This is a genomic window from Pseudomonas sp. FME51 (genome assembly GCF_014897305.1).
On sequence record NZ_JABUYN010000018.1, the window covers coordinates 1 to 57,671 of the forward strand.

46 protein-coding genes, 1 pseudogene and 1 other annotated feature (1 of these 48 running past the window's edge) are annotated in these 57,671 nt (G+C 59.8%); of the genes and pseudogenes, 23 read left to right on the plus strand and 24 right to left on the minus strand.

What is annotated here, in order from left to right:
* From INT39_RS20860 to INT39_RS20870, 3 genes and pseudogenes are all read right to left on the minus strand, one after another.
* Positions 1–417: pseudogene (locus INT39_RS20860) on the minus strand (transposase); the annotation flags it as partial.
* Positions 23–139: a sequence feature (AL1L pseudoknot), on the minus strand. (Overlaps the previous pseudogene by 117 nt.)
* Positions 418–855: 438 nt before the next feature.
* A complete protein-coding gene (locus INT39_RS20865; protein ID WP_193075896.1) occupies positions 856–6,177 on the minus strand; it encodes a DUF4011 domain-containing protein in 5,322 nt (1,773 codons plus the stop codon).
* Between the two features lie 336 nt (positions 6,178–6,513).
* Positions 6,514–7,266: an AraC family transcriptional regulator gene (locus INT39_RS20870; protein ID WP_193075897.1), complete on the minus strand. Its 753-nt coding sequence runs from the start codon at positions 7,264–7,266 to the stop codon at positions 6,514–6,516.
* Between the two features lie 188 nt (positions 7,267–7,454).
* Here INT39_RS20870 and putA point away from each other — a divergent pair, with 188 nt between their 5' ends.
* The 3 genes from putA (at position 7,455) to INT39_RS20885 (ending at position 13,877) form a co-directional block, all read left to right on the plus strand.
* On the plus strand, positions 7,455–10,676 hold the full coding sequence (gene putA / locus INT39_RS20875; protein WP_193075898.1) for a bifunctional proline dehydrogenase/L-glutamate gamma-semialdehyde dehydrogenase PutA: 3,222 nt from the start codon (positions 7,455–7,457) through the stop codon (positions 10,674–10,676).
* 81 nt (positions 10,677–10,757) lie between these two features.
* Positions 10,758–12,260, plus strand: coding sequence for a sodium/proline symporter PutP (gene putP / locus INT39_RS20880; RefSeq protein ID WP_193075899.1), 1,503 nt, complete (start codon positions 10,758–10,760; stop codon positions 12,258–12,260).
* Positions 12,261–12,536: 276 nt separating this feature from the next.
* Positions 12,537–13,877, plus strand: coding sequence for an OprD family porin (locus tag INT39_RS20885; protein ID WP_193075900.1), 1,341 nt, complete (start codon positions 12,537–12,539; stop codon positions 13,875–13,877).
* Positions 13,878–14,034: 157 nt separating this feature from the next.
* Here the strand turns inward: INT39_RS20885 and INT39_RS20890 are convergent, their stop codons facing one another.
* Positions 14,035–14,289 (minus strand): DUF2164 domain-containing protein, encoded by a 255-nt coding sequence (locus INT39_RS20890; protein WP_193075901.1) that lies wholly within the window; start codon positions 14,287–14,289, stop codon positions 14,035–14,037.
* 267 nt (positions 14,290–14,556) lie between these two features.
* Here INT39_RS20890 and INT39_RS20895 point away from each other — a divergent pair, with 267 nt between their 5' ends.
* Entirely contained in the window at positions 14,557–16,035 is a 1,479-nt protein-coding gene (locus tag INT39_RS20895; RefSeq protein WP_193075902.1) for a carbon starvation protein A, read from the plus strand.
* A gap of 72 nt (positions 16,036–16,107) precedes the next feature.
* Here the strand turns inward: INT39_RS20895 and INT39_RS20900 are convergent, their stop codons facing one another.
* From INT39_RS20900 to INT39_RS20945, 10 genes are all read right to left on the minus strand, one after another.
* Entirely contained in the window at positions 16,108–16,944 is an 837-nt protein-coding gene (locus INT39_RS20900) for an alpha/beta fold hydrolase (protein WP_193075903.1), read from the minus strand.
* Positions 16,945–16,975: 31 nt separating this feature from the next.
* Positions 16,976–17,419 carry a PaaI family thioesterase gene (locus INT39_RS20905; protein WP_193075904.1) on the minus strand — a complete coding sequence of 148 codons (444 nt, stop codon included), beginning with the start codon at positions 17,417–17,419 and terminating at the stop codon, positions 16,976–16,978.
* A 90-nt stretch (positions 17,420–17,509) separates the two neighbouring features.
* Positions 17,510–18,517 (minus strand): branched-chain amino acid ABC transporter permease, encoded by a 1,008-nt coding sequence (locus INT39_RS20910; protein ID WP_193075952.1) that lies wholly within the window; start codon positions 18,515–18,517, stop codon positions 17,510–17,512.
* 2 nt (positions 18,518–18,519) lie between these two features.
* Positions 18,520–19,407, minus strand: coding sequence for a branched-chain amino acid ABC transporter permease (locus INT39_RS20915; RefSeq protein WP_193075905.1), 888 nt, complete (start codon positions 19,405–19,407; stop codon positions 18,520–18,522).
* A 72-nt stretch (positions 19,408–19,479) separates the two neighbouring features.
* On the minus strand, positions 19,480–20,697 hold the full coding sequence (locus tag INT39_RS20920; RefSeq protein ID WP_193075906.1) for an ABC transporter substrate-binding protein: 1,218 nt from the start codon (positions 20,695–20,697) through the stop codon (positions 19,480–19,482).
* An 82-nt stretch (positions 20,698–20,779) separates the two neighbouring features.
* Positions 20,780–21,496, minus strand: coding sequence for an ABC transporter ATP-binding protein (locus INT39_RS20925; RefSeq protein ID WP_226944949.1), 717 nt, complete (start codon positions 21,494–21,496; stop codon positions 20,780–20,782).
* On the minus strand, positions 21,493–22,266 hold the full coding sequence (locus INT39_RS20930) for an ABC transporter ATP-binding protein (RefSeq protein WP_193075907.1): 774 nt from the start codon (positions 22,264–22,266) through the stop codon (positions 21,493–21,495). Before INT39_RS20930 ends, INT39_RS20925 begins: the two co-directional genes overlap by 4 nt.
* Before the next feature lie 184 nt (positions 22,267–22,450).
* Complete coding sequence (locus INT39_RS20935) at positions 22,451–23,722, minus strand: OprD family porin (RefSeq protein WP_193075908.1); 1,272 nt, start codon at positions 23,720–23,722, stop codon at positions 22,451–22,453.
* 104 nt (positions 23,723–23,826) lie between these two features.
* Positions 23,827–24,417, minus strand: a complete 591-nt coding sequence (locus INT39_RS20940) for a peroxidase-related enzyme (protein ID WP_193075909.1) — start codon at positions 24,415–24,417, stop codon at positions 23,827–23,829.
* A 63-nt stretch (positions 24,418–24,480) separates the two neighbouring features.
* Positions 24,481–26,163 (minus strand): AMP-binding protein, encoded by a 1,683-nt coding sequence (locus INT39_RS20945; RefSeq protein ID WP_193075910.1) that lies wholly within the window; start codon positions 26,161–26,163, stop codon positions 24,481–24,483.
* Positions 26,164–26,359: 196 nt separating this feature from the next.
* On the opposite strand from INT39_RS20945, the gene INT39_RS20950 reads away from it, so the two are divergent.
* From INT39_RS20950 to INT39_RS21000, 11 genes are all read left to right on the plus strand, one after another.
* On the plus strand, positions 26,360–27,523 hold the full coding sequence (locus tag INT39_RS20950) for an isovaleryl-CoA dehydrogenase (RefSeq protein ID WP_193075911.1): 1,164 nt from the start codon (positions 26,360–26,362) through the stop codon (positions 27,521–27,523).
* 21 nt (positions 27,524–27,544) lie between these two features.
* On the plus strand, positions 27,545–29,152 hold the full coding sequence (locus INT39_RS20955) for a carboxyl transferase domain-containing protein (protein ID WP_193075912.1): 1,608 nt from the start codon (positions 27,545–27,547) through the stop codon (positions 29,150–29,152).
* Between the two features lie 28 nt (positions 29,153–29,180).
* On the plus strand, positions 29,181–29,978 hold the full coding sequence (locus INT39_RS20960) for a gamma-carboxygeranoyl-CoA hydratase (protein WP_193075913.1): 798 nt from the start codon (positions 29,181–29,183) through the stop codon (positions 29,976–29,978).
* The gene (locus tag INT39_RS20965) at positions 29,978–31,900 is read left to right on the plus strand and encodes an acetyl/propionyl/methylcrotonyl-CoA carboxylase subunit alpha (RefSeq protein ID WP_193075914.1); all 1,923 of its coding nucleotides are present in this window, start codon (positions 29,978–29,980) and stop codon (positions 31,898–31,900) included. Before INT39_RS20960 ends, INT39_RS20965 begins: the two co-directional genes overlap by 1 nt.
* Positions 31,897–32,829 carry a hydroxymethylglutaryl-CoA lyase gene (locus tag INT39_RS20970; RefSeq protein ID WP_193075915.1) on the plus strand — a complete coding sequence of 311 codons (933 nt, stop codon included), beginning with the start codon at positions 31,897–31,899 and terminating at the stop codon, positions 32,827–32,829. Before INT39_RS20965 ends, INT39_RS20970 begins: the two co-directional genes overlap by 4 nt.
* Positions 32,826–33,521, plus strand: coding sequence for a CoA transferase subunit A (locus tag INT39_RS20975; protein ID WP_193075916.1), 696 nt, complete (start codon positions 32,826–32,828; stop codon positions 33,519–33,521). Before INT39_RS20970 ends, INT39_RS20975 begins: the two co-directional genes overlap by 4 nt.
* 4 nt (positions 33,522–33,525) lie before the next feature.
* Positions 33,526–34,155 carry a CoA transferase subunit B gene (locus INT39_RS20980; RefSeq protein ID WP_193075917.1) on the plus strand — a complete coding sequence of 210 codons (630 nt, stop codon included), beginning with the start codon at positions 33,526–33,528 and terminating at the stop codon, positions 34,153–34,155.
* A gap of 176 nt (positions 34,156–34,331) precedes the next feature.
* Positions 34,332–34,742, plus strand: coding sequence for a MerR family transcriptional regulator (locus INT39_RS20985; RefSeq protein ID WP_193075954.1), 411 nt, complete (start codon positions 34,332–34,334; stop codon positions 34,740–34,742).
* Positions 34,743–34,809: 67 nt separating this feature from the next.
* A complete protein-coding gene (locus INT39_RS20990) occupies positions 34,810–35,481 on the plus strand; it encodes a glutathione S-transferase (protein ID WP_193075918.1) in 672 nt (223 codons plus the stop codon).
* A gap of 15 nt (positions 35,482–35,496) precedes the next feature.
* Entirely contained in the window at positions 35,497–36,084 is a 588-nt protein-coding gene (locus tag INT39_RS20995) for an IMPACT family protein (protein WP_193075919.1), read from the plus strand.
* Positions 36,085–36,149: 65 nt separating this feature from the next.
* Entirely contained in the window at positions 36,150–36,674 is a 525-nt protein-coding gene (locus tag INT39_RS21000; protein ID WP_193075920.1) for a lipocalin family protein, read from the plus strand.
* Positions 36,675–36,745: 71 nt separating this feature from the next.
* On the opposite strand, the gene INT39_RS21005 is transcribed toward INT39_RS21000, so the two are convergent.
* The 3 genes from INT39_RS21005 to INT39_RS21015 form a co-directional block, all read right to left on the minus strand.
* Positions 36,746–36,952 carry a hypothetical protein gene (locus INT39_RS21005; RefSeq protein WP_193075921.1) on the minus strand — a complete coding sequence of 69 codons (207 nt, stop codon included), beginning with the start codon at positions 36,950–36,952 and terminating at the stop codon, positions 36,746–36,748.
* 197 nt (positions 36,953–37,149) lie between these two features.
* Entirely contained in the window at positions 37,150–39,243 is a 2,094-nt protein-coding gene (locus INT39_RS21010; RefSeq protein ID WP_226944950.1) for a TonB-dependent receptor domain-containing protein, read from the minus strand.
* 237 nt (positions 39,244–39,480) lie between these two features.
* Positions 39,481–40,182, minus strand: a complete 702-nt coding sequence (locus INT39_RS21015) for a response regulator transcription factor (protein WP_193075956.1) — start codon at positions 40,180–40,182, stop codon at positions 39,481–39,483.
* A gap of 110 nt (positions 40,183–40,292) precedes the next feature.
* Here INT39_RS21015 and INT39_RS21020 point away from each other — a divergent pair, with 110 nt between their 5' ends.
* Both INT39_RS21020 and INT39_RS21025 read left to right on the plus strand, forming a co-directional pair.
* On the plus strand, positions 40,293–42,056 hold the full coding sequence (locus tag INT39_RS21020) for a S8/S53 family peptidase (protein WP_193075922.1): 1,764 nt from the start codon (positions 40,293–40,295) through the stop codon (positions 42,054–42,056).
* Positions 42,057–42,197: 141 nt separating this feature from the next.
* Positions 42,198–45,197, plus strand: coding sequence for an EAL domain-containing protein (locus INT39_RS21025; protein ID WP_193075923.1), 3,000 nt, complete (start codon positions 42,198–42,200; stop codon positions 45,195–45,197).
* Positions 45,198–45,213: 16 nt separating this feature from the next.
* On the opposite strand, the gene hemN is transcribed toward INT39_RS21025, so the two are convergent.
* From hemN to ftsY, 6 genes are all read right to left on the minus strand, one after another.
* A complete protein-coding gene (gene hemN / locus INT39_RS21030) occupies positions 45,214–46,602 on the minus strand; it encodes an oxygen-independent coproporphyrinogen III oxidase (protein ID WP_193075924.1) in 1,389 nt (462 codons plus the stop codon).
* Between the two features lie 120 nt (positions 46,603–46,722).
* Positions 46,723–47,322, minus strand: coding sequence for a hypothetical protein (locus INT39_RS21035; RefSeq protein WP_193075925.1), 600 nt, complete (start codon positions 47,320–47,322; stop codon positions 46,723–46,725).
* A gap of 79 nt (positions 47,323–47,401) precedes the next feature.
* Positions 47,402–48,265, minus strand: coding sequence for an RNA polymerase sigma factor RpoH (rpoH, locus tag INT39_RS21040; protein WP_193075926.1), 864 nt, complete (start codon positions 48,263–48,265; stop codon positions 47,402–47,404).
* Between the two features lie 129 nt (positions 48,266–48,394).
* Positions 48,395–49,399 (minus strand): permease-like cell division protein FtsX, encoded by a 1,005-nt coding sequence (gene ftsX, locus INT39_RS21045; protein WP_193075927.1) that lies wholly within the window; start codon positions 49,397–49,399, stop codon positions 48,395–48,397.
* A gap of 1 nt (position 49,400) precedes the next feature.
* Positions 49,401–50,063 (minus strand): cell division ATP-binding protein FtsE, encoded by a 663-nt coding sequence (gene ftsE, locus INT39_RS21050; protein WP_193075928.1) that lies wholly within the window; start codon positions 50,061–50,063, stop codon positions 49,401–49,403.
* A 3-nt stretch (positions 50,064–50,066) separates the two neighbouring features.
* Positions 50,067–51,362, minus strand: a complete 1,296-nt coding sequence (gene ftsY / locus INT39_RS21055) for a signal recognition particle-docking protein FtsY (RefSeq protein WP_193075929.1) — start codon at positions 51,360–51,362, stop codon at positions 50,067–50,069.
* 102 nt (positions 51,363–51,464) lie between these two features.
* Between ftsY and INT39_RS21060 the strand changes: the two genes are divergently transcribed.
* From INT39_RS21060 to ggt, 6 genes are all read left to right on the plus strand, one after another.
* Positions 51,465–52,829: a M16 family metallopeptidase gene (locus tag INT39_RS21060; protein WP_193075930.1), complete on the plus strand. Its 1,365-nt coding sequence runs from the start codon at positions 51,465–51,467 to the stop codon at positions 52,827–52,829.
* Complete coding sequence (locus INT39_RS21065) at positions 52,829–54,400, plus strand: M16 family metallopeptidase (protein ID WP_193075931.1); 1,572 nt, start codon at positions 52,829–52,831, stop codon at positions 54,398–54,400. The genes INT39_RS21060 and INT39_RS21065 overlap by 1 nt, the downstream gene beginning before the upstream one ends.
* Positions 54,397–54,972 carry a 16S rRNA (guanine(966)-N(2))-methyltransferase RsmD gene (gene rsmD / locus INT39_RS21070; protein WP_193075932.1) on the plus strand — a complete coding sequence of 192 codons (576 nt, stop codon included), beginning with the start codon at positions 54,397–54,399 and terminating at the stop codon, positions 54,970–54,972. Before INT39_RS21065 ends, rsmD begins: the two co-directional genes overlap by 4 nt.
* Before the next feature lie 132 nt (positions 54,973–55,104).
* Positions 55,105–55,584 carry a pantetheine-phosphate adenylyltransferase gene (gene coaD / locus INT39_RS21075; protein WP_193075933.1) on the plus strand — a complete coding sequence of 160 codons (480 nt, stop codon included), beginning with the start codon at positions 55,105–55,107 and terminating at the stop codon, positions 55,582–55,584.
* Positions 55,585–55,609: 25 nt separating this feature from the next.
* Entirely contained in the window at positions 55,610–55,861 is a 252-nt protein-coding gene (locus INT39_RS21080) for a YfhL family 4Fe-4S dicluster ferredoxin (RefSeq protein WP_193075934.1), read from the plus strand.
* A gap of 2 nt (positions 55,862–55,863) precedes the next feature.
* Positions 55,864–57,555: a gamma-glutamyltransferase gene (gene ggt, locus INT39_RS21085; protein WP_193075957.1), complete on the plus strand. Its 1,692-nt coding sequence runs from the start codon at positions 55,864–55,866 to the stop codon at positions 57,553–57,555.
* Positions 57,556–57,619: 64 nt separating this feature from the next.
* Here the strand turns inward: ggt and INT39_RS21090 are convergent, their stop codons facing one another.
* Positions 57,620–57,671 carry the 3' portion of a hypothetical protein gene (locus INT39_RS21090; RefSeq protein ID WP_413468958.1) on the minus strand. It continues 227 nt past the right edge of the window, so 52 of the gene's 279 nt are visible here — the last part of the coding sequence; its start codon lies beyond the right edge, outside the window; the stop codon is at positions 57,620–57,622.

The following is a 57,671-nucleotide window of genomic DNA, read 5'->3' on the forward strand; positions in this document are numbered from 1 at the left end:
CTGCATGCACGTAGTAACCGGACGGAGCGATCTGGATTACCCGACAGATCGACTCGACTCCGTAGCGGTCACGGTACTCGTCAACGAAGGCGTTCAGGGTTTGTTGCGGCGGTCGAGCTCCGCCTGGGCAAAAAAAGCACTGGCCAAGCGCAAAATCTCATTTGCCTTACGCAACTCACGATTCTCGCGTTCCAGAGCCTTGATGCGTTCTTGTTCCTCGGTCGTCTGACCAGGGCGGTGGCCAATATCAGTCTGGTGTTTGCGTATCCAGCCATGCAGCGTCTGGGGGACACAGCCAATCTTGGGCGCAATGGATTCGATGGCTGCCCATTCGGAGGGGTAGTCCTTCACGTTCTCCAGAACCATGCGCACGGCACGTTCACGGACTTCTGGGGAGTAGCTGTTGGATTTTTTCATGCCTCATTCTCTCAAGAGTTGAGGCCTCCACGAAACCCGGTGCGATTCAGTTGCTCCCTGTCCGACAGGCGCGGACGCGTATAATTGCAGCCTCACTGCGTGGACCATAAAGACTTCAAAGACTATTGGCGCACTCGCCGGGATACTAGCCACATCAAAGGAAAGTCTGTTAGTCTGATTCTGATTTGGCAAACGCGGCTAGAGGTCAAAACGCGATGTGCCAAAACTCGTTTTTTGTGCCCAATCCATTTGGGTATATGCGATATGAGGCGATGTTAATCGGGTAGTGGCTTTTTTCCTCTAAGCCAGATACCATGCACCTTAGAGCCAATTAACGCCTAGCAAAGCATACTCGCCTCGCTGTACTAGATTGCACTCCGAAGGCAGGGGTCACTGGTTCGAATCCAGTCGGGTGCGCCATTTCCTCGATTCTATTATCTACCTACCCTCGGGCTCAGGATCTGTGTTTACCTGAGTAGGTTCGGCAACTGTATCTTGTAGAGAGTCCAGTGAATTTGCGCCTTCAAGAACATGCGCACTTTCAGCCTGTTGCATCTTCTCGAGATGCCTGCACAACGCCTCATGGGTTTCGTCCAGTGCCTTCGTATGGTTCGTCCACCAGTCCGTAGACCACACTCTGAACAGCGTCCAGCCCAGCCCTTCCAGCACACCCTGACGAATCTTGTCACGTTCACGCGCATAGGCTGAACTGTGATACATGGCGCCGTCACATTCGATTCCAGCCAGGTAGACCCCGGGCTTGTCGGGATGCACGATACCCAGATCGATCCGGTACGCCGATACGCCAATCTGCGAATGAACAATCCAGCCCTTCTCTTGCAGCCCGCGCGCTACAGCAACTTCAAAAGGTGACTCAAAGTCACCCATGGAGCCATGCACCGCCGCCCCTAATGCGGAAGCACCGCGCTCAGCGTATTCCAGGAAGTGCTTGAGATCCGCCACGGCTCGGGCCTGCGTTCTGGCCAGATCGATACGCTCCGGCGGCATGGTGGAGAACACCACCATCTCGGAACGGGCGCGGGTCATGGCCACGTTCAGGCGGCGTTCGCCACCAGTACGGTTGAGCGGGCCAAAGTTCATGGTAACGTGACCCGCTTCATCCGGGCCGTAGGTAATGCTGAACAGGATCACATCGCGCTCATCCCCCTGCACCGTCTCCAGGTTCTTCACAAACACCGGCTCTAACGTGACCTCTTCCGAGAATGCCCACTCGATAGACGGATCGTCCGAGCGGGCCTTGTCCAGCAGATCCTCAATCAGACTTTGCTGTTCCGTATTGAAGGTCACCACCCCGATGGACTGTTGGCGTACCACCTGATCCTCGGAAGTAAGCCGTCGCACGATCTCCGCCACGATGGCTTTTGCTTCGCCCTGGTTATGGCGCGCCTTGCCACGGGCATAAAAACCTTCTGCCCGCACCAGCGACACCCCCTTGTCCGGATGCACCGGTGCGGGGAAGGTAACCAGAGAGCTGTCGTAGTAGCGGCTGTTGGAGAATGCAATCAGACTCTCGCGCCGTGAGCGGTAATGCAGGTTGAGCACACGCTGCGGAATACTGGCGCCAATCAACTCATCCAGAATACTCTCCAGGTCACCCTCTTCATCAATATCGCCATCCGGATCATCATCGGCACGGGCAAAGAAATTAGTGGGAGGCATCTGCTTGGGATCACCCACCACAATGACCTGCTTGCCCCGCGCCAGGGAGCCCACCGCATCCCAAACGGTAATCTGCGATGCTTCGTCGAAGATAACCACATCAAACAATGCCTGCCCCGCAGGCAAGAATTGGGCGATGGAGAGCGGCGACATCATCAGGCACGGTGCCAGAGAAGTGATCACGTCCGGCATGTCCTCCATCATTTCTCGCACCGGCTTGTGGCGAGATTTTTTCTGCAGTTCGCGGCGCAATACCCCCCACGAGGAATTGCGCTTGATGTCTTCTTCGTCCGGAATCTGTCCGGCCAGTTTGGCTGCAATATATTTCGCGGTCAGCTCGCTGAATTGGCTATCCAGCTCCCGGAAGCTATGAATGGCCGCTTCATGCTCGGGGGAAGAAAAGGTTCTCAGTACCTCGTCCTCGTCAATCACGGCAGCGGACCACCAGGTGCAATAAGCGGCCTCAAATGCTTCCACCACCTCATCCGGCTGAACGTCGCCGCTTTCGATAGCCTGCACCAAGGGGCCCAACTGCAGATCCATCGCCTCGGAGCGCCGCCGTACCCAGGCACACCAGTCCCGCAGAGCAATATGATGATCAACAATGCTCTGACACAGCGAAGGTATCGATTCCAACACATTCGCCTCTCTGGGCAACCGACCTTCGAGGGTGGAGCCAGTCAAGCTTTCAAACTGTGCGCGAATACTATTGAAGTCGGACAGTGTGCCCAAAAACTGGACAATCGCCCGACCAACCGGTGCCTCCGGTGCCAACAAATCATTGGCATCATAGAGCAGTGTCCGAATCTTGCCTCGCAGCGCCGCCAGGGACTCCACATCCTCCGCCAGCTTGCTTACTGCCACGCGTGCACGAGAACCCAACGATTGCAATGAAGCCATGGCTTGCGGATCGGAGTCGTAGGACTTCCAGTCTCGTAGGCCTTGTAACACCCCATCCAGCCGATCAATGTGGCCGCCAATCTCCCGCAGCTCACGCAGCACAGGGATATCTTTACTCGGGTCTGGCTCTCCCTGAGCACCACCCACCCTCATCTGTTTCAACACTTTGCGCTTGGCAAAAAAGGATTTTGGCCACCAGGTTTCATTGGCGTGGGTCCAGGCACTGCCCAGCTCATCGGCATCCAGCGCCTTCCAGGCCAGCGGCGCATACTGACAGCTCAACTTCGCCTGAGTAGCGATGTAGTGCTTCAAGCGGGTGACTGCATCCTCCAGCGCTTCCAACCGATCTGCCGCGTCCGGCTCCAGCGCAAAGGACGCCTGGGTACGGTAGGCATCCAGCAGCACCTGGCCACATTCCGCCACCGCAACTAATTTGGGCAACGACATAACACCCAATTCAGCACCCAACGCTTTTTCAAGGGCCGCCAGACTACCGTCCAGGCGCTCCGCCTCGGCTTTCAAGCTACCGGCAACCCGCACCAGCTCGCCCTGCCATTGCGAACTCCATTCGTATTGGGTTACGGCTTGCAAAGGATGATCAACAAGCGTGCCCACCGCCCTGGCCTGCACACTCAACAACGCGGCCATATCCCGCAGCTGTTGCAATTGCTTATCGTCGTGATAATCCGAGTTGGGCCAACTCAGTTTCGCCTTGGCCGCCAGATCCCCATCACGCACCTTTATCCCGATGGCATAGTGAGCGGTGAGTCCATTACGGCGAGGTTGGTGCAGAGTATTGACCACCCGATTCAAGCGATCACGCAGTACTTTCAGGCGCTCAGCCTCGACCTGCCACTGACTTACCTGGGATTGAGAAGCGCTGTTCCAGGATGTCCGTAACTGATCCAGCACATCCGCTTTCTTAGCCTTGTTGGAATGCAACTGCAGGCAAAACTGGCCCAAACCGATATCCCGCAGACGGCGGTACACGACTTCCAGTGCAGCGGTTTTCTCCGAGACGAACAACACCCTTTTGCCTTTGCCAAGCATATGGGCAATCAGGTTGCCGATGGTCTGGCTCTTACCGGTTCCCGGCGGGCCTATAATCACAAAATCCTTGCCCCGGTCTGCCGTGGCGATAGCCGCCATCTGGGCAGAATCTGCCGGCAGCGGTGCCAACAAATCCGCTGGGGTATATTCCCTGTCAATATCCGCAGGCTCCACAAAACGGATATCGCTGTCGTAGGGTTCTCTGGGTGTATCCAGCAGGTGTTTCACTACCGGGCTTTCTTTCAGCTCCGCAGAGCGATCCACCAGATCCTTCCACATCAGGTACTTGGCAAAGGAAAAGTGGCCCAACACCACATCTTCGACCACCTCGAACCCAGGCACGTCCTTGATGGCATGACGCACCCGGTTCCAGATGGCTGCCACGTCCACCCCACTCTCGTCCTCGGGCAGAGCGCCACCAAGGCCGTGGATCTCGATACCGAAATCCTTCTTCAGCATCTCCAGCAGGGTGGTATTGAAACGGGGCTCGTCATCATTGGCGATCATCTTCACCCCGCTGCGAACGGACTTTCGCTCCAGCGCCACCGGCAACAAGATCAACGGGGCACGATAACGCCGGTTATCTTTGTCCTTCTGCTTCCATAGCAAAAAGCCCACTGCCAGAAACAGGGTATTGGAGCCACCTTCCTTCAGCGAGGTTTGCGCCCGGCGGTATATTTCCACCGCCCGCTTGTCGAGCTCTTCCTGACTCAGCTCCACCAGCACCTGCTTCTTGGTCAGGGCGTCGCGAGCGTATTCCTCCTTCAGATCACCACCGGTGCGCTGCCGATAAATCTCTTCATCCTGATCCTGGGTCTGCAGCCGGGGGAAAGGAGCGATGGATATCCGCGCTCCGGTAGCCAGTACATCTTCCAGAGCGCCGGGATCGCTACACACCACGGCCAGATTGCTTTTGCTGGGTTTATGGTTGAGCAAGGGGTTGCGTGCCGACAGATCCAGCAACTTACGCTGCCAGCGATCCAGACGGCCACCCGGGGTTTCCTCGGGAAGATCCGCTTCCACGATCACCGTGTTGGGAGGCAGGACAGGCGCATCTTCCAGGCCCGGTTCTACCCGCTCACCGACACTATCCGCAGCAACAACATTATCCGCCTGCGATCTCAGGCTGATGGGATTGATCCGATGCCCCCGCGCCCGGCGGATATCAACGGCGGCAATAAACTCATGGTCTTTATCCAGCGCCACCTGCTTGGCACCCTCCTGCACGGCCCTGGAAAACGGCACGGCAGGATGCGCGGTCATCAGAGTGGTTTCGATCAGGATCAGCTCCTTGAGGGGAATCCGCTGACGCAGAATCTCGGCCTCATCCACCACCACACTGGCCAGATCCTCCTGTTCCAGCCACAGCCCCACCAGCGCATGACCTTGAGTGATAACGATCATGGGGTTGAGCTGCGCCTGCTCCAGAGCGGCGGCAAACAGCAGAGTGGTATCCAGGCAGGTCGCTACCCTGGCACTTTCAATCTGGCTCGGCAGACGAATCTTCTGCCCATTGGTTTCAAAACTAGCCGGTGGCAGCGCATAACCAAGCTGCATTCTGACTATTGCGGAGTAAATGGCAGAGGCCAGCAACCACACGCGCTCGCGACTGTTGGTGGTATAGCCATCAATCCCAGCTGGCTTGCCGGCCTTGCGCAGAATCTGGCTGGCCTGCCCCAGCAGCCTGTCCACCGCCGGATCATTAGGCGTGCAGAACGCCGCCAACAATTCCGGCATATAACCCGCCCCACCCCACTCATTGCAGGCCAGCAGCTCAACGTTGATCACCTGCTCAGTCAAGGTCTCGCCACCCTGACCAACCCGAATCGTCACCGTACCGCGCATGGATTCCGTCAGACCGAACAGGAAACCACCGTCCAACTCCAGGTCGCGATCCTTCATGCTCAGCAATCCGCCCGCCGCCAGCCGATCCACTGTCCAGGTCTTCTGCTTCAGAAACGCCGGGGAGGCTTCCAGCACAATCGACAGGTCGGATAGGTCTTGCTCGCTGTCCAGGTTTTCGATTTGCAATTCGCGCAGCACCGCGAAGGCGCTTTGATGGCAGGCGAAGTTGATTTTTTCTACCAGTGTGGTGTGGATTTTTATTTTGTGTGCATCCTGGCTAGGCATGTAATCATCCTCGTACAGTGGGTCGCTCTGCGCTCAATAAGTGCAGACAGCGGATAGCAGTGACGCGAAAGCCGGTGAGTTTGACGGATTTGAGGCACATGATGATTTCCTTTTCTATAGCTGACCAGCTAATGCGCGCCTTCTGCGATATTTGAATAAAACAACTTTCTTCTCCACCGCAAGCCTGCACCCATTGCCCGCCAAGCAAATCAACCTTTATCTGCTGCTCTATTCCGCGTTGTTTGTTTGGTATTGAGCTGCCGTTTCCTGAATTCGCAGCACCTTTTCCCGCTCGCGCTCCAGTTCGCGCTGAAGTTCTTCCCGGATTTCCCTTTCTCAACCTTCCCCCAAACGCCTGATCACCCCGGGCGTACTCCCCCAGTGACGCCGAAAAGCATGAGTCAGCGCACTCTGGCTGGAAAAGCCCACCTGCTCGGCAATGCAGCCGGGGGCCAGACGGGTTTCCAGTAGCAGGTTGCGGGCGCGTTGCAGGCGGGCCTGCAGCAGATAATGGGCCGGAGTGGTGCCCGTCGCCTGTCTGAACAGCTGGTGAAAGTGTCCGGTACTGACACAGGCCACCTGCGCCAACTGCTCCACTGTCACCGGTTCGGCCAGATGCTGCTGTATGTAATTATCCAGTTGCAGCAGGTTCAGACGCTGCGGCGCCGCAGGCAGACGTGGCGTGTGATCGAACAGGCGTTGATGCAGACTGGAAATGATCACCTGGGCCATGCCCTCTGCCGCCAGTGCCGATCCCTGCCACAGGCTTTCCTCCTGATCGATAAAACTCAACAGCAGACGCAGACTGGCGTCGGCCGTGAAATAGCGCGGGCGGTCGAACAGGCGCTCCAGTTCGGCGGAGTCGGGATTGTAGTGATCCAGCACCACATGGCGATTATTCCCCGTGCCTTCATAGAAGTGCACCTCACCCGCGGGCACCAGACAACCATGCATGGCGTCCACTCGTCCGCCGTGGCCGGCGATCTCGAATTCAGCCTGGCCGGATAGGGCAATGACCATCTGATGCCAGGGGTGGTCATGGTGCACACCGCGGGTCGGCAGCGTGCAATGACGGATGATAGCCTGCATACCAGCTCCTTTTCCGCTAGATCGATAACCATCAACTATAGTGAGGTCAGACATAGTTGGACACTATCAAGGGTATTGAGGCGCCCCAGTTTTCTGAGCCTCAAACAAAAACTCCCGAGTTCTGATCAAGACTTTGTTCGCCGCTTGCGGCCACACTGCTGATCAAATCAAAAAACAGAAGGTGCGCCATGCCTTTACCTCACCCGCTGTACGATCAGAACATCCGACAACACAGCACCGCTGACGAGCTGCTGCATCCCGATCTGGAGCAGCAGAGCCTGCCGCAACTGGCCCAGAAGATCAGCCTACATTACATGGTGGATGAAGACACCTTGATGCCGGAGCTGACCCAGGTCCTCGATCACCAGCCAGCCCACATCCAGCAGCTGCATCAGCGCACGGAGGATCTGGTCCAGCGGGTACGCAGCCAGGGTGATGCCGTCGACAGCCTGGATCAACTGCTGCAGCAGTACAGCCTCGACACCCAGGAAGGCGTACTTCTGATGTGTCTGGCCGAAGCCCTGCTGCGTATTCCTGATTCACGCACCGCAGAAGCGCTGATTCGCGACAAGCTGTCGGTGGCCGACTGGAAAAGCCATCTGGGGCAGAGCGACTCGCTGCTGGTCAATGCCTCCACCTGGGGACTGATACTGACCAAGGGCCTGGTGAAGATGGACCCGCGCGACGACCAGCCGTTGCCGGTACTCAATCGCCTGGTCAGCCGCCTGGGTGAACCGGTGGTGCGTCAGGTCATGTCCCATGCAATGAAGCTGATGGGGCACCAGTTCGTGCTCGGCCGCAACCTGCCCGAGGCGCTGAACAACGGCAAATCCCTGTTCAAACAGGGCTACACCTATTCCTTCGACATGCTTGGCGAAGCGGCCCGCACCCGTGAGGACGCCCAGCGTTATTTCGCGGCCTACCTGGATGCCATCGAGCGCGTCGGTCAGGCCACGACCAAGATCACGGCCGGCGCTACGGCACCTTCCATTTCGGTCAAGCTGTCCGCCTTGCACCCGCGTTATGAGCGCAGCCAGCGTGACCGAATACTGAAAGAACTCGGCGACACCCTGGCCCAACTGGTGACCCGTGCCCGGGAACTGGATGTGGCGATCACCCTGGATGCCGAAGAGGCAGACCGGTTGGAACTGTCGCTGGAGCTGCTGGAGCAGGTCTATCGCCAGCAGGCCAAGGGCTGGGGCAAGCTGGGGCTGGTGGTGCAGGCCTACTCCAAGCGCGCCTTGCCGGTATTGCACTGGCTGACCCGGCTGGCCGCAGAGCAGGGCGACGAGATTCCCGTGCGTCTGGTCAAGGGCGCTTACTGGGATACCGAGATCAAACTGGCGCAGATTGAAGGCCTGCCCAACTACCCGGTGTTTACCCGCAAGGCCAATACCGATATTGCCTATCTGGCTTGTGCCCGCTATCTGCTCGCGGACATCAACCGGGGCCGCCTGTTTCCCCAGTTCGCTACTCATAATGCCCACACCATCATCTGCCTGCTGGACATGGCCGGTGATCGGCCAATCGAATTCCAGCGACTGCATGGTATGGGGGAGGCGCTGTACAAGCAGGCGCTGCAACTGGCGCCAGCCGGCAGCTACTGCCGCATCTATGCCCCCGTGGGGGCGCACAAGGACCTGCTGCCCTATCTGGTGCGCCGCTTGCTGGAAAATGGTGCCAACTCGTCCTTCGTGCACCAGTTGGTTGATGAAGATGTACCTGTGGCACAACTGTGCCGCCACCCACTGGAAGCCCTGACCGGCAAGGCACACTATCGCAATACCGCGATTCCCCTGCCCCATGATCTCTATGGTCCGCAGCGCCCGAATTCCAAGGGACTTAACCTGATGATCAACAGCCAACTCGAACCCCTGCTCCAGGCCATGCAGCCCTGGAACCAGCATCAGTGGCAAGGTGGCCCTTTATTGGCCGCTGCCGTTACCGCCGAGCCGGGGCCAATAAAGGTCGTCACCAGTCCCTTTGATCGGCAACAGCAGGTCGGGCAGATCCAATGGACCAGCCCTGAACAGGTTCCCCAGGCACTGGACGCCGCGGCCCTGGCCTTCCCGCGCTGGAACGCCGTTGCGGTGACCGAGCGCGCGGCCTGCCTGCGCCGTCTGGCCGACCTGCTGGAGCGGCACTTTGCCGAGCTGATGGCGCTCTGTGCCCGTGAAGCCGGCAAGCAACTCAACGACGGGGTCGCCGAGATCCGTGAGGCAGTGGACTTCTGTCGCTACTACGCCGATCAGGCCGAGCAGAAGATGGGACAGCCAACCCTGCTGCCCGGCCCTACCGGTGAATCCAATGAGCTCTACCTCACCGGCAAGGGCGTGTTCGTCGCCATCAGCCCGTGGAACTTCCCGGTGGCGATTTTTATCGGTCAGGTGTCTGCCGCAGTAGCGGCGGGCAATACGGTACTGGCCAAGCCCGCCGAACAGACCTCGCTGGTGGCCCACCGCTGTATCGAGCTGATGCATGAAGCCGGTGTGCCCCAGGATGTGGTGCAGCTGGTACCCGGCTCCGGCAAAGAGCTTGGCCCCGTGTTCACCAGTGACCCGCGGGTTATCGGTGTGGTGTTTACCGGTTCAACCGGCACCGCACAACAGATCAACCTCGGTCTGGCCCAGCGCCAGTCTGGCCCGCTGGCGACACTGGTTGCCGAAACCGGCGGGCAGAACGCCATGCTGGTCGACTCCACTGCCCTGCCGGAACAAGTGGTGGCGGATGTGCTGGAGTCGTCTTTTGCCAGTGCCGGACAACGCTGCTCCGCCCTGCGGGTGCTGTTCCTGCAGGAAGATATCGCTGACAAGGTAGAAGAACTGCTGGCTGGCGCCATGCAGGAACTGCAACTGGGTGATCCGCGCGAGCTGGCCACCGATGTCGGGCCGGTGATTGACGCGCAGGCCCGAGAAAAGCTGCAGGCGCATATTGAGCATTACCGCCAGCAAGGCCGGGTACTGGCCGAAAGGACAGTGCCTGCGGCATGGCAGGCACAGGGCGAGTTCGTGGCACCGGTCGCTATCCGGCTGCACAGTATTGATGAGCTGACCAGCGAGCACTTTGGTCCGGTGCTGCATATCGTTCGCTACGCGTCGGCAGATATCATGCAGATCGTCGAGAGCATCAACCGCAGCGGTTTTGGTCTGACCTTTGGCATCCAGAGCCGCAATGAAGGCTTTGCTGCCGACATAGATAAACGCATTCGTGTGGGCAATGTGTATATCAATCGTAATATGATTGGCGCTGTTGTGGGCGTTCAGCCCTTCGGTGGCATGGGGCTTTCCGGTACGGGCCCCAAGGCAGGCGGACCGCATTACCTGCTACGCTTTGTCACTGAGCGAACCCGTACCATCAATACTGCGGCGATAGGTGGCAATGCCAGCCTGCTGGCGCAGGGCGATGACTGAGCAAGGAGCAACTTCAATGCTGGATAACAACAATAACCCCACCCCCGTCCGCGGGGCCTCCCCACAGCAGAGGGCATTCCCATGACCGAACAATCCTTTCAGCTGGTCGCTATCGGCCTGTACTTCCTGACGATGCTGGGCATCGGCTATTACGCCTATCGCCAGACCACCGACCTGGATGACTACATGCTGGCCGGCCGTAAACTCTCTCCAGGTGTCGCCGCACTGTCCGCCGGCGCGTCAGACATGTCCGGCTGGCTATTGATGGGTCTGCCGGGAGCCATTTACGCCTCGGGCCTGGTGGAAGCCTGGATTGCCATCGGCCTGACCATCGGCGCCTATCTCAACTGGCGTTTCGTGGCGCCGCGACTGCGCTCCTACACGGAAGTCTCCAACAACTCGATCACCGTGCCGAGCTTCATGGAGAACCGCTTCAAGGATAAGACCCGCCTGCTGCGCATCGCCTCCGGCGTCATCATTCTGGTGTTCTTCACCTTCTACGTGTCCTCCGGGATGGTGGCTGGCGGGGTGTTCTTCGAGGCCTCGTTCAATACTCCCTACCTGTTCGGCATGCTGCTGGTGTCCGGTATCACCCTGACCTACACCCTGTTCGGTGGTTTTCTGGGGGCTTCCCTGACCGACGTTGTGCAGGGGCTGTTGATGCTGGCCGCACTGATCATAGTGCCTGTGCTCACCGTCATCGGCATGGGCGGCCTGGGTGAGACGATCGATGCCATCCATGCCGCTGATGCTGCACACAACCTGGCCAACCCGGGTGCGGAACTGCACCGCACGTCGCTGCTATTCGGTGGCAGCGTGCTGGCGATCATCTCGGCTGCTTCCTGGGGGCTTGGCTACTTCGGCCAGCCGCACATCATCGTGCGCTTCATGGCCCTGCGCTCGTCGGCGGATGCCAAAGCCGGACGCCGCATCGGTATTGGCTGGATGATTCTGGTTGCCAGTGGCGCAGTCTTCACCGGTCTGATCGGTGTTGGCTATTTCCACACCAGCAACGAGGTTCTGGATAACCCGGAAACCGTGTTCCTGCTGCTGTCGCAGATCCTGTTCCACCCGCTGGTAGCCGGTCTGGTATTGGCAGCCGTACTGGCCGCGATCATGTCGACGGTTTCTTCCCAGCTGATCGTCTGTTCGTCAGCACTGGTTGAAGACCTGTACAAAATCTTCGGCAAGGATCTGACCGCACTGCAACAGGTTCGTCTGGGACGTCTGGGGGTACTGACGGTCGCGGTGATCGCCGCGCTGCTGGCCATCGATCCGCGTTCCAACATCCTCGGCCTGGTTGCGTTCGCCTGGGCAGGATTTGGTGCAGCCTTCGGCCCGATCATCCTGCTGTCGCTGTTCTGGCGCAAACTCACCGCAATGGGCGCGCTGGCCGGCATGATCACCGGTGCCGTGGTAGTGGGTATCTGGGGCAACATCGCCAGCCTGCAAGCACTGATGTACGAGATCGTGCCCGGCTTCCTGGCCTGTACAGTGGTCGCCATTGTTGTGTCCCTGCTGATCAAGACCCCTCACGACGAGGAAATTCAGGCAGAGTTCGACACCATGGAGTCCCAGCACTAAGCAGGTAACATGGCTCTACCTATGACGGCGCCTGCGGGCGCTGCCATAGCGATCCAGCCACACCCGGTCGCTCCCCCATCCCCCTCGTGATACCCTACGGCGCGTATTCGGCATCACTGCCGGCAACGTCTACGCCGCCAACAGCCACGGCTGCACTCTGTACCAACCACAACAGCGCCGCCTATACGGCCGGCGATCGCTGGTACCATTCTGCGGCATCAGCAGACGTAACCACGCCCTCCCCGCCTACCCGCATAGCAAGGAGCAAGCACCACAGTGCAAGCATGCAAACTCAGTCTTATCGCATTAGCCACCGCCTCAGTCATCGCCTCCCAGCCCAGCCTGGCCAGTAACCAATCCGAATCCAGAGGCTTTATCGAGGACAGCAGCCTCAGCCTGCTGAACAAGAACTACCTGTTCGACCGCGACTACAAGCATTCCTCGGGCACTCACCATGACCAGCGCGAGTGGATTCACGGCATGCGCGCCTCCTTCACCTCCGGTTATACCCAGGGCGTGGTTGGCGTAGGCGTAGATGCCCATGCCGCCGGGGTCATCAAGCTGGACAGTGACCGTAATGGCGGTAACAGCGGCACCGGTATCCTGCCAACCGGCTCTGATGGCAAGGCCCAAGACAACTATTCCTACGTGGGCGGCAGCCTCAAGGCACGCATCAGCAACACCGAACTCAAGGCCGGCGACCTGATCCCGACCAACCCCGTCTTCGGCATGGGCAGCTCGCGGATGTTCTTCGGTACCGCTCAGGGTTTCCAGTTACTGAGCAACGAGATCGATCGCCTGAGCCTGGAAGCCGGGCACTTCACGTCCATCCGTGACGGCAGCATGAACACCAACCGCGATGGCGAGATCACCCTGACCTACGGCGGCGCAGTGGATGCAGCCAGTGCGGACTACCTGGGTGGCAGTTACCAGATCACCGATCGGCTGAGCGCGATACTCTACGCCGCCAAGCTCGAGGACATCTGGAACCAGTACTACACCAAGCTCAACTACGTGCTGCCGCTGGCGGATGAACGCTCGCTGGAACTCGACTTCAACCTGTATGACACCAGCAACACCGGCAAGGATCTGGCCGGCAAGATCGACAACACCACCTGGTCGCTGTCCGCCGCCTATACCACCGGCGCCCACAGGTTCATGCTGGCCCACCAGCAGGTCGATGGTGATGAGCCCTTCGACTACATCGGCATGGATAGCGGCAACACCGGCGGCTCCATCTGGCTGGCCAACTCCATCCAGTATTCCGATTTCAACGGCCCCAACGAGAAGTCCTGGCAGCTGCGCTACGATATCGACATGGGCTACTACGGCGTACCCGGCCTGAGCTTCATGGCCCGTTACATTACCGGTGATGATATTGACGACAGCCGCTACAACGGTGGCCCGAATGGCGTTTACGGCTGGTACAGCACGAATACCGGCGGCAAGAAGGGCAAGCATTGGGAGCGTGATCTGGAAGCGCGTTACGTCGTGCAGTCAGGCCCGGCCAAGGACCTTTCCGTCCGCGCCAGCTATGCCGTGCACCGTGACAACGGCTTCAGCAGCGAAGCGAATGAGCTGCGTTTTGTAGTCGAGTATCCGCTGGATATCTTCTGATATCGCGACACAGAACAGGACGGTCATCCAGTAAGGCAGGGAAGGCTTTCAACACGTCCGTCCGCTAGCCTCTGCCGCTTCACGCAGCCGCTGCTGATCTGCCTCGCAGGTCAGCGCGCTACGCTGCAGTGCAATGGCCACCTGTCTGGCAGCAGCTTCATCTCGTGAAATCTGTCGGCTGCTCAAGCTGATAAATGGAATCTTGAATATCGTCCAGCTTGTCCGTCAGGGCTGCCTGGGCGTCATACAACCCATGATTGTAATAGTAACTACCCAGCTCACGGGAAATGAAGTCCAGCAGAAATTCCGCATCAAACTGACCAATATCCTGCTTGAGCTCTGCTGTGCAACAGACCTGCAGCTTACGAACCAGGATGGCTTTTTCTTCCTTGCTAAAATCGATTTCAGGCATGGAATACACTTCCAAGGATGCGGGTCGGTTGATCCGCTCATGATGAGTTAATGGGGATAACAGATAATTCGGCGCCAACACCCGAGAGTCTTATTTCCTTGGTGCTTCCTTATGCGTACGAACCAAGACCGTGACCCCCCTGTCTTCGACCATAGGCTAGTACCACCACGGCACCGCCAGTGCTAAATTACCGTGTTACAAAATAAACCCCAACCAATAAATAAAAGTGCTAATAGGCCCTTGCTCCTACAACAATGAGGTTGATACATGCTCATTTTTTTCGCCAGCCTTGCGATCCTTATTCTCGGCTATAAGTTCTACAGCCCCTTTGTGGAAAAACAAGCTGGTATAGACCCCACCGCAAAAACTCCTCAAGAACGCCTGCATGATGGTGTGGACTACGTTGCCATCAGTCCGGCCAAAGCGTTCCTGATTCAATTTCTGAATATTGCCGGGGTCGGCCCCATTTTCGGGCCTATCCTGGGCGCCCTGTACGGTCCCATCGCACTGGTGTGGATTGTTATTGGTAACGTGGTAGGCGGCGCGGTTCATGACTACTTTTCCGGTGTCATGAGCATGAAGGAAGACGGCAAGAGCTTGCCGGAGATTGCGGGTAATTATTACAACGTGATCTTCAAGGGCGTGATGCTGGTGTTCACCTGCATGCTGCTGTTCTTTGTAGGCGTGGTGTTCATCATGAGTCCGGCGGGACTGTTGAGTAACCTGTCTTTCTTCGAAGGTACTTTTCTGGCTGGTAACACTTTCTGGGTGTTAGTGATTCTGGGGTATTACTTCTTCGCTACCCTGCTGCCTATCAACAAGATCATTACCAAGCTATATCCGCTGTTTGGTTTGCTGATGATTGTGATGACCACACTGGTTGCTGTGGCACTGTTGCTGGAGGCACCCAACCTGCCGGTGGTGAATGATGTGTTTGCGTATTTCGACGGCCATCATGAGCATGACTTTCTGGCACCTAACCCGGACGGTTTGCCGGTCTGGCCGCTGTTGTTCCTGACCATTACCTGCGGTGCCATCAGCGGTTTTCACTCTACCCAGTCACCGATGATTGCCCGTTGTATTACCAATGAGAAATATGCCCGGCCGGTATTTTATGGCGCGATGATGTGTGAAGGCATTGTTGCCTGTGTCTGGGCATTGGCGGGTATTGCGGCTTTCCCTGGTGGTTATGTCGAACTGAAAGACATGCTGGATCTGGGCGGGCCGGGGCTGGTGGTGAACCACATTGCGACCAGTTACCTGGGCGTGTTCGGTGGCGTGATGGCGATTCTGGCGGTGGCTATTTTCCCGATTACCTCGGGAGATACGGCGTTCCGCTCACTGCGCCTGACGGTTACCGATGCGTTCAAGATCAAGCAGTCAGCCATGCACAGACTGGCGCTGGCCGCACCGATATTGGGCGTGGCCTATCTGATGACCTTCCTGGATTTCTCGTTGATCTGGCGCTACTTCGCCTTCTCCAACATGCTGCTGTCTACCAGTGTGCTGTGGCTGGCAACCAAGTATCTGTTCGACCGAGGCACTTTCCACTGGATTGCCAGTATTCCTGCAGTGATCGGCACGGCGATTACCGTGTCCTATATCGCAACCGCCGGGATTGGTTTGAACATGCCGGAGGAGTACAGCAAGCCCATAGGTATCGTGGTTGGTCTGGCTTGTCTTATCGGCTTGATCTACCAGCATAATAAGCGCAGTACGAACGTTTATGCAGGTCCTCAAGCCTGATGCAACTCGGCGTGCGGTTGTGGTGTTGAACACATCACAACCGCACGCAATCACGGTCAGTCTATCTGACGTCTACTCCCGGTTTTCAGCTGAACCGCGATCCGCGTACATATCTGTTCCTTCCTCCAGAAACACCTCGATCAAACCGATAACAACACCCGGCTTCTCTCGATGGGGCACATGCCCGCAATCCGGCAGTATTTCCATCGTGGCGGGTCCTGTGACCAGCGATACAATGTGCTCGGGATGCTGTGCAGAACCGTACTCATCACCGTCGCCATGAATGGCCAATACCGGACAGCGGATCTGGGTCAGGCTTTCGTTCAGATTCCAGTGACTGAAGCTGTCAGCGAGCCAGGTATCAACCCACGCGCTCAGCACCCATGCCGCCTTGGCTCCGTGGTATTTGCTCAGACGCTCCAATTGACCCGGCCTGGCAAATGCCTGCTGGGCCTGCCGAATACCTTCCAGGGTGCAACTTTCGACAAACGCCTGCGCGGATAAGGTGATCAATCCTCCACACCGTTCAGGGAAGGCCGCCGCACATGCGATGGCCATGCCGCCTCCCACACTGTGCCCAAGGGCGATGAAGTCCTGCAGCTCAAGCGCTTGAAGCAGTGCTGAAAAGGAGTTGTCAGCCTCGTCCAGCACAAAGCTGACATCCAGCGCTTGTGGGCAAGGGTCCGACAGACCGAAACCAAGACGGTCATAGGCGATGACCTCCCGCCCTGTTGCCGCCGATAGCGTCTCAGGAAAATCCTTCCACAGCTCGACACAACCCAGCGAGTCGTGAAACAGAACGATAGGCACCCGCTCTGTGCGAACCTGCTCGATGGGCACCCAGCGCTTGACGAACAGGCGTCCCGCTGACGTTTCTACCCAGGTGTCACTGGTCGTTATCCTGATCATGACCTCTGACTGGCTCCTTTCACTTTTCCACTTACTTTTCGACCCTGCCGTGCATCACCATGATCGTCTGTTGCATCAGCGCGCAAAGCGACTCCTTACCGTTCTTGACGGCAAACACCTCTGCCTTGGTAATGACCAGCGTACGGCCGGGGCGAATGACCTGGCCCCGGGCGATCAGCATCTCGCCATCGGCCGGCGCCATCAGGTTCATCTTGTATTCCACGGTCAGGACAGATGCGTCCGCAGGCACCAGGGTCATCGCAGCATAACCGGCGGCCGAGTCGGCAATCATGCCGACCACCCCGCCATGCACAAACCCGTGCTGCTGTTCCACGCCCTGCCAGTGCGGCAGATGAATCTCGGTGCGACCCTGTTCCACCACAGCCAGGGTCGCCTGAATGAGCGCCATGGCGTTTTGCCGGTCGAAGCTGGCGCTGACGCGCTCGGCGAAGTGAGGATCGGAATTGACTGTCATCTGGCGGGCCTCCGGTAGGATGGTTTTCAACTGAGGGACAAAAAGTAATGCACCGCCGGACCGGGTCCAGGCGGTGCACGGCTCAGCACTTTACTTGAAGTTGCGCTTAACCAGGCGTTCCAGCCAACCGACGATGCCCGCCCGGAACAGCAGTACGCACAGTACGAAGATCACGCCGAGAATCACGTGCACCCACTCACCGAGCGGGCCGTTGGACAGCGAGCTCTGCAAGGTCACCACCACAGTGGCGCCGACCAGCGGGCCGAGAATGGTACCGACACCGCCAAGCAGGGTCATCAGGATCACTTCGCCGGACATGTGCCAATGCGCATCTGTCAGCGATGCCAGCTGGAATACTACGGTCTTGGTGGATCCGGCCAGACCGGCCAGCGCAGCGGAGATGACGAAGGCCAACAGTTTGTGCGCATCGACGTTGTAGCCGAGCGACACCGCTCGCGGCTCGTTCTCGCGAATCGCCTTGAGGACCTGGCCGTAGGGTGAATGAATGGTGCGCTGGATAATGGCAAAGCCGAGAATGAACACGGCCAACACGAAGTAATACATGGCCATGTTGTTGTTCATGTCGATGAAGCCAAACAGATTCCCGCGCGGAACGCCCTGCAGGCCGTTTTCACCACCGGTGAACGGCGCCTGAACGAACACGAAGAACACCAACTGCGCCAGCGCCAGGGTAATCATGGCGAAATAGATGCCTTGCCTGCGGATCGCCAGCATGCCGAACAAGGTACCGAGCACCGTTGCCGCCAGAGTGCCGACGAGAATGCCCAGTTCGGTACTCAGGCCGCTGTATGTGCTTAGCACATGACCGGTAATGTAACCACCGGTAGCAAAGAAGGCGGCATGACCGAAGGACAGTAATCCCGCATAGCCCAGCAGCAGGTTGAAGGCGCAGGCGAACAGTGCGAAGCACAGCAGCTTCATCAGAAATACTGGATAGGCCACGAACGGCGCTACCAGCGCGATGCCCAGCAGCACAGCATAGAAGATCTTCTGGCGGCGCGCCGCCGCGTGTCTGCGCTCACGCACCACGCTTGCCTGCGGCATAGGTACCGCCTGATTATTGACCGGATTCGTCATGCTCATGCCTCCTTCCCGAACAGTCCCGCAGGACGAATCAGCAGCACCGCCACCATGACCAGAAACACCACAGTGTTAGCCGCTTCCGGATAGAACACCTTGGTCAGGCCCTCGATTATGCCCATGGCGATCCCGGTAACGATGGCACCGAGAATCGATCCCATACCACCGATGACAACCACAGCGAACACGACGATCAGCAGGTTGGAGCCCATGCCCGGCGTTACTGCATAGATGGGTGCTGCCAGTACGCCAGCGAATGCCGCCAGCGCGACGCCGTAACCGTAGGTGAGGGTCACCAGCAGCGGTACGTTGATGCCGAAGCCCTGCATCAGTTTGGGGTTTTCAGTGCCGGCACGCAGGTAGGAGCCCAGGCGCGTGCGTTCGATGACGTACCAGGTCGTCAGGCACACCACCAGCGCTGCGACGATCACCCAGGCGCGATAGGTGGGCAGGAACATGAAGCCCAGATTGAAGCCGCCCCGGAGTATCTCGGGCATCGGATAGGACGAGCCCGACACACCAAACAACTTGACGAAACTGCCTTCAATGATCAGCGCCAGACCGAAGGTCAGCAGCAGTCCGTAGAGGTGATCTTCACCGGCAATACGCCGCAGCAGTCCACGCTCGATGGCCATGCCGAGACCGCCGATCAGCAACGGCGAGAGCAGCAGCGCCGCCCAGTAGTTCACACCCAGATAGTTCAGGCCCAGATAGGCGGCGAAGGCGCCCAGCATGTACTGCGCACCGTGAGCGAAGTTGATGATGCGCAGCAGGCCGAAAATAATCGCCAGGCCGAGGCTCAACAGGGCGTAGAACGCGCCGTTGATGAGGCCGAGCAGCAACTGCCCGAGCAGTACGCTCAGGGGAATGCCGAATACGAGAGTCATGGTTCACCACTCGATGTAAGTCTGAAGCGCCCGGTCGTTACCGACCGGGCGATGGCGCGGACCTGCTGCCGGTCAGCTCTTTGTGACCAGCTTCTCGCACTGGCTTTCGGACATCGGCCGATAGGCCTGTTCCGCAGGAATTTCACGGACCACCTTGTACAGGTCCCACTCGCCCTCAGATTCGGCTGGCGTCTTGACCTGCACCAGATACATATCGTGCATCATGCGGCCGTCTTCGCGGATATAGCCGTTTTTGGCGAACATATCGTTGATCGGCGTCTTGGCCATCTGAGCGCGTACCGCCACCGTCTCGTCGGTCCCAGCCTCTTTTATCGCATTCAGATAGTGAGTGGTGGCCGAGTAGATGCCGGCTGGCACCATTCCGGGCATGCGGTTGGTGCGCTCGTAGTAGCGTTGCGCCCAGGCACGGGTGTCTTCATCCATATCCCAATACCAGCCGGTGGTCAGCATCAATCCCTGAGTTACGTCCAACCCCATGGCGTGGATGTCATTGAGGAAGACCACCATGCCGGCAAGTTGCTGCCCGGCCTGGGTCACGCCGAACTCACTGGCGGTTTTCAACGAGTTGACGGTATCCGAGCCGGCGTTGGCCAGAGCAATCACTTCGGCGCCAGAACCCTGTGCCTGCAGTATGTAGGAGGAGAAATCGTTACTGGGGAATGGATGGCGAATCTTACCGACGACGCTGCCACCACCGTCTTCCACGATTCTGGAGATGTCGGTCTCCATCGAATGGCCGAAGGCATAGTCGGCAGTGAGGATGTACCAGCTCTTGCCGCCGTTGGCGAGCATGGCCTTGGCGGTGCCATTAGCCAGCGCGTAGGTGTCGTAGGTCCAGTGGATATGATTGGGTGAGCAGTATTCATTGGTGATGCTGGAAGCCGCAGCGCCCGAGATCAGCGCCAGCTTGCCGCCCTGCTCCAATACCCGGTTCGCAGCGAGCACCACGGAACTGGCGACCATGCCCGTCACCATGTCGACGTTGCGCTCGTCGATCCACTGACGCACGGTGTTGGCGCCGACGTCCGGCTTGTTCAGGTCATCGGCGTGAAAGACGACAATCTTCTTGCCATCCACCTCGCCGCCGAAATCCTCTACCGCCATTTTTAACGCCTCCAGGCCACCGGGTCCTGACAGGTCGCGGTAGGTGCCTGACATATCAGCCAGATAGCCGATACGGATTTCGTCGTTGCTGATCTCGGCCTGAGCGGCTCCGGCGATCAGACTGCTAACCAGGATGGCACTCGCGCTTTTGCGGAAGAAACTCATTGATTCACCACTCTCGATTGTTTTTGTTGTTTGGACCGACAGCCATTGCCGCCGGTTACCGCTTCCTGAGTCGAACCGGGGCTCACACCCCGAGACAGGAATTGAGAAACGCCTTTTTCGAATCCAGATCCGCCGCCTCGATCTCTTCGATGATGCGGCCGTGCTCCATTACGTAATGCCGGTCGGCCAGTGGCGCGGCGAAGCGGAAATTCTGCTCCACCAGCACTATGGTCAGACCGCGCTGCTTGAGCTTGATCAGCACCTCACCGAGCTTCTGCACGATCACCGGTGCCAGCCCTTCGGTAATCTCATCGAGCAGCAGCAGATTGGCGCCGGTACGCAGGATGCGCGCCATGGCCAGCATCTGCTGTTCTCCGCCAGACAGTCGTGTGCCCTGGCTGAACCGCCGCTCGTAGAGGTTGGGAAACATCTCGTAAAGTTCATCGAGACTCATGCCGCCGCTGCGCACCGTGGGCGGCAGCAATAGATTTTCCTCGACATTGAGACTGGCGAAGATGCCGCGCTCCTCCGGGCAGTAGCCGACACCGAGACGGGGGATCTGATGTGCCGGCATGCCGAGAGTCTCGTTGCCGTTGACCACGATGGAACCGGTACGGCGGCCCACCATGTTCATGATCGCCCGCAGCGTGGTACTGCGTCCGGCGCCATTACGCCCGAGCAGGGTCACCAGTTCGCCGCGGCCGACCACCAGGTCAACCCCATGAAGAATGTGCGACTCACCATAGAAGGCGTGCAGATCGCTGATGCGCAGTTGGTCACGCTCCATCGGGGGTGTCATGCGTGAGCCTCCTCGGTGCTGGCTTCGCTGCCCAGGTAGGCTTCGCGCACCAGGGGGTTGGCTGAAACGCTCTCGTAGTCACCTTCGGCAAGCACCGAGCCACGCGCCAGCACGGTAATGCGATCGCACAGACGGCTGACCACACTGAGGTTATGTTCGACCATCAGCACTGTACGGTTGGCTGCCGCGCGACGTACCAGATCAACCACCATATCGACATCCTCGCCGCCCATGCCCTGGGTTGGCTCATCCAGCAGCAAGACAAAGGGGTCCAGGGCCAAAGTGGTGGCCAGTTCCAGCGCCCGCTTGCGGCCATAGGGCAGATCAATTGCCATGGTGTGGGCAAAGGCCTGCAGATCCACCTCGGCGAGCAATTGCATGACCTTCTCATCCAGCTCATGCAGGCTGCGATCGGACTTCCAGAACTGGAAGGAATTGCCCTGTTTCTGCTGCAAGGCAACACGGACGTTCTCCAGCACCGTCATATGGCCGAATACCGCGGAGATCTGGAATGAACGCACCAGACCGAGCCGGGCGATGCCGTTGGCCTTCATCGAAGTGATGTTCTTGCCACGATAAAGAATCTCGCCGCGAGTGGGCGTGAGAAATTTGGTGAGCAGATTGAATACGGTGGTCTTGCCAGCGCCATTGGGGCCGATAAGCGCGTGAATATGTCCCTGACGGACTTTGAGGTCCACATTATCTACTGCGGTGAAACCGCGGAACTCTTTGGTCAGGCCGCGTGTTTCCAGAACAAACTCTGGTTCCATGGGATGCTCTCTAACCTTGATTGTTATTGTTGGTTTTGGCACTTACTGCAGCATTACCTTTACGTAAAAGGTATCAACCGGTTTCCGTTTACGCAAGCGCCAATTCCAGATACTTGACTGAAGGGTCGCACGTGGAATCAGAAAGGTACGGCCGGCCCCCCTCCGGGCCCGGCCGTACGCTTTTTCAGAGCTTGAACGTATAGCTGACGATCAGGCGATTTTCATCGATATCCGTGGTGTGGCTGCCGCGGTACATCACGTTGCGCATCAGCACCTTGACGTCTTTCAGCGGTCCACTTTGTACGGTATAGGCCAGATCTATGTCGCGCTCCCACTCCTTGGCATCCGCGCCGGCGATCTCGAAGTTGTCGCCACGCACGTAGCGCGCCATCAGCCCCCAACCCGGCAGACCGGTATTGGCGAAGTCGTAGTCGTAGCGCATCTGCCAGCCATCCTCTTCGGCACGCAGGAAGTGATGGTAAGTCATGGTATTCATGGTCCAGGGATCGGTACCGCCACCCACAAAGGGCATACCGGTATCACCACTCTGATCCTGATAACCCAGGGCCAGCGAGTGTCCGGAGTGAAGCAGACTGAACATGGCACTGTAAGTACGGTTATCAACCTGGGCGCGACCCTCGCCATCACTGTCGTAGTAACGCAGATCGGACTTCAGGCTGAGCCCTTCGGTCAACGGCATCAGGTGCACCAGATTGGCATGGTGCTGGCTGTAGTTGTCTTCCAGCTCGGCGTAATAATAGGTGGCTGTGGTCTTCGGCGTGAAAGCGTAGCTGCCACCGGCATAGTTGAAGCGGTCACTGGCTACGCCACCCGTTGCGCCGTCGGCGAACATGGTCATATCACCGTAGTTGGATGAGTCGCGCAGACGCGAGGAACGGAACTGGCCACCGACCAGCGTCAGCCCGTCAATTTCCTTGGAGAGAATCTGCGCGCCCTCGAAGGTTTGCGGCAGCATGCGGGTATCGTTTCGGAACAGCACCGGCAAGGTGGGCGCATGGGTGCCCAGGGTCAGCACGGTATTGGATACCTTGGCCTTGGCGGTCAGTCCGAGGAAACTGTAATCGTCCACCGGCTCGGCACTGGTCGGGCTACGCGGCAAGGCGCCAGTACCACTGGTACCAGCACCGGAATCCAGCTTGACGCCCAGCAGCCCCAAGGCATCGACACCAAAGCCCACTGGCCCCTCGGTAAAGCCGGACTGCAGATTGAGAATGAAGCCCTGGCCCCATTCTTCGGCCTTGGATTTGGCCTGGCCTTTGTGCTGAAGCGTATCGGCCTTGTCATCGTCGCGGTAGTCACGGTTCATGTAGAAGTTGCGCAGCTCGAGGCTGGCGGTGCCGTCTTCAAGGAACGCAGCGCTGGCACTGGCAGGAATGCCAACAGCAGCGGCTAGTCCAGCGCACAGAAAAAGCGGGTTGAGGGGTTTCAGGTGCATAGATATCTCTCTTGTTATTGTTGATGAGTACAACTATTGCCAGGCCCGACCGCAATCGCCTGCCGGACCGGGATTACCGCGTCATGCGATAAAAGGGTGTCGCCTCACTTGGCGGCTCGGGGCACACGGCCCAACAGGTAAAATTCGTCGTTCGGTGGGGTGCGCGCCATGGAAACCAGGCGGTTGGATAGTCCGAAGATGCCCGCAACAGCACCGATATCCCAGATATCGTCAAGACTGAAACCCTGCTCCTCGAGGCGCGCCTGCCAGATATCGTCGAGTACGCCGCGCCGTGCAGCGATATGCAGGGCAAAATCCAGCATGGTGCGCTGACGCAGCGTGATGGATGCGGTTTGGTAATTGACCGCCAGCTGATCGGCGAGCTGCGCATCCTTGGCCAGAATCCGCAGAATCGCGCCATGGGCGACCACGCAATACAGACAGCCATGGTCGGCACTGACTGCCACTACGATCATTTCCTTCTCGGCCTGGGTCAGGGTATCGGAGACCCGATCCATCAGCGCATCGTGGTAGGCGAAGAAAGCCCGAAATTCCTCAGGACGATGCGCCAGCATGAGGAACACATTGGGGATGAAGCCCGCCTTGTCCTGGACTGCCAAGATGCGTTCGCGCAGGTCATCGGGCAATGCGTCGAGACGGGTGGGTAATGCAAAGCGGCTGATCGACTTATTCATGTACCACTCCTGTTTGTGGTGGGTTACGACATATCCAGGGCCGAGCGAACCCGGCCCTCGTCATCACTGCTGCTCGCTGAGCCCCAGTTCGGCCACGCTGATCTCACGCATACGGAATTTCTGCACCTTGCCGCTGATGGTCATGGGGAACTCATCAACGAATCTGATATGTCGAGGGGTCTTGAAATGGGCAATACGACCACTGCAGAACTCACGCAGCGTCTCGGATTCGAGCTGATGACCCGGGTGCAGCTTGATCCAGGCAACGATTTCCTCACCGAACTTGCTGTCCGGCACACCAATCACCTGCACATCAGCGATCGCCGGATGGGTAAAGAGAAACTCCTCGATCTCTCGCGGATATACATTCTCACCACCACGGATAATCATGTCCTTGTTACGGCCGACGATTTTCAGGTAGCCGTCATCATCCATCACCGCCAGATCACCGGTGTGCATCCAGCGCGCGCCGTCGATCGCCTTGCTGGTCGCTTCGGGGTTGTTCCAATAGCCGAGCATCACACTGTAACCACGGGTGCAGAGCTCACCGATCTGTCCGCGCGGCACTATGCAGCCCTGCTCATCGACCACCTTGCTCTCCAGGTGCGGCTGGGTACGGCCTACACTGGTGACACGGCGGTCCAGATCGTCATCCGCGCCGGTCTGGGTTGATACCGGGCTGGTTTCGGTCATGCCATAGGCAATCTGCACTTCATGCATGTGCATTTCGTCGATGACCCGCTTCATTATCTCGATCGGGCAGGTGGAGCCCGCCATGATGCCGGTGCGCAGGGAGCTCAGGTCCAGGGACTGACGCAGGGGGTCGTCGAGCATGGCGATGAACATGGTCGGCACGCCGTATAGCGCGGTGGCGCGCTCCTTGGCAACCGCCTGCAACGCGGCCTGAGACTCGAAAGCCGCGCTCGGGTAGATCATGGTGGTGCCGTGAGTGATGCAGGCAAGGTTGCCCATGACCATGCCAAAGCAATGGTACAACGGCACGGGAATCACCAGCCGATCCTGCTCGGTGAGGCGGATGCTTTCACCAACCATGTAACCGTTGTTGAGGATGTTGTAATGGCTGAGCGCAGCCCCCTTGGGGAACCCCGTGGTGCCGGAGGTGTACTGGATATTGATCGGATCATCGAACTGCAGTCGTTCGCCACATTGGCGCAGCTGCTCCGGTCCGACCTGCCCGGCCATGCCCATCAACGCTTCCCAGTGCAGCATGCCATTCCCCGGCTTGGCACCGAGGCTGATCACACCCTTCATTTCCGGCAGCATAGGGCTTTGCAACGTGCCGATAGCCGAGCTCTCCAGCTCCGGCAGCAGTTCATGCAGCATGGCGTGGTAATCAGAGGTTTTGAAGGTGTCAGCACAGACCAGCCAACGGCAGCCGGACTGTTTCAGCGCGTATTCCAGTTCGTTGAGCCGGTAGGCCGGGTTGATGTTGACCAATATCACGCCGATCTTCGCCGTGGCGAACTGGGTGATACACCACTCGGCGCAGTTCGGCGACCAAATCCCCACTCGCTGTCCCGGCTCGATACCGAGCGCCAGCAGCCCGCGCGCGCAACGATTCACCGCATCTGCCAACTCCGCCCAGGTGTAACGCAGATTCTGGTGCTGCACCACCAGCGCCTCGCGTTGGGGGAAGCGCTCCACGGTGCGGTCGAAAGCCGCGCCGATGGTCATGGGCAACAGGGGTTTACTTTGCGGTCCGCTGGTGTAGCTCGGAAGACTCATCGTCTGGTTCCTCAGTCTTATGTTTGTTATGGGACTTGCACTTCCCGAGGGCGCTGACAGTGTTGACAGTCATCCAAGGGCAGGTTTACGCTAACGTAAAGGTGACCGGCTGGCAAGATATTCTCCAGTCACAGGACGAACGTCGGACTTTCCGACGAACCCGATCAAACAGAACAACTACAAGACAGGTAGCTCCATGACTTACTCCAGCCTCAATTTCGCCCTCGGTGAAACCATCGATATGCTGCGCGAGCAGGTACAGGCGTTCGCCGCTGCCGAGTTGGCGCCACGTGCCGCCGCCATCGACAGTGACAATCTGTTCCCCAGCGACATGTGGAGGAAGTTCGGCGATATGGGCCTGCTCGGCGTGACCGTTCCCGAAGAATACGGCGGTGCGGGTCTCGGCTACCTGGCACATGTGGTGGCGATGGAGGAAATCAGCCGTTACTCGGCCTCGGTAGGCCTGTCCTACGGCGCGCACTCGAACCTCTGCGTCAATCAGATCAACCGCAATGGCACTGCCGAGCAGAAGACCCGATATCTGCCCAAGCTGATCAGCGGTGAACACATAGGTGCGCTGGCAATGAGCGAACCCAACGCCGGCTCCGATGTAGTCTCCATGAAGCTGCGCGCCGATAAAAAGGGCGACCGCTACATACTCAATGGCAGCAAGACCTGGATCACCAACGGCCCGGATGCCAATACTTATGTGATCTATGCCAAGACCGACCTGGAAAAAGGTCCCCACGGCATTACCGCTTTCATCGTCGAGCGCGACTGGAAGGGTTTCTCCCGCGGCAACAAGTTCGACAAGCTGGGCATGCGCGGCTCCAACACCTGCGAGCTGTTCTTCGATGACGTTGAAGTACCGGCGGAGAATATCCTGGGCAGCGAAAATGGCGGCGTCAAAGTCCTGATGAGCGGCCTGGATTATGAGCGTGCCGTGCTTGCCGGTGGCCCCACCGGGATCATGCAGGCCTGTCTGGACGTGGTGGTGCCCTATATCCACGACCGTAAGCAGTTCGGTCAGAGCATCGGTGAATTCCAGTTCATACAGGGCAAGGTCGCCGATATGTACACCCAGCTCAATGCCAGCCGCGCCTATCTTTATACCGTGGCTCAGGCCTGTGACCGCGGCGAAACCACCCGCAAGGATGCTGCCGGCGTGATCCTGTATACCGCCGAAAACGCCACCCAGATGGCCCTGCAGGCGATCCAGATTCTCGGCGGCAACGGTTACATCAACGAGTTCTCCACCGGCCGCCTGTTACGCGACGCCAAACTCTATGAGATCGGCGCCGGCACCAGCGAGATCCGCCGCATGCTGATCGGTCGCGAGCTGTTCAACGAAACAAAATAAATTACGTCCGGAGTAGGTTTCATGGCCATCCTGAATACCCAGATCAACACCCGTGCGCCCGAGTTCGCTGCCAATGGCGCAGCAATGCGCGAGCAGGTGAACAATCTCCGTGCGCTGCTCGAACAGGTCAGCGAAGGTGGCGGTGCCAGTGCACAACAGCGTCATACCTCGCGCAGCAAACTGCTGGTGCGCGATCGCATCGATACGCTGCTCGACCCCGGCTCGGCATTCCTCGAGCTGTCGCAGCTGGCCGCTTATGAGGTGTATGGCGAAAACGTCGCGGCGGCCGGCATCGTCGCCGGCATTGGCCGCGTCGAAGGCATCGAATGCATGATCATCGCCAACGATGCGACGGTCAAAGGCGGCTCCTATTACCCGTTGACGGTGAAGAAGCACCTGCGCGCCCAGACCATCGCCCAGGAAAACCGTCTGCCGTGCATCTACCTGGTGGATTCCGGCGGTGCCAACCTGCCGCGTCAGGACGAGGTATTCCCCGATCGTGAACATTTCGGTCGCATCTTCTTCAACCAGGCCAACATGAGTGCGCAGGGTATCCCGCAGATCGCCGTGGTGATGGGCTCGTGCACTGCTGGCGGCGCCTATGTGCCGGCGATGGCCGACGAAGCCATCATGGTGCGTAACCAGGCAACCATCTTTCTCGCCGGCCCGCCGCTGGTGAAAGCGGCGACCGGTGAGGTGGTGACGGCCGAGGACCTGGGTGGCGCCGATGTGCACTGCAAGATCAGCGGTGTTGCCGATCATTATGCCGAGAATGATGAGCATGCGCTGGCCATTGCCCGGCGTTGCGTAGCCAACCTCAACTGGCAGAAGCTGGGTCAGCTGCAGGTGCGTGAACCCAAGGCGCCACTGTATTCGGCCGATGAGCTGTACGGCGTGATCCCGGCACTGTCCAAGCAGCCCTACGATGTGCGCGAAGTGATCGCCCGGCTGGTTGATGGCAGCGAGTTCGATGAATTCAAGGCGCTGTTCGGCACCACGCTGATCTGCGGCTTCGCTCACTTGCACGGTTACCCGATCGCGATCCTGGCCAACAACGGCATTCTGTTCGCCGAGGCCGCGCAGAAAGGTGCGCATTTCATCGAACTGGCCTGCCAACGTGGCATTCCGCTGCTGTTCCTGCAGAACATCACCGGCTTCATGGTCGGGCAGAAGTACGAAGCAGGCGGTATCGCCAAGCATGGCGCCAAACTGGTCACCGCGGTGAGCTGCGCCCGGGTGCCGAAATTCACCGTGATCATCGGCGGCAGCTTCGGCGCCGGCAACTACGGCATGTGCGGTCGCGCCTATGACCCGCGCTTCCTGTGGATGTGGCCAAACGCACGCATCGGCGTGATGGGTGGCGAGCAGGCCGCCGGGGTACTGGCTCAGGTCAAGCAGGAACAGAGCGAACGTGCCGGCAAGACGCTCAGCGACGACGAAGTGGCCGCCATCAAGCAACCGATTCTCGAACAGTACGAACATCAGGGGCACCCCTACTACTCCAGTGCACGACTCTGGGACGACGGCGTGATTGATCCAGCACAAACGCGCGATGTCGTGGGGATGGCGTTATCCGCCTCGCTCAACGCGCCGATCGAGCCGACCCGCTTCGGCGTGTTCCGCATGTGACCCCTCTGCGCCTATCAAAGGAACGCCCATGATCGATTTCCAGACCATTGAACTGAATAAGGACCCGCGCGGCATAGCCACCCTCTGGCTGAACCGCGCGGACAAGAATAATGCCTTCGATGCTCAGGTAATCAGCGAGCTGAACGTCGCACTGGCCATGGTGCAGGACGATACAGACATCCGCCTGCTGGTGCTGCGCGGCCGCGGCAGGCATTTCTCCGCCGGCGCGGATCTGGATTGGATGCGGGCGTCGGCAGAACTCGACTACCAGGCCAATCTCGCCGATGCCCATGAGCTCGGCGAACTGATGCAGCGTCTCTACCAATTGCCGCAACCCACCCTGGCGGTGGTTCAGGGAGCGGCCTTCGGCGGTGCACTGGGGCTGATTGCCTGCTGCGATATGGCGATCGGCGCGGTCGATGCTCTGTTCTGCCTGTCGGAAGTGCGTATCGGCCTGGCCCCGGCGGTCATCAGCCCGTTCGTGGCCAAGGCGATTGGCGAACGTGCGCTGCGGCGCTATGCATTGACTGCAGAACGCTTCGACGGCCAGCGCGCCCGCGAACTCGGCCTGCTCGCCGAATGCCACGCGGCAGGCGAACTCGATGCCGCACTGGAACAGTGGATCGACAACCTGTTGCAGAACAGCCCGCAGGCGCTCAAGACCTGCAAGAGCCTGTTACTTGAAGTGGGCGCCGGCGCTATCTCTGCCGAACTGCGCCAGACCACCGAACATGCCATCGCCCGGCTGCGTACCAGCCCCGAGGGGCAGGAAGGCCTGAATGCCTTCCTGGAGAAACGCCGTCCCGCCTGGCAGGAGAAGAACTGATGAAGCACTATATCGATACCTTGTTGGTGGCCAACCGCGGCGAGATCGCCTGTCGCGTGATGAGCACCGCCAAATCCATGGGCCTGACCACGGTTGCCGTACACAGCGCCGTCGATGCCAATGCCCGACATGCGCGCGAGGCCGACATCCGCGTCGATCTGGGTGGCGCCAAACCGGCCGACAGCTACCTGCAGATCGACAAGCTGATCGCGGCGGCCAAGAGCAGCGGTGCTCAGGCCATTCATCCGGGCTACGGTTTTCTATCCGAGAACGCCGGCTTCGCCCGCGCCATCGAAGCGGCCGGCCTGATCTTTCTAGGGCCGCCAGCCGCAGCCATTGACGCCATGGGCAGCAAATCCGCGGCCAAGGCGTTGATGGAAGAAGCCGGCGTACCGCTGGTGCCTGGCTATCATGGCGAGGCTCAGGACCTGGAGACCTTCCGCGCCGCTGCCGAGTTGATCGGCTATCCGGTGCTTCTCAAGGCCACCGCCGGCGGCGGCGGCAAAGGCATGAAGGTCGTCGAGCGAGAAGAAGATCTCGCCGAAGCACTGGCTTCAGCACAGCGTGAAGCCCAATCGTCGTTCGGCGATGCACGCATGCTGGTGGAAAAGTACGTACTCAAACCGCGCCACGTGGAAATCCAGATATTCGCCGACCAGCAGGGTAACTGCCTGTATCTCAACGAGCGCGACTGCTCGATTCAGCGCCGCCACCAGAAAGTCGTTGAAGAGGCTCCGGCCCCCGGCCTGTCACCGGCACTGCGCCGCGCCATGGGTGAGGCAGCGGTGACCGCAGCCAGAGCCATCGGCTATGTCGGCGCCGGCACCGTGGAATTTCTGCTCGACGCCCGCGGCGAGTTCTTCTTCATGGAGATGAACACCCGGCTGCAGGTGGAGCACCCGGTCACCGAGGCAATTACCGGTCTCGATCTGGTGGCCTGGCAGATCCGCGTGGCCCGTGGCGAGCTGCTGCCAATCACCCAGGAACAGGTACCGCTGATCGGTCACGCCATTGAAGTACGCCTGTATGCCGAAGACCCGGATAACGACTTTCTGCCTTCCACCGGCACGCTGGCACTGTATCGTGAGGCTGCCACAGGCGCTGGTCGCCGTGTGGACAGCGGCGTCGCCGAAGGCGATAGCGTGTCGCCCTTCTATGACCCGATGCTGGGCAAGCTGATCGCCTGGGGCGAGAACCGCGAGGAAGCCCGCCTGCGTCTGCTGGCCATGCTGGATGAAACCGCCATCGGCGGGGTACGCACCAACCTAGCGTTCCTGCGTCGGGTAGTGGCGCACCCGGCGTTTGCCGCCGCCGAGCTGGATACCGGCTTCATCCCCCGCCACGAGGCCGAACTACTACCACCGCCCGGTGAACTGCCCGAGGCCTTCTGGCAACAGGCCGGCGAACTGTTTATCCGCACCAACCCGTCCCGCCAGCGTGACGACGACCCGGTCTCACCCTGGTCCGCCAGCCGCGGCGTTCGCCTGGGCCTGCCCGCCCACAGCACCCTGCACCTGCGTTGCCAGGGCGAACAGCGGCGGGTCAGCATCACCCATCTGGTAGCGACTGACAGTGGACGCCCACCGCGCTGCATCCGCAAGGATGACACTCTGTACCTGCAGTGGAACGGCGAGTGGCTGCCGGTCACCCTGTTCGACCCGATTGCCGAGGCTGACGCCAGCCATCAGCAGCAAGGCGGCCTGACGGCCCCGATGAACGGGAGCATCGTTCGCGTATTGGTGGAAGCCGGCCAGCATGTCGCCGCCGGTACCGCACTGATCGTGCTCGAAGCGATGAAGATGGAACACAGCATCCGCAGCGCCCAGGACGGTGTAGTGAAAAGCCTGTTCTGCAACGAAGGTGATATGGTCAGCGAAGGCACTGTGTTGCTGGAACTGGAAGAAGTCCGGGAGGATACATGAACCTGCTGCCCAGGCAGGTCCGTCTGGTCGAAGTCGGCCCGCGCGACGGCCTGCAGAATGAGCCACAACCCATCAGCATCGCTGACAAGGTACGCCTGGTCGATGACCTCAGCGCCGCTGGCCTGTCGTATATCGAGGCCGGCAGCTTCGTGTCGCCGAAGTGGGTACCGCAGATGGCCGGTTCCGCCGAGGTGTTCGGACAGATTACGCGCAAGCCCGGCGTCACCTATGCCGCGCTTGCGCCGAACCTGACAGGTCTGGAGGCCGCCATCGCGGCAGGCGTAAAGGAAGTCGCTGTGTTCGGCGCGGCTTCCGAAACCTTCTCGCAGAAGAACATCAACTGTTCCATCGCCGACAGCCTGGCGCGCTTCGCGCCGCTGATGGAGGTGGCACGCGCCCATGGCATCCGCGTACGCGGCTACGTCTCCTGCGTGCTCGGCTGCCCCTATGAAGGCAGCGTGGCGCCGGACAAAGTGGCCGAGGTTGCCCGCGAGCTGTACGCCATGGGGTGTTATGAGATCTCCCTGGGCGACACCATCGGCACCGGCACGCCGGGCAAGACCCGCACCTTGATCGAGGCGGTGAGTCGCGAGGTGCCGCGCGAGCACCTGGCCGGTCATTTCCACGACACGTACGGGCAGGCAATGGCGAATATCTATGCCAGTCTGCTGGAAGGTATCGCCGTGTTCGACAGCTCGATCGCCGGACTCGGTGGTTGTCCCTATGCACAAGGCGCCAGTGGCAATGTCGCCAGTGAAGACGTGCTGTACTTGCTGAACGGATTGGATATTGAAACCGGTGTCGATATCGACAGGTTGATCAGCGCTGGCGAACGCATCAGCCAGTTGCTGGGCCGTGCCAACGGTTCGCGGGTGGCACGCACCCGACACAGCAGCACAGACACAACAACAAGCAGAGGTATGTCATGAACAAGATCTACCCCAGTGCCACCCAGGCTCTTGAAGGGCTGGTTGAGGACGGCATGACGATTGCCGTCGGCGGCTTCGGCCTGTGCGGTATTCCCGAGGCATTGATCAGCGCCCTGCGCGACACCGGCAAGAAACAGCTCACCGCTATCAGCAACAATGCGGGGGTCGACGGCTTCGGTCTCGGACTGCTGTTGGAGACGCGGCAGATCCGCAAGATGGTGTCCTCCTATGTCGGCGAAAACAAGGAGTTCGAACGCCAGTATCTGAGCGGCGAGCTCGAACTGGAATTCACCCCGCAAGGCACCCTCGCCGAGAAGCTGCGCGCCGGCGGCGCGGGCATTCCGGCCTTCTATACCCGCACCGGCTACGGCACGCTGATCGCCGAGGGCAAGGAAACCCGGCAGTTCAACAGCGAATGGTATGTGATGGAGGAGTCGTTGACTGCTGATATCGCGCTGGTCAAAGCCTGGCGGGCCGACAAGTCCGGCAACCTGCAGTTTCGCAAGACCGCGCGCAATTTCAATCCGTTGGTGGCCACGGCGGGCAAGGTCTGCGTGGTCGAGGTGGATGAGATCGTCGAAACCGGCGCGCTGGACCCGGACCAGGTCCATCTGTCGGGCATTTATGTGCAGCGTATCGTGCACAATCCGAACGCTGAAAAACGCATCGAAAAACGCACGGTGAGGAGCTGAGATCATGGCCTGGACACGTGAACAGATGGCGCAACGCGCCGCACAGGAACTGCAGGATGGCTTCTACGTCAATCTCGGCATCGGCCTGCCGACCCTGGTCGCCAACTACATCCCGGATGGCATGGATGTCTGGCTGCAAAGCGAGAACGGTCTGCTGGGCATCGGCCCCTTCCCCAGCGAGGAGGAGATTGACCCGGACCTGATCAATGCCGGCAAACAGACCGTCACCGCCCTGCCCGGCTCGAGTTTCTTCGACAACGCACAGAGCTTTGCGATGATTCGCGGCGGCCATATCAACCTGGCCATTCTCGGCGCCATGCAGGTCTCCGAGAAAGGTGATCTGGCCAACTGGATGATACCCGGCAAGATGGTCAAGGGCATGGGCGGCGCCATGGATCTGGTGGCCGGCGTCAAGCGCGTCGTGGTGCTGATGGAGCATACCGCCAAGGGCGGCGCGCACAAGATCCTGCCCGCCTGCGACCTGCCGCTGACCGGCCTCGGGGTGGTCAACCGCATCATCACCGACCTCGGCGTGCTGGATGTGACCGAGCAGGGGCTGCAACTGGTGGAACTGGCCGACGGCGTCAGTTTCGAGGAGATCCAGCAGGCTACCGGTAGCCCGATCCGGCATTGACCTTGTCCGGGTGCAGCCCCGCGATGGGCGCAGAAGCCTTACGACACTAGGCATCAGTAGTGGCCAAGGAGTAGCCTTGGCTGTCGAACACCGCTGAACAATAGTGTATGTTCGCCCGCGTCGAGGACATATTCGCCGACGCGGGCGATACCTTTGGAAGAATCGAGACCGACCCCATGGCTAAACAGACCTACAGTATTTCCGACCTGGCCAACGAGCTGGACATCACCACCCGCACCATCCGCTTCTATGAAGAACAGGGCATGCTCTCGCCGGTCCGGCGTGGCCAGGAACGCATCTATTCACCCAAGGACCGCGTTGCCCTGAAGCTGATTCTGCGTGGCAAGCGGATCGGGTTTTCGCTGGCCGAATGCAAAACGCTGATCGAACTCTACGACCCCAAGGCCGGCAACCAGAAACAGCTCAACATCATGCTGCAGATGATCACCGAGCGCCGCGAGCATCTGGAGCAGCAGTTGCTGGACATCCAGCAGATGCAGCTGGAGCTGGATACCGCTGAAGAACGCTGCCTCACCGCACTGAAAACCACCCTGGAAAGGCAGACCGCCAAAGCCGCGAACCCATAAAACCGATACCTGCGCCCCACGGCATGGCATAGTGGTCAGCTGATACCGACAAGAGGGAACGCCTGTCATGATTACTGTTCATCATCTGAACAACTCTCGCTCGCAACGCATACTCTGGCTGCTCGAAGAATTGGGTCTGGAATATGAAGTCAAACGTTATGAGCGCGACCCGGACACCATGCTCGCTCCGCGGGAGCTCAAGGCAGTACACCCGCTGGGCAAGTCGCCGGTGATTACCGACGGCGATCTGACCGTGGCTGAGTCCGGCGCCATCATTGAATATCTGATTGCAATCTATGGCGGTGGCCGCCTGGCGCCGGAGCCGGGCACACCGGAACGCCTGCGATACACTTACTGGCTGCATTACGCCGAAGGCTCCGCGATGACGCCGCTGCTGCTCAAGCTGGTATTCAATCGAGTGGAAAGCGCGCCCATGCCGTTCTTCGCCAAACCCTTTGCCAAGGGTATCGCCCGTCAGGTCAAAAGCCAGTTTATCGAGCCGCAGATCATTCAACATCTCGACTATATGAACGATGAATTGGCAGCCACCGGCTGGTTTGCCGGTGAAGCGTTCAGCGCAGCCGATGTGCAGATGAGCTTCCCTCTGGAAGCGGCCGCAGCGCGAGGCGGCCTGGACGAGAAATGGCCCCATCTGATCGATTTCCTGCAACGTATTCACACCCGACCTGCCTATGAAAAGGCACTCGAGCGCGGCGGCGAATACGGAATGGTCGGTTGATCACTTCTCTTTGCCATGTATAGCCTTGCCCACCCCGTCACCCACATTCTGGAAATCCGCAAAAGCCGATTTATCGCCTGCGTTGAACCGATAGCCGACCGGCCCGGTGCGCAAGCCCGGGTCGCAGAGTTGCGCGCTGAACACCCGGATGCGACGCATGTGTGTTGGGCACTGCTTGCCGGAGGGCACAGTGCGGCAGTGGATGATGGCGAACCCTCCGGCACCGCCGGACGGCCGATGCTGGAAGTGCTGCGTCACCAGCAGCTCGATGGTGTGCTGGCGACCGTGGTGCGTTACTACGGCGGTATCAAGCTGGGCGCTGGCGGGCTGATGCGCGCTTATACCGACGCGGTCGCCCAGGCGCTGCAGCAGGCCGAAAAGGTCGCTCACATTCCTACTCTGCTGGTGCTCTGCGAGCTGTCCTACGCCCACGAAAGCACTGCCCGCCACCTGCTGACGCAGCTTGATGGTGAATTGCTGGAGGTCCGGCATGGAAGTGGCGTGCAGTTGCATCTGCGCTTGCCGGCCACAGCGGCGGATGAGCTCCATCGCCAACTGCTGGCTGTCACGCGTGGCGAGATGATCTGGCAACCCTGCTCCTGAGGAAGCGTGTGCTTCTGGCGCTCTCTGCTATCGTTCAGAGACGTCTGTCACTCAAGGATTCAATTATGAAGCTGATCAGCATGGTCATTGCCGCCCTGTTCCTGCTCGCCGGTTGCACCGGTATACCCAAGGGCATCGAACCGGTCACCGGCTTCGATCCGGAACGTTACCTGGGCACCTGGTACGAGATTGCCCGGCTCGATCATTCCTTCGAGGAAGGCCTGAGCCAGGTCACTGCAGAATACACCCTCAATGAGGACGGCAGCGTCAAGGTGGTCAACCGCGGTTACAACCAGGCCAAGGGCGAATGGAAAGAAGCCGAAGGCCGTGCGGTGCCTGTCGGTGACGATGACGTCGCTCACCTGAAGGTCTCATTCTTCGGCCCGTTCTACAGCTCCTATGTGGTGTTCGAACTGGATGACGACTACGCCAACGCGTATATCTCCGGGTACAATCGCGACTATCTGTGGTTCCTGTCCAGAACACCCCAGGTCAGCGACGCACAACTGGAAGCGTTCAGGGAGCGGGCCGCAGCCGAAGGCTTCGAGCTTGAGGAACTCATTCTGGTGGAACACCCAAGCTCGGGTTGAAGCCCTCGGCGCCGGCCGATCCGCTTAGAGTCTGTTGCCAAATCCCAGGCTGCAGGGCAGGCAGCGCCCCCTCACGGCACATGTACCGCTGTCCCGCATTCCGCCACCACCTGCACGGCCAGCCCTTGCCGTTCGATCCAGCGGCTCAGCTTGCCCGCCTGCTCGGTATTGGCGCCGGCGTCCTCACGCAGCGGGTGGACGTGACCGCGCCACATGAGCATCTGCAACGACTGCGAGAGCACACCGAGCTGGCCGGCGAAAGCCGGTAACCGGCGCAACTGGGCAAAGCTGACAGGGCCCTGCGCCAGCGCGGCAAGCAGCGGCGTGAAGATCTCGGCTGGACCCTGGATTTCGCCGATCTAGGCCACGTCCTGCACATAACCCGCTGCGTATGTCATGAAAAAACCCTCAGCTTTCGATACGCCGCAGCCCCCGGCAGCAATTACCGGCGGGAGCTGTGGTTTTTCTGCCCGACTCAGAAGCTCTTGGTCAGACCCACGATGAGGCGTCTGCCATCCAGGTTATAGGCATAATCACCGTCGGTGGTCACTTCCTTGTTGGTGAGGTTGTAGATACCCGCCTTGAAGCTCCAACTATCCTCTGGCCGGTACACCAGGCCGGCGTCGGCAAAGGTATAGGACGGATACTTGATGCCGTTGCTGCTGGAGCCACTGGTACCGGTCTGCCAACGACCGGAGGTCTCACCCCGGTAATTGACCTGGGTCCACAGATTCAGCCGCGAGGTCACTCCCCAATCCAGCGACGCGTTGAACATGTGCCTGGCGACATCGTTCAGCGGCTCGCCCTTGTATTCGCCGGACCTCTGTTCGGTGTCGGTCCAGGTATAACTGTGGCGGTAGGTCAGGTTATCCAGGATGTCATAGTCCATGGTGAACTCGATGCCGCGCAGCTCCGCCTTGTCGACGTTTTCATAGGAGGTGTAGCCGAACTGATGCGCCGGGTACTCCTTACCGTTGTAGACGCAGGTGGGTGCGCCCGGCGGAATACCCTCGGGATAGTTCGGACAGACCCGGCCGGTACGGTTGATCTTGTCTTCGTAATCGGTCACATAGGCCGTCACCGAGCCGGCCAGCCCGAGGTCGACATTCGCGTAATGCAGCCCGATCTCGCGGTTGAGGCTGGTTTCCGGCACCAGTTCGGGGTTGCCGATGATCACCCCGCCCCTGGACGTAGAGCCGAAGTCAGTCGCGGCCGAGCGCAGGTCCGGCGCCTTGTAACCCGACGTCACCCCACCCTTGAGGGTGAAGTTGTCATTCATGTGCCAGACGGCATAGACCTTCGGACTGAACTCGCCGCCGAATACCTGGTTGTCGTCATAACGACCGCTCAGGGTCAGGATCAGGTCGTCGGTCAGGCTCCAGTTGTCTTCCAGGAAGATGGAGTTCTGGTAGCGGTCCATTTCCACCACCATATTGGGATCGGCCACCGGTTCGCGCAGGCCGTTACTGCCATGCTCCAGATTTTCGTATTTGTGCGTCAGGCCGCCTGTCAGGGTATGCGCCCCCAGGAACCAGCTGGCCTGGGTGTTCGCGGTGATGACCTCGAACTCGATGCCCTGGCCGGTATCGGCATTGAGGGTGGTGCGGTTTTCCGATTGGTCATAGTTGACGTAGGAGTTGGTGAAGACGCTGCCGTACTTGCCCTCATGGGTCACGAAGTAATTCTTTTTCACCGAGTCGGCGTAAGAAGGATCAGCATCCTCGGCAAGACTGCGCCCCGGATGCTTCCAGCGCTCCTGCTGGGTATAACTGTGCCCGACGGTCAGCGCGTTCTGATCATTGAGATTCCAGGACAACTTGCCACCCGCATTCTGCCGCTTGTATTCGGGGTCGGTGGCCGCGCTGTCGCTCTCACCTACGAAATGGCTCTCGTTCTGCTTGTAGTAACCGCCGGTAAGCTGCAGTCCGAGCACGTCCTTGACCAGCGGCATGTTCACTACTGCGCTGGTCTGGTGGCCTCGCTCGTCGACCTTGTTACCGCTGCCGGGCATCGCATACTCGGCAGTGATGCTGCCGCTGAACTCATCGCTCACCTTCTTGGTGATGATGTTGATCACCCCGCCCATGGCGTCGGAACCGTACAGCGCCGAGGCCGGACCGCGAATGACCTCGATCCGCTCGATGGCCTCGATCGGTGGCAGGAAGTTGATCGGCGTACCGGCCTGGGAGCCCCGCTCGCTGAAGGCATCATTGCCCTGGGCCGGACGGCCGTCGATCAGGAACAGGGTATAGGCGGAGCTCATGCCGCGCAGCATGATGGATTGTTCCACGCCGCCACCGGCGATCTGCACACCGGCGACATGCTTCAGCGCATCAGTGATATCGGTGTAAGACTTCTTTTTCAACTCCTCGGCTGATATTACCGAGATGGATGCCGGCGCATCCCGAAGATTCTGCTCAAAGCCCGAGGCAGTCACCACTGTCTGCCCCAGGTCCAGGGCCTCTTCCGCTACTGCCGAACAAGCCATGGCGGCCAGGGTAACGGCCAGCAGAGTTCTCTTGAATTGGGGTTGCGAACGTGAAGCAAACTGACACTTGCGGCGTGACATGCATTTATCTCCAGAATGGTTAGCAGTCCTGCGGAATCACTTGGTTTTCCGAGGGTCCTTGGCAATTGGTTTTGTTATGGCGGCGGCCCCTGCTCCTGGGCACGGCGTGCTTTCTGCTTTGCAGACAGATTGAAGCCCGTGAGCTCTGTCGCTGCCTGGCCAATCGACGCAAATGATATACATTACCATTTGAGAGTAAATTCAATTTACAATCTATACACTTCCAACTCTGGACCCTCAGGCGTCGCTGCATGCCAGCATGTAGCCCTGGCCCCATACGGTTTCCAGCCGTGCAGCGCGGTAACCGATGACCTGCAATTTGCGGCGCAGATGGCTGATGTGCATATCCAGGCTGCGATCATGTCGGGCGTAGCCGCGACGTAAGGCCTGCTGATAGAGGAGGGGTTTGCTCAGTACCTGATCCATATGCTGATGGAGCAGTTGCAATACGCGATATTCACTGGCGGTCAGCCCGGCCCGATTGCCAGTCAGCATCACATCACCGTGGACTTCATCGAAAGACAGTTCATCAGCACCTGGTTGTGGGACCGATTCCTGCCGCTCATAGGCCACCCGGCGCAAAATGGCCGCGACCCGAACGCCGAGCTCGACGATGCTGAAAGGCTTCGACAGATAATCATCGGCACCCATGTTGAAACCGGCAATGCGATTCTGCTCGTCGCCCAGCGCGGACATAAGCATCACCGGCACCTGGCTGCGACGCCGCAGTTGCTCCAGTACGCCCAGACCATCAGGGCCGAGGATAGCCAGCAGAATCAGATCGAAATTACCCCGCTCAGCCAGCAACAAAGCATTGCCCCCTTCGCAGAGGGTGACGCTATGGCCGTTCCGCTGCAGGTGGATTTGCAACTGGCTGGCGAGCAGCGAGTCTTCTTCAACCGCAAGAATGCGGGCAGCAGTGGGTAGATTCGGCGGCATAGTGATGAACACAAACCAAATGAGAACCATTCTATATTAAATCCTGTGAAACAATCACCGCTTTCCGGGTCAGATTCAACACAAGCTCACTGACATATTCGAGGATGTTGATGGGGAAGCTTCGAGCAGGTGCTGTCGGGCTGGTAGCAATGCTGTCATGCCTGTCTTTTTACGCCGCAGCCGCAACACCGCTGCGCATAACTCAATTGCAACGCTGCGGCGATCTGCTGGAGATGCAGCAGCCGACCTTCTGTTTGCAGGTAACAGGGCTTCAGAAAAATCAGCCGCAGATCCGACTCAACGGCCCCCCCTTTTCCGCCAACCGCATCGAGCAAGATGGCGAACAGATACGTTTGCAGATCGACGCCGCCAGCGCCCGGAGCGGGCCACTGTGGATCGACCAACAGAACCAGACCAGCAACCCCGTATGGCTGAGCCTGGGTTCCAGTCATGTCGCTGCTGCCGACCAGAGCGCGGTGGTCAAGAACCGCGATGGGCTGACCACCTATCTCGATCTGGTCAGCGTGATTATCGAAGAAGGCTATGACGGACCGGCAGAAGCTCGCCGGCTGGCCAAGCACTACGATGCCGAGGTGGTCGGCGCGATTCCACCCCTCAATATCTATCAGTTGCGCCTGTCCGTCGACGATCTGGACCAACGCGACGCGGCGGTCTTGCGCATCGGCAACGAGGTGAGTGTCGATGCCGTGGTCATCGAGGAGTCCGGTGCGGAGAAGTCGGTTGAACGCGACACCGCCAACCCGCCGATAGAAGCGAGCGAGGAGTCCTCATCCAACCGCTTTCTGGATGCGGTGAACTTCTATCAGCGGCGACTGGCAAAACCCTCAGAGCCCATTGAAATGCATCCCGTGCGCATCGGCGTGATCGAACGCGATGTGGACTTCGACGCTCCGGATTTCGCCGACTACCTGGGCGATTGCCGCAGTGGTGCTACCCGCACCTGCGTGTACGCCCGCGATGCCGAAGCCGCAGATGGGCACGGTACGACGGTCACCGGGATCCTTGCAGCGGGCCGGAACAACGGTGGCAACAACGGCTTTCTACGCGGCCTGGACAAGGTCGGGCCGGGCTTCGATGTGATTGTCGACCGCGGTTCGGATGCCGGCATCACCGCGAACATTGCCGCCTCGGTCAATCTGGTCGAAGACGGCGCCAGGGTGCTGAACTGGAGCTGGGGTATCCATCGAATCGGCACCCGTGACGTGCACGGCGATCCGGTGGATTCGCTGCTGCGCTCGGGGATCGCCATGAGCGGTTACGAAGAACTATTGGAAGAGTTCTTTTTATGGCTACGCCGCGCGCATCCCGATGTCGTGGTGGTGAACTCCGCCGGCAATGGCGCTGCGTTCTCCAGCCGGGATGATTACCGCCTGCCCTCCTCCTTCATCACCGATCAGCTGTTCGTGGTCGGCGGTCACCAGCGCAGCAGTAAGGATGTCGACCTCGACGATCCCGACTATGCCACCCGGCGCAAGGCTTCCAACTCCGATATGCGTGTCGATATCACCGCCGCGGCCTGCACCGCCGGCTCGGCAGCCCTCGCCGAACAGGCCGGTCCGGTACATTGCGGCACGTCCTATGCCACCCCGCTGGTAGCCGGCACCATAGCTGCCATGCTGTCTATCAACCCCGAGCTGCAACCGGATCAGCTGCGCATGCTGCTGCGCCGCAGCGCCATGACCATCGGCCAGGAGAGCGACTTCGAGCCGATGGAAGCCGACGACCTGACTGCCCCCATCCTGCCGTCCGAACGGGAAAATGACCTGAATAACCCCGATATTGGTCACTCGGCCAGACTGGATATGTACAAGGCGCTGGAGCTCGCAGTGGAAAGTCTCGACAAGGGCCGCTGATTTCACCTGCAAGGACTGCAATCCAATCTGCCCAGCCGTTACAGGGATGAACGCATTCCACAACTGACAGCGGCCAGGAAGGCCAATATACTCTTTAGCCCCTCAGGAACAGGGGGTGACGCACCTTTAGGGAATCGCCGCATGCCGCAGAGCTTGAAATCCGTAGCCTTGATGTTGTTGATCACCACAGTGACCCTGAATCTGTTCATGATCACACTGTTGGCGGTTACGCTGAGTGCTGGACATGAACGCAAGATCGCTGAGGTGCGTACCAATGTGACCAACCTGGCGCTATTGATGGACCAGAGCGTGACCGGGGTGGCGCGGGAAGTCGATCTGGTACTGAAGAAGGTACAGTCACGCCTGGAGACGGCGCTGCGTCTTGACGAGCATCTGGAAACCAGCCTGGCCAACGTCCTGATCAGTTCCCGCGAAGGCTGGATCGGCGACACTGCCGATATTCACATAACCGACGCCATGGGCGTTGCCTGGCCCGAGCAGGATGCCAGTGAGAATCAGCAGCGCAATGACGGCGACCGCGACTATTTCATCACCCATAGGGACAATCCCGACGCCGGCATGCTGGTGAGCGGCCTGCTCAAGGATCGCATCAACGACGAGTGGGTGCATGTATTCTCCCGGCGCTACAACCACCCCGATGGCCGCTTTGCCGGGATAAGCATGGTGACTATTCCCGCCCAGTATTTTGCCGGGCTGATCTCAGGCCTGAATCTCGGGCCGAATGGCATCGCTCTGATCCGTGATCTGGACAAGACCCTGGTGGCGCGGCATCCGCCGCTGGACGCCACGCCGGGAAAAACCGGCTCGATTGGCGGCTCCAGAGAACTGACCACGCTCCTGGAATCCGGCGAACAGGCAGGTATCTTCTACAGTGACGGCACCGCTGATGGGGTGCCCCGTACCGATGCCTTCCGGCGCCTGAGCGCCATGCCGGTATTTGTAGTGGCTGGACTGGGCGAGGAAGATTACCTGGCCACCTGGCGGCATGATGTCAATCGGGCCATTGCGCTGGGCCTTTTGTTTCTGCTGGTCACCGCTGGCGGGGCGGCACTCCTGTGGCGCCAGATAAAAGCCAGCAACAAGGCCAACCGACGCAGTCAGGTGCTGCTGCAACATGCCAGCGATGGCATCCATATTCTCGATGAGCAGGGCCGGCTGATGGATGCCAGCGATGCCTTCTACCACATGCTCGGGTATGCGCCAGACGAGTTGATCGAGAGCCACCTGGGCGATTGGTATGCGCTGCCTTCGCCAGTGGAAATGACGTCCCTGTTCGGCAGCAAACTGAGCACTGGCCAGTCGTCCACTTTTGAGACCCTGTTCCGCCACAAACGGGGCCACTCCTTCCCTGTCGAAGTCTCCACCGTACGAGTGGAAATCGATGGCCGCCCACTGCTCTTCAGCTCGGCCCGGGATATCACCGAGCGCAAGAAAGCAGACGAGGACCTGCGTATTGCCGCCCAGGCATTCGAATCTCAGGTCGGCATGCTCATCACCGATGCGAATCTGAACATCCTGCGCTGCAATCAGGCTTTCTGCCGCATCACTGGTTATAGCGCCAAGGAGGTCATTGGACGCCAACCCAATCTGCTGCAGTCCGGTCGTCATGATCGGCATTTCTATGCCGACATGTGGCAGGCGATCAATCGCTATGGCGCCTGGCAGGGCGAAATCTGGAACAAGCGCAAGAACGGTGAGGTCTACCCGCAACTGCTGTCCATCGGCAGGGTCAGCAACGAGCAGGAACAGACTACCCATTACGTTGCGTCGCTGTCCGACATCTCGGCGCGCAAGGCCAGCGAAGAGCAGATGCGCACGCTGGCCTTCTATGACTCGCTGACCAAGCTGCCCAACCGGCGGCTGTTCCTTGATCGTTTGGAAGAGGCGCTCGGTACGACGAAGCGGCACCAGGCTCATGGTGCGTTGCTGGTCGTGGATCTGGACAATTTCAAGGTACTCAATGATACCGAGGGCTATATCGCGGGTGATCGCATGCTCGAGCAGGTGGCTACTCGGCTGATCGGCTGCGTGCCAAACAAGGACGCCGTTGCGCGGCTGGGCGGCGACGAGTTCGTCGTGCTACTCGATAATCTGGGCAGTATTGAAATCGAGGCCGCCCGACGGGCCGAAGTGTTGGGCAGAAGCATTCTGCAGGAGCTCGCCCGGCGTTATCTGCTGGGTGAAATCGAATACCGGGGTTCTGCCAGTATCGGTATCGCCCTGTTCGGCGGCGGTTATTCAGTATCATCGGTGGAGCCGCTTAAACGCGCCGAGCTGGCCATGTCGCAGGCCAAAAGCACAGGCAGCAACGCGCTGTGCTTCTTTGACCCACAAATGCAGGCCCAGGTCAGGGAGCGCAGCGAGATCGACGCCGGCCTGCACATTGCGCTGGAGAAGCAGCAATTTCTGCTCCACTATCAGCCGCAAGTCGACGACACCGGCCAGATCACCGGCGCCGAGGCCCTGGTGCGCTGGGCGCATCCGAAGCAGGGGCTGATTTCCCCAGCACGCTTCATTCCCGTGGCGGAGGACAACGGGCTGATTCTGCCCCTCGGGCTTTGGGTGTTGGAAACAGCGTGTCAGCAACTGGCTCTCTGGGCCGACAGTCCAGCCACCGCGCACCTGACCATCTCGGTCAACATCAGCGCCAAACAGCTCAGCCAGGTCAGTTTCGTTGACCAGGTGCTGGAGGTTCTGCAGCGTACCGGTGCTCCCGCGCGACGATTGAAGCTGGAGCTGACTGAAAGCGCGCTGGTGCAGGAGATCGAAAGCATCATCGAGAAGATGAGCAACCTCAAGGCACAGGGGGTGAGTTTCTCACTGGATGATTTCGGCACCGGCTACTCTTCGCTTGCCTACCTGAAACGTCTGCCACTGGAGCAATTGAAGATCGACCAGAGCTTCGTGCGCGACATTTCCTTTGACAGCAACAGTGCCGATATCGCCCAGACGATCATCCTGCTGGCCGAGCGGATGAAGATTTCGGTGCTGGCCGAAGGGGTGGAAACACAACTGCAGAGAGCCGCACTACGAGAGCGCGGGTGTCATCATTATCAGGGCTATCTGTTCGGCAGGCCCATGCCGATCGAGGAGTTTGAAGGGGAGCTGCTGCGTCGCTGAGCTCCCCTTCACGCACTCAGACTGTGCGGGAGAAGTTACCTTTCTGCGCAACGCCCAGGTAGGCATCAAAAGCCATCGCCACATTGCGCAGCATCAGCTGACCTTCGGGCAACAGCAACAACTCGTGATCATTGATCGCCACCAGCCCATCGGCAACCGGCTCGGCCAGCTGGTCCAGAGCATCGGCGAAGTAGCCTTTGAAGTCGATGCCGTAGTGCGCTTCGAACTTGCGGAAATCAATACGCCCCTGACACATCAGGTCGAGAATCACCTCCCGACGCAGGGTGTCATCCTCGCTCAGGTTGTAACCGCGGTGGATCGGCAGCATGTCGCTATCCAGCCGCGCATAGTACTGCAATAGCTCCTTGACGCTCTGGCTGTAGCTGTCACCTACCTTGCCGATGGAAGACACGCCGATTCCGATCAGATCGCAGTCGGCGTGGGTCGAATAGCCCTGGAAGTTGCGTTGCAGCGTGCCGTTCTCGCGGGCCAGCGCCAACTCGTCGTCCGGCAGCGCAAAATGGTCCATGCCGATATAGATGTATCCGGCAGAGGTCAGCCGCTCGATGGTCAGCTCCAGCAGTTCCAGCTTGCGCTCCGGCGGCGGCATGTCCTGCGGACGAATCAGCCGCTGGGCGCGCACCAGATCCGGCAGGTGAGCATAGCTGTAGGCCGCAATACGATCAGGGCGCATGTCGATGATCTTGCTCAGGGTGACATCAAAGCTCTGTACCGTCTGCAGCGGCAGACCGTAGATCAGATCGACGCTGACCGATTTGAACTGCGCCTCACGTGCGGCACTGACCAGTTCGCGGGTCTGTTCTTCACTCTGCAGGCGGTTGACTGCAGCCTGCACCGCCTCGTCGAAGTCCTGGACACCGAAGCTCAGACGGTTGAAGCCCAATGCCCGCAACTGATGGATCTGTATTGGCGAAATGGTGCGCGGGTCGACTTCCAGCGAAAACTCATGGTCATCACTGTCGTCCATATTGAAAGACGCACGCAGGGTATTCATCAGGTCTTCCAGCTGCTCGCTGGTCAGATAGGTCGGCGTGCCGCCACCCAGATGCAACTGGGTCAGCTTGCGCGACTTGTCGAACAGCGCCGCCTGCATGGCGATCTCGCGTTTGAGGTATTCAAGATACTCCACTGCCCGCTCGGTCTTGTGGGTGATGATCTTGTTGCAGGCGCAGTAGTAACAGAGACTTTTGCAGAACGGAATATGGATGTACACCGACAGACACTTGGGCTCGGCAGCAGCGTTGCTGGCCTTGGCCGCCGCGCGGTAATCGTCCATGGCAAAGGCCTGATGGAATTGCGGCGCGGTCGGGTAGGAAGTGTAACGCGGGCCCGGTCGGTCATATTTCTCGATCAGGGCACGATTGAAGCTGATTTTCTGCGTCATTATGGTCTCTCGCCAGCATCACGGACATGCGTGAAGTGTACGGCAAGCAAAGGGGCTTTGCATTGCGCTCAACCCCAGTGCGACCGCGCGCCGCACTCGAAAAACCGATGGTTCAATGGGTCAGAGTTCTTCGCGCAGGCCGAACATGATCGAATGAGCCCGCTCATCGCTGACAGCGACCACCACACCCTCGCGAGCATAGATCCAGGCTTCGCCCTGACTGACCGGCATGCGCACTTCGGCCGGACCAAAGGTACCCTGAATGTAGCCCAGCGCCAGTGGCTGGTCGGGAATCATGCTGATACGCTCCACCGGATAACCGGCCAGCACCGCGCTGATGGCCGGGTTCACCGATTGATCAGGCGATCCGGGTTGCCATGCCTGTGCCTCGACCAGACTGTCCATCTGCTGGGCATCCAGCGCAATGACCGCCTGGGCGCGCCACTGCAGATCATCGGACTCCACCGTGTGACGGCTGACCAGCCGCGGCTCGCCATCGGCGCTGATCATCCACAGGCTGCCTTCGCCGAGCGTTCTCCCAACATCGGCCAGCGTCAGATCGCGCTGTTGCAACGGTGCCCACAGACTCTGCTGATATTGCGCCTTCCATGCCAGCTTCTGCGGTTCATCCTGCCCGTTGCGCCAATTGTCGAAAACAAAAAAGCACAGGACAAGCACGCCCAACAAGGTGCCGAGGCCAAAGAACTTTTGCCGTTTCATCGATTCTCTCTGCATTCATTCGAGGTGCACAAAGTAAAAGGGCATCCCTGCGGATGCCCTTTTTGTTCACTGGACGCTTTCAGGCGGCGTCTTCCACGCTGATATGTTTCTTCAGCTTGTTCATGGCGTTCTTTTCCAGTTGGCGAATGCGTTCCGCCGACACCTGATACTTGGCCGCCAGCTCGTGCAGTGTGGCCTTCTCCTCCGCCAACCAGCGCTGATAGAGAATATCGCGGCTGCGCTCGTCCAGCTGGGCGAGGCCTTCCTGCAATTGCTGGCTGGAACTGTCGCTCCAGTCCGCACTCTCCAGCTGAGTAGCCGGATCGTAGCGCTTGTCTTCCAGATAATGTACCGGTGCGTAGGCGGTATCTTCATCGTCATCCTGAGCACCATCAAAGCCCAGGTCCTGACCATACAGCCGGCTTTCCATCTCGCGCACTTCGCGCACAGCCACACCGAGATCTTCCGCTACAGCATTGACTTCGTCATGGGACAACCAGGCCAACTTTTTCTTGGCGCTGCGCAGGTTGAAGAACAGCTTGCGCTGCGCCTTGGTGGTGGCGACCTTGACGATGCGCCAGTTGCGCAGAATGAATTCGTGAATTTCGGCGCGGATCCAGTGCACGGCAAAGGACACCAGACGCACGCCCATTTCAGGGTTGAAACGCTTGACCGCCTTCATCAGGCCGACGTTGCCTTCCTGAATCAGATCGGCCTGGGCCAGCCCATAGCCGGAATAGCTGCGAGCAATATGCGCAACAAAGCGCAGGTGGGACATGACCAGTTGCCGGGCTGCCTCCAGATCCTGCTGATAGAACAAACGATCAGCCAGCTTGCGCTCTTCCTCGACGCTCAGGATCGGGATGCTGCTTACGGTCTGAACATAGGCCTCCAGGTTGGCACCCGGAATCAGGTTATGTACGGGCTGTAAAGCAGTGCTCATGCTTGAACTCCAAAAAAATGACGAGTCAGTGTATCACTGCAGGCTCAGACAAGGAAAGCCCTGCCAAGTTCCGCAAAAACAGTATTTCTCTCTATAAATCAATCAGTTACAAGAACACGACACACGCCGTTACCGAGGCTCCATTTCACGGGTGTGGCGACCGACTGCAAGCCAGGCACCAACCAGCCCCAGCAGTATGGCTCCGCCCAGCAAGGTCAAGCCATCCTGCAGCGGCATTCCGGCCAGTTCAAAGTCGCTCTGATAGAGCGCCGCCACCTCCCGTACCGTGCTGTTCAGCCAGGCCAGTCCACCGGCCAGCAGCAGCCAGGCCAGAATTCCGGCCAGCAGACCATAGAGCACGCCGAGATACAGAAAAGGCCGACGAATGAAGGCATCGGTGCCGCCGACCAGTTTGATCACCAGGATCTCGTTGCGCCGGCTCTCGATTGCCAGGCGGATGGTATTGACCATGACCAGCAACAACGTCAGTACCAGCAGCATGGCAAGCCCACCGGTGAAGCGTTCGACCATGGCCAGGATCGCCGTCAGTCGCTCAACCCACAGCATGTCGATCTGCACCTGATCCACTCCCGGCAATTGCGCCAGGCGGTCACGCAGCGGCTGCAGTGACGATACGCCACCCTCGATGCTCTGCGGCATGACCAGAATCACGTCGGGCAACGGGTTGTAGGCCAGCTGCTGCAACGCGTCACCCAGCCCCGAATGCTGCTGAAACTCCGCCAGCGCCAGGTCGCGATCCAGCAATTGCGCCTCGGCCACCTCGTCAAGGGCCGCAATCTCTGCCTGCAGTGCCTGGGCGGCATCGGCCTTGATGTCCTGTTGCAGATAGACCGACAGTTGGGCGGCTCTCTGCCAGTCGATGCCCAGACGTTCAACCTGGTTGATCAGTACCGCCAGGCCCATCGGCAGCGCCAGCACTATGCTCATGACCAGCACTATCATGATGGTGCTGATGGGATAATCCCGAATTCGCCCCAGCGCCATGCGTGCACTGTCACGATGACTACCCGCCCAGCTGCGCAACGGGTGACGCCAGTTGCTCCGGGAACGGGCTGCGCCACTGGTGGCTTTCTGCGGCTTTTTATCGGTTGGTCGAGGTTGATTCGCCGCCATGTTATTCCCCATCGGCCAGCAGCCGACCTTCGTTGAGGGTCAGCATGCGGTGATCGAGCCGGGCAATCAGCGGCAGGTCGTGACTGGCAATGATCACCGTCACGCCGACCCGGTTGAAATCCTCGAACAAGGCCATGATCTCGGCGGACAGCGCCGGGTCCAGGTTGCCCGTGGGTTCATCGGCCAGCAGCAATGCCGGCTTGTGTACCACCGCTCGGGCGATACCAACACGCTGCTGTTCACCGCCTGAGAGGGCAATCGGATACATGTTCTCGCGCTTGAGCAGCCCCACCTTGTCCAGCGCCGCACGCACCCGTCGACCGACTTCGTCGCGCGGCGTGCCCTTGATGATCAGCGGCAGCGCCACGTTGTCGAATACCGTACGATCAAACAGCAGCTGGTGGTTCTGGAATACCACGCCGACCTGGCGCCGCAGGTAGGGAATATCATGGCTGCCCAGATCGCGCAGATTCTGACCGCCGACATGTACCTGCCCCGAGCTTGGCCGCTCCATGCACATGATCAGCTTGAGCAGCGTGCTCTTGCCCGCGCCAGAGTGGCCGGTGATGAAGACCATTTCGCCGGTGCGGATATGAAAGCTCAGGTTATCCAGACCCTGGTGGCCATTGGGGTAACGCTTGCTGACCTGATCGAAACGGATCATCGGTTATTCGCGTCCAAACAGCGCCTTGACGAACTCCGGCGCGGTGAAGGGCCGCAGATCGTCGATCTGCTCACCGACCCCGATAAAGCGGATCGGCAGTCCGAACTGCTTGGCCAGCGCAAAGATCACCCCGCCCTTGGCCGTGCCGTCGAGCTTGGTCAGCGCCAGGCCGGTCAGCCCGACAGCCTGATCGAACAGTTTGGTCTGACTGATGGCGTTCTGGCCGGTGCCGGCATCCAATACCAGCAGCACTTCATGGGGCGCTTCAGGGTCGAGCTTGGCCAACACACGCTTGACCTTTTTCAGCTCGTCCATGAGATTGTCCTTGTTGTGCAGACGTCCGGCGGTATCGGCGATCAGCACATCCGCTCCGCGGGATTTGGCGGCCTGCAAGGCATCAAACACCACCGAAGCCGAGTCGGCGCCGGTGTGCTGGGCAATCACCGGAATGCTGTTGCGCTCACCCCATACCTGCAGCTGCTCGACGGCCGCGGCGCGGAAGGTGTCGCCGGCGGCCAGCATCACCTGCTTGCCCTCGCCCTGCAGACGCTTGGCCAGCTTGCCGATGGTGGTCGTCTTGCCGACCCCATTGACGCCGACCACCAGAATCACATAAGGCCGCTTCTCGGCCTCGATCACCATCGGCTTGGCAACATGCGCCAGCAGGCTTTCCAGTTCGTTCTGCAGCGCCTTATACAGCGCGTTGCGATTGGACAGTTCGCGGCGGCGCACCCGCTGCTGCAGCGACTCCATGATCAGGGTGGTGGCCTCGATGCCCACGTCCGCCATCAGCAGACGGGTTTCCATCTCCTCCAGCAGGTCGTCATCGATTTCCTTTTCGCCGAGGAACATATTGGCCATGCCCTCGCCGAGGTTGGCGCTGGTCTTCGACAGGCCGGCACGCATGCGCGCAAAGAAACCCTTGGGCTCCTGCGGTTGCGGTGCGGGCTCTGCGGCGACGGCAGGCTGCTCGGCGAGACCGGAAAACAGCTCGGCGGCTGCCTGTCGGGCAGCCTGATCATGATTTTCCACAGGCGCAGCCGGTGCGGCCACGGGTTCAACCACCCGCGGTTCAGGCGTTGTCGACTCGGCGGTGGCAGGGGCGGCATCAACGGACGCGGTGGTTTCGGGCGTCGATTGGACCGGCGCTTGTTCCGGTTGCGTGTCTGCCGCGGGCGCAGCCGGCTCGTCGGCCTTGCGACGCATCCAGCCAAACAGGCCTTTCTTGCCGGTCTTGCCGTTGTCGTTGCGCTCGGGGTCCTGTTCGGGGTGTTCTGGCTTGTCTTTGGAACCAAACATTGACGATCACTATCTGAGTCTGGCGCAGGCATTTGGCTTGCGCGTTGAAGGTTGGGTTATCCTACCCCACTTCCGGCACTCGCGGTAATCACAGGACATCACATGTACATCGCGCAACGTTCACTCCTGCTCAGCCTCTTTCTGCTGATCTTCGGTCTGGCCGGCAGCATTCAGGCCAGCGAGACTCGACAGCCCACCCATGAATTCACGCTGGATAATGGCCTCAAGGTCATAGTGCGTGAGGATCATCGTGCACCTGTGGTGGTCTCACAGCTCTGGTATCGCGTGGGCAGCAGTTACGAGCCGCCCGGGCGTACAGGAATGTCGCATGCGCTGGAACACATGATGTTCAAGGGCAGCGAGCGATTGGAGCCGGGGCAGGCATCGCGCCTGCTGAGCAGCCTGGGCGCGCAGGAAAACGCCTTCACCAGTCGTGATTACACTGCCTACTATCAGATTCTCAGCCGCGACCAACTGGCCATTGCTCTGGAACTGGAAGCCGAGCGCATGCATGGTCTGACCCTGCCGGAGGACGAGTTCCTGCGCGAGATGGAAGTCATCAAGGAAGAACGCCGCCTGCGCGTCGAGGACAATCACAACAGCCTGGCCTATGAACGCTTTCTGACCCAGGCTTACATGGCCAGCCCCTACGCCCAGCCAGTGATCGGCTGGATGCATGACCTGGACCGCCTCACCGTCGACGATCTGCGCGAGTGGTACCGCCTGCATTACCAGCCTGGCAACGCCATTCTGGTGGTGGTCGGTGATATTCAGGTGGATGAAGTCCGCCATCTCGCCGAGCGCTATTTCGGCCCGCTATCCAATGCCCCTACTACGCCACCCAAGGCCCCGCTGGAGCTGCCCGGTGGCAGCGAGCGCAGCCTGACCCTGCACCTGCCGGTGCAGATGCCCAGCCTGTTGCTTGGCTTCAACGTACCCAGTCTGAGCACTGCTGCTGAAGCCTGGGAAGTCCATGCCCTGCGCCTGCTCGAAGGCGTGCTCGACGGCGGCTACAGCGCCCGCCTGGCCAGCAACCTGGAGCGCGCGCAGTCCACCGCCACCTCGGCCTCCGCCAGCTACGACGGTTTCACCCGGGGAGATACCCTGTTCCTGCTGACCGGCATTCCCAATCAGTCTCGCGATGTCAGCCTGGAGCAACTGGAACAGGCGCTCTGGGAGCAGATCGACGAGCTCAAGCAGAACCCGCCCAGTGCGGAAGAACTGAACCGGGTGCAGGCGCAGATGACCGCCGAGCTGGTGTATGCCCAGGACAGCATCAGCCACCAGGCCAACCAGATAGGCATGCTGGAAAGCATCGGACTGCCCTGGACCCTGCTCGACGAAGATGTGGCCGCGCTGGAAGCCATCACGCCTGAGCAGGTCAGTGAGGTGGCACAGCGTTATCTGGTTCCCGAGCGCCTGACCCGCGCCCATGTTCTGCCCGCTATCACCGAGGAGAAGCACTGATGACTGCTGTTAAATCCAACCGGCCCGGCTCGCGGACTCTGCTAATGCTGGTGGTACTGGCGGTCATCGTGATGGTCCTGTTCCTGCTGCGTGATTCCGCCCCGCAAGCACCGATCACCTCCATGGATACCAGGCAGGCCGAGCAACCCGTCAGCGCCGCGCAGATCGAAGCGGAACCCGATGCGGTGGTGGCCGAGCTGCTGCCCGAGCTGGACTCGTTGCAGCAGGTCGATCTCGACCAGCCACCGGCCCGTCGCGCTCTGGATCTGCAACACTGGACCACCGAGCAGGGCACGCGGGTGTACTTCATGCAGGCCGAAGAACTGCCCATGCTCGATGTGCAGCTGTTGTTCGCCGCCGGGGCCAGCCGCGATGGTGAATTGCCGGGCTTGGCCACCATGACCAATGCCATGCTCAATGAAGGTATCGAAGGCAAGGACGCCGGGGCCATTGCCGCCGGTTTCGAACGCCTGGGCGCGCAGTTCTCCAACAGTTCGCACCGTGACATGGCGCTGACCGGCTTGCGCACGCTGACTGCCACCGACAAGCTCGACCCGGCGCTGGCCCTGTTCGCCAATGTCATTGCCCGCCCCAGCTTCCCCGAGGACGCCTTCGAGCGCCTGCGCAATCAGCTACTGGCCAGTCTGCAATTCAGACTGCAGCGCCCCGCGGCGCTGGCCAGTGAAGCTTTCTGGGCCGATCTGTATCCACAGCATCCCTACGGCAGTCTGCCTGAAGGCCAGCCCGACAGTTTGCAACAGCTGACACCGGAGATACTGCGCGACTTCCATAGCCAGTATTACGCCGCCGGTAACGCGGTGATCGCCCTGGTCGGTGATATCAGCCGTGACAGCGCCGAACGCCTTGCCCAACGTCTGGCCGATGCCCTGCCACAGGGACCAGCGGCGCCGGTCATCAACGATCCGCAACCGATTGCCTCCAGCCACCGGCATATCGACTTCAATGGTCAGCAGACCCATGTACTGGTGGGCCAACATGGCATCAGTCGTCACGATCCGGACTACGCCGCGCTCTATGTCGGCAACCAGATTCTCGGTGGTTCGGGCTTCGGTTCGCGGCTGATGCAGGAGATCCGCGAAAGCCGCGGCCTGTCGTATTCGGTAAGCAGCCGGCTGATCCCGATGCAGGCCACCGGCCCGGTGATGGTCAGCATGCAGACGCGCGCCGACCAGGTTGATCTGGCGCTGGAAGTCATTCACCAGAGCCTCGACGCCTTCATCAATGAAGGTCCGACCGAGGCCGAGCTGACCCGTACCAAGCGGCAGATCAACGGCGAGTTTCCATTGAGTACCGCCAGCAATGCCTCTATCGTCGCCCAACTCGGCATGATCGGTTTCTACGAGCTGCCGCTCAATCACCTGCAGCTGTTCCTCGACCAGGTACAGGCGCTCACGGTAGATGACATTCGCGCGGCATTTGCCCGTCATTTCCACCCGGAGCAACGCCTGGTAATCACCGTCGGTCCGGCCATGGTTCTGCAGGAGACCGCACCACCAGAGACTGACGAGTCCGAATTCCCTGTATCGCCCATAACGGAGCCAGACGCATGAAGCAACAGAACCGCCCGAGCCAGTTGCGCGTCATCGCCGGAGAATGGCGCAGCCGACGTTTCAGCTTCACCGAGCAACCCGGCCTGCGACCCACGCCCGACCGGGTACGGGAAACCCTGTTCAACTGGTTGAGCATGTACATCGAAGGCGCACGCTGCCTCGACCCGTTCGCCGGCAGCGGTGCCCTGACACTGGAAGCACTGTCGCGCGGCGCAGCCCACGCGCTGGCCTGCGACACAAGCCGGGATGTGGTTACCACGCTGCGCGGCCACCTGCAGACATTGCAGTGCGATCGCGGCGAGATTCGCCTGCAGGATGCCATGAGCCTGCTCGCCGGCACGCCAGGGGCGCCTTTCGATCTGGTATTTCTCGACCCGCCGTTTCATCAGGACCTGCTGGTTCCTGCCTGCACCGCGCTGGAAGACAACGGCTGGCTGACCCCCGATGCGCTCATCTACACCGAGAGCGAAACCCCGCCGGACCGCTTGCCCTTTCCAGCGAGCTGGCATCTGCACCGCGAGAAGAAGGCCGGAAAGGTCTGGTACAGCTTGTGGCAGCGTCGCGAGGGATAGTCCGCAGACGGCACTGGCCCACAGGGCCATCCTGCACGGACGACCGGCCTGATATGTGTTTTCCGTTTGGCCGCGACAGGGTCATTACGCTACCATCTGCGCTCCGGCACAACAGGCAGAGATAAAGCCAATATGAATACTGTTCTCTATCCCGGCACCTTCGACCCCATCACCAAGGGTCATATGGATCTGGTCGGCCGTGCAGCCAAGCTGTTCGATCGTGTAGTGGTGGCTGTCGCTGCCAGCCCGAAAAAGAATCCGGCCTTCACGCTCGAGCAGCGCGTAGAGCTGGCCCGTGAGGTCCTCAAAGATTACCCCAACGTCGAAGTCGTGGGTTTCTCCACCTTGCTCGCGCACTTCGCCGATGAAGTCGGCGCCAATGTGCTGCTGCGCGGCCTGCGTGCAGTATCGGATTTCGAATACGAATTCCAGCTAGCCAACATGAATCGCCAACTGGCCCCCGAAGTGGAAAGCCTGTTCCTCACGCCTTCGGAGAAGTATTCTTACATCTCGTCCACCCTCGTCCGCGAAATTGCCTCACTGGGTGGCGATGTCACCAAGTTTGTTCATCCGGCAGTACACGAAGCCCTGCTCAAGCGCTTCAACGGCTGAACGACAGTTCCCCGGAGTTAATTGAATGGCCCTGATCATTACCGACGACTGCATCAACTGCGACGTCTGCGAACCGGAATGCCCTAACGGGGCCATTTCCCAGGGCGAGGAAATCTACATCATCGACCCCAGCCTGTGCACTGAATGCGTCGGCCATTTCGACGAACCCCAGTGCCAGCAGGTGTGTCCGGTCGACTGCATACCTCTTGACCCCAACCGGGTCGAAAGCCAAGAGGAATTGATGGAAAAATACCTGACCCTCACCAGCCCCGAATGAATATGTTCCGTCACCTGCTGACCCTGTCGCTGCTGCTGAGTCTGACGGTTGCCAGCACGGCACAGGCAGCAGCGGTACCCGGTCAGCAGGCCGTCGCCAGCGCGCACCCGACCGCTACCGAAGCCGGTCATCTGATCCTCGATCAGGGCGGCAATGCATTTGATGCGGCCATTGCCGTCGCTGCCACTCTGGCCGTCGTTGAGCCCTACGGCTCCGGGATGGGTGGCGGTGGTTTCTTTCTGTTGCGCCAGCCAACCGATAGCGCCCCCCATTATCGGTTTATTGATGCCCGGGAAACCGCCCCTCTGGCCGCTCATCGCGACATGTACCTGGACCGCTCCAACGAGCCCCAACGGGTGATCAACGGGCCGCTGGCTGCCGGTATTCCAGGGCTGCCGGCAGCCCTGGTGCATCTGGCTGAGCACTATGGCGAACTGCCCCTGAGTCAGAGTCTGGCACCCGCCATTGCTGCCGCCGAGCAGGGCTTTGCCGTGGGTGAAAGTTACCGCATGCTGGTCGGCTTCAGACTGGAGGCCATGCAGCAGGACGCCGAAACCGCGCGTATCTTCCTGCATAACAACCAAGCACCTGCACGTGGCAGGCTGGTCCGCCAGCCCGATCTGGCCGAGACCCTGCGCGCCCTCGCAGCAAAGGGGCATGACGGTTTCTATCGCGGGCCGGTCGCCGCACGCCTGATTGCCGGCGTCGAAGCCGCAGGTGGAATCTGGCAGAGCGCGGACCTGGAAAGCTACCGAGTGATCGAGCGCGAACCGATCCGCTTCAGCAGCCATGGCATCGAGGTCATCAGCGCTCCGCCACCCTCGGCCGGGGGCATTGCTCTGGCGGGTATCCTGCAAGGACTGGAAAGCCTGCCTCGGGCGACCCCAGGCTCGGTGCAATGGACACACCAGCTGGTCGAACTGATGCGCCGCACCTACCGTGACAGGGCCATTTTGCTGGGGGACAGCGATTTCGTTGAAGTACCAACCGAGAAACTGGTCTCCGCCGAGCATGCTCGCCAACTGGCGGCCAACATCGACCCTGAGCGCGCCACGCCAAGCAGCGAGCTGGGCGAGCCACACGGCTTCCAGGAAGGCACCAACACCACGCACTTCTCGCTGATCGACCGTCATGGCAATGCCGTGGCCGCCACACTCAGCGTCAACCTGCCCTTCGGCGCCGCTTTCACCGTGCCCGGCACTGGCGTACTGCTGAACAACGAAATGGACGATTTTGCCGCCGACCCGTCCGGCAAGAACAGCTATGGACTGGCTGGCAGCGAAGCCAACGCCATCACCCCAGGCAAGCGTCCGCTGTCGAGCATGACGCCGACCATGCTGGAGAATACCGAGCAACTGGCGATACTCGGCACACCCGGCGGCAGCCGCATCATCAGCATGGTATTGCTTGGCGCGCTGCAGGCCATGGAGAGCAAGCCGGTGCGGGACTGGGTCAGCCGCCCGCGCTTTCATCATCAGTATCTACCCGACCACATTCAGGTCGAAGATCACGTCTTCACCGCCGAACAACAGCGCGCACTGGAAGCCATGGGCCACAGCATCAAGCCGGTAGGCCGGGATTATGGCGATATGCAAGCGTTGCACTGGAATAAGCAGCAAGGTGAAATCAGCGCCGCCAGCGACCCCAGAGGCGAAGGGCTGGCCACCGTCAAACGAGCGATCAAAACAGACTGACGGTCTGACCGAGCCGGCATGGGGCACAACCCGCTGTCGGCTCAGCTACACCAACCAAGCTCTGTCAGAGGTTGTCGTGCTGCTGCTTGTGACCGTAGCCGGTCTTGGTGCAACCC

Excerpts from the sequence above, each read along its gene's own strand:
- INT39_RS20940 (WP_193075909.1), bottom strand. The coding sequence starts at position 24,417 with ATGAATAAGTCGATCAGCCGCTTTGCATTACCCACCCGTCTCGACGCA.
- INT39_RS20870 (WP_193075897.1), bottom strand. The coding sequence starts at position 7,266 with ATGCAGGCTATCATCCGTCATTGCACGCTGCCGACCCGCGGTGTGCAC.
- INT39_RS20975 (WP_193075916.1), top strand. The coding sequence starts at position 32,826 with ATGAACAAGATCTACCCCAGTGCCACCCAGGCTCTTGAAGGGCTGGTT.
- INT39_RS20895 (WP_193075902.1), top strand. The coding sequence starts at position 14,557 with ATGCTCATTTTTTTCGCCAGCCTTGCGATCCTTATTCTCGGCTATAAG.
- INT39_RS20965 (WP_193075914.1), top strand. The coding sequence starts at position 29,978 with ATGAAGCACTATATCGATACCTTGTTGGTGGCCAACCGCGGCGAGATC.
- INT39_RS20970 (WP_193075915.1), top strand. The coding sequence starts at position 31,897 with ATGAACCTGCTGCCCAGGCAGGTCCGTCTGGTCGAAGTCGGCCCGCGC.
- INT39_RS21035 (WP_193075925.1), bottom strand. The coding sequence starts at position 47,322 with ATGAAACGGCAAAAGTTCTTTGGCCTCGGCACCTTGTTGGGCGTGCTT.
- INT39_RS20985 (WP_193075954.1), top strand. The coding sequence starts at position 34,332 with ATGGCTAAACAGACCTACAGTATTTCCGACCTGGCCAACGAGCTGGAC.
- rsmD (WP_193075932.1), top strand. The coding sequence starts at position 54,397 with ATGAAGCAACAGAACCGCCCGAGCCAGTTGCGCGTCATCGCCGGAGAA.
- ggt (WP_193075957.1), top strand. The coding sequence starts at position 55,864 with ATGTTCCGTCACCTGCTGACCCTGTCGCTGCTGCTGAGTCTGACGGTT.
- putA (WP_193075898.1), top strand. The coding sequence starts at position 7,455 with ATGCCTTTACCTCACCCGCTGTACGATCAGAACATCCGACAACACAGC.
- hemN (WP_193075924.1), bottom strand. The coding sequence starts at position 46,602 with ATGACGCAGAAAATCAGCTTCAATCGTGCCCTGATCGAGAAATATGAC.
- INT39_RS20945 (WP_193075910.1), bottom strand. The coding sequence starts at position 26,163 with ATGAGTCTTCCGAGCTACACCAGCGGACCGCAAAGTAAACCCCTGTTG.
- INT39_RS20930 (WP_193075907.1), bottom strand. The coding sequence starts at position 22,266 with ATGGAACCAGAGTTTGTTCTGGAAACACGCGGCCTGACCAAAGAGTTC.
- INT39_RS21000 (WP_193075920.1), top strand. The coding sequence starts at position 36,150 with ATGAAGCTGATCAGCATGGTCATTGCCGCCCTGTTCCTGCTCGCCGGT.
- rpoH (WP_193075926.1), bottom strand. The coding sequence starts at position 48,265 with ATGAGCACTGCTTTACAGCCCGTACATAACCTGATTCCGGGTGCCAAC.
- INT39_RS20900 (WP_193075903.1), bottom strand. The coding sequence starts at position 16,944 with ATGATCAGGATAACGACCAGTGACACCTGGGTAGAAACGTCAGCGGGA.
- INT39_RS21020 (WP_193075922.1), top strand. The coding sequence starts at position 40,293 with ATGGGGAAGCTTCGAGCAGGTGCTGTCGGGCTGGTAGCAATGCTGTCA.
- INT39_RS20995 (WP_193075919.1), top strand. The coding sequence starts at position 35,497 with ATGTATAGCCTTGCCCACCCCGTCACCCACATTCTGGAAATCCGCAAA.
- INT39_RS21080 (WP_193075934.1), top strand. The coding sequence starts at position 55,610 with ATGGCCCTGATCATTACCGACGACTGCATCAACTGCGACGTCTGCGAA.
- coaD (WP_193075933.1), top strand. The coding sequence starts at position 55,105 with ATGAATACTGTTCTCTATCCCGGCACCTTCGACCCCATCACCAAGGGT.
- INT39_RS20980 (WP_193075917.1), top strand. The coding sequence starts at position 33,526 with ATGGCCTGGACACGTGAACAGATGGCGCAACGCGCCGCACAGGAACTG.
- INT39_RS20935 (WP_193075908.1), bottom strand. The coding sequence starts at position 23,722 with ATGCACCTGAAACCCCTCAACCCGCTTTTTCTGTGCGCTGGACTAGCC.
- INT39_RS20910 (WP_193075952.1), bottom strand. The coding sequence starts at position 18,517 with ATGACGAATCCGGTCAATAATCAGGCGGTACCTATGCCGCAGGCAAGC.
- INT39_RS20950 (WP_193075911.1), top strand. The coding sequence starts at position 26,360 with ATGACTTACTCCAGCCTCAATTTCGCCCTCGGTGAAACCATCGATATG.
- ftsX (WP_193075927.1), bottom strand. The coding sequence starts at position 49,399 with ATGGCGGCGAATCAACCTCGACCAACCGATAAAAAGCCGCAGAAAGCC.
- INT39_RS21065 (WP_193075931.1), top strand. The coding sequence starts at position 52,829 with ATGACTGCTGTTAAATCCAACCGGCCCGGCTCGCGGACTCTGCTAATG.
- INT39_RS20890 (WP_193075901.1), bottom strand. The coding sequence starts at position 14,289 with ATGCCTGAAATCGATTTTAGCAAGGAAGAAAAAGCCATCCTGGTTCGT.
- INT39_RS20920 (WP_193075906.1), bottom strand. The coding sequence starts at position 20,697 with ATGAGTTTCTTCCGCAAAAGCGCGAGTGCCATCCTGGTTAGCAGTCTG.
- putP (WP_193075899.1), top strand. The coding sequence starts at position 10,758 with ATGACCGAACAATCCTTTCAGCTGGTCGCTATCGGCCTGTACTTCCTG.
- ftsY (WP_193075929.1), bottom strand. The coding sequence starts at position 51,362 with ATGTTTGGTTCCAAAGACAAGCCAGAACACCCCGAACAGGACCCCGAG.
- INT39_RS20990 (WP_193075918.1), top strand. The coding sequence starts at position 34,810 with ATGATTACTGTTCATCATCTGAACAACTCTCGCTCGCAACGCATACTC.
- INT39_RS20955 (WP_193075912.1), top strand. The coding sequence starts at position 27,545 with ATGGCCATCCTGAATACCCAGATCAACACCCGTGCGCCCGAGTTCGCT.
- INT39_RS21025 (WP_193075923.1), top strand. The coding sequence starts at position 42,198 with ATGCCGCAGAGCTTGAAATCCGTAGCCTTGATGTTGTTGATCACCACA.
- ftsE (WP_193075928.1), bottom strand. The coding sequence starts at position 50,063 with ATGATCCGTTTCGATCAGGTCAGCAAGCGTTACCCCAATGGCCACCAG.
- INT39_RS20905 (WP_193075904.1), bottom strand. The coding sequence starts at position 17,419 with ATGACAGTCAATTCCGATCCTCACTTCGCCGAGCGCGTCAGCGCCAGC.
- INT39_RS20960 (WP_193075913.1), top strand. The coding sequence starts at position 29,181 with ATGATCGATTTCCAGACCATTGAACTGAATAAGGACCCGCGCGGCATA.
- INT39_RS20925 (WP_226944949.1), bottom strand. The coding sequence starts at position 21,496 with ATGACACCCCCGATGGAGCGTGACCAACTGCGCATCAGCGATCTGCAC.
- INT39_RS20865 (WP_193075896.1), bottom strand. The coding sequence starts at position 6,177 with ATGCCTAGCCAGGATGCACACAAAATAAAAATCCACACCACACTGGTA.
- INT39_RS21060 (WP_193075930.1), top strand. The coding sequence starts at position 51,465 with ATGTACATCGCGCAACGTTCACTCCTGCTCAGCCTCTTTCTGCTGATC.
- INT39_RS20915 (WP_193075905.1), bottom strand. The coding sequence starts at position 19,407 with ATGACTCTCGTATTCGGCATTCCCCTGAGCGTACTGCTCGGGCAGTTG.
- INT39_RS21010 (WP_226944950.1), bottom strand. The coding sequence starts at position 39,243 with ATGTCACGCCGCAAGTGTCAGTTTGCTTCACGTTCGCAACCCCAATTC.
- INT39_RS21015 (WP_193075956.1), bottom strand. The coding sequence starts at position 40,182 with ATGCCGCCGAATCTACCCACTGCTGCCCGCATTCTTGCGGTTGAAGAA.